The sequence below is a fragment of the Streptomyces sp. NPDC029466 genome (assembly GCF_055574515.1).
Genome location: NZ_JBVHZH010000002.1, coordinates 1 through 56,202, shown reverse-complemented (window position 1 = coordinate 56,202; position 56,202 = coordinate 1). Strand labels below are relative to the sequence as shown.

General features: G+C 73.0%; 52 protein-coding genes and 1 riboswitch (1 of these 53 only partly in view). Of the genes, 27 read left to right on the top strand and 25 right to left on the bottom strand.

The genetic code is table 11. The annotated features are described in order from the left end of the window. Both ACZ4XD_RS02040 and ACZ4XD_RS02035 read left to right on the top strand, forming a co-directional pair. Positions 1-243, top strand: partial view of a futalosine hydrolase gene (locus ACZ4XD_RS02040; RefSeq protein WP_468037269.1) — the end only. The gene continues 552 nt to the left of window position 1, outside the view; the window shows 243 of its 795 coding nt (coding positions 553-795); the start codon falls outside the window, past its left edge; its stop codon occupies positions 241-243. Next, positions 240-1,091, top strand: a complete 852-nt coding sequence (locus ACZ4XD_RS02035; RefSeq protein ID WP_468037267.1) for a 1,4-dihydroxy-6-naphthoate synthase — start codon at positions 240-242, stop codon at positions 1,089-1,091. Before ACZ4XD_RS02040 ends, ACZ4XD_RS02035 begins: the two co-directional genes overlap by 4 nt. Before the next feature lie 54 nt (positions 1,092-1,145). Here the strand turns inward: ACZ4XD_RS02035 and ACZ4XD_RS02030 are convergent, their stop codons facing one another. After that, the gene (locus tag ACZ4XD_RS02030) at positions 1,146-1,529 is read right to left on the bottom strand and encodes a cold-shock protein (protein WP_018089689.1); all 384 of its coding nucleotides are present in this window, start codon (positions 1,527-1,529) and stop codon (positions 1,146-1,148) included. Between the two features lie 223 nt (positions 1,530-1,752). Here ACZ4XD_RS02030 and ACZ4XD_RS02025 point away from each other — a divergent pair, with 223 nt between their 5' ends. After that, entirely contained in the window at positions 1,753-2,013 is a 261-nt protein-coding gene (locus ACZ4XD_RS02025; protein ID WP_468037264.1) for a hypothetical protein, read from the top strand. Here the strand turns inward: ACZ4XD_RS02025 and ACZ4XD_RS02020 are convergent. Next, entirely contained in the window at positions 1,968-2,615 is a 648-nt protein-coding gene (locus tag ACZ4XD_RS02020) for an HAD family hydrolase (RefSeq protein ID WP_468037262.1), read from the bottom strand. The two genes, ACZ4XD_RS02025 and ACZ4XD_RS02020, sit on opposite strands and share 46 nt — an antisense overlap. A gap of 58 nt (positions 2,616-2,673) precedes the next feature. Then, positions 2,674-3,843, bottom strand: coding sequence for a hypothetical protein (locus ACZ4XD_RS02015; protein ID WP_468037260.1), 1,170 nt, complete (start codon positions 3,841-3,843; stop codon positions 2,674-2,676). Positions 3,844-4,019: 176 nt separating this feature from the next. Here ACZ4XD_RS02015 and ACZ4XD_RS02010 point away from each other — a divergent pair, with 176 nt between their 5' ends. Further along, positions 4,020-6,527, top strand: a complete 2,508-nt coding sequence (locus ACZ4XD_RS02010) for a helicase-associated domain-containing protein (protein ID WP_468037258.1) — start codon at positions 4,020-4,022, stop codon at positions 6,525-6,527. 221 nt (positions 6,528-6,748) lie between these two features. After that, positions 6,749-8,401: a DNA repair helicase XPB gene (locus tag ACZ4XD_RS02005; protein ID WP_468037256.1), complete on the top strand. Its 1,653-nt coding sequence runs from the start codon at positions 6,749-6,751 to the stop codon at positions 8,399-8,401. A gap of 18 nt (positions 8,402-8,419) precedes the next feature. On the opposite strand, the gene ACZ4XD_RS02000 is transcribed toward ACZ4XD_RS02005, so the two are convergent. Both ACZ4XD_RS02000 and ACZ4XD_RS01995 read right to left on the bottom strand, forming a co-directional pair. Then, complete coding sequence (locus ACZ4XD_RS02000) at positions 8,420-9,694, bottom strand: glycosyltransferase 87 family protein (RefSeq protein WP_468037254.1); 1,275 nt, start codon at positions 9,692-9,694, stop codon at positions 8,420-8,422. 281 nt (positions 9,695-9,975) lie between these two features. Continuing rightward, positions 9,976-10,185 (bottom strand): hypothetical protein, encoded by a 210-nt coding sequence (locus ACZ4XD_RS01995; RefSeq protein ID WP_042147198.1) that lies wholly within the window; start codon positions 10,183-10,185, stop codon positions 9,976-9,978. Between the two features lie 359 nt (positions 10,186-10,544). Between ACZ4XD_RS01995 and ACZ4XD_RS01990 the strand changes: the two genes are divergently transcribed. Continuing rightward, a complete protein-coding gene (locus ACZ4XD_RS01990; protein ID WP_468037251.1) occupies positions 10,545-12,653 on the top strand; it encodes a HelD family protein in 2,109 nt (702 codons plus the stop codon). A gap of 48 nt (positions 12,654-12,701) precedes the next feature. On the opposite strand, the gene ACZ4XD_RS01985 is transcribed toward ACZ4XD_RS01990, so the two are convergent. After that, entirely contained in the window at positions 12,702-14,891 is a 2,190-nt protein-coding gene (locus ACZ4XD_RS01985; protein ID WP_468037249.1) for a serine/threonine-protein kinase, read from the bottom strand. A gap of 217 nt (positions 14,892-15,108) precedes the next feature. Beyond that, on the bottom strand, positions 15,109-15,831 hold the full coding sequence (locus ACZ4XD_RS01980) for a copper homeostasis protein CutC (RefSeq protein WP_468037247.1): 723 nt from the start codon (positions 15,829-15,831) through the stop codon (positions 15,109-15,111). A 290-nt stretch (positions 15,832-16,121) separates the two neighbouring features. Between ACZ4XD_RS01980 and ACZ4XD_RS01975 the strand changes: the two genes are divergently transcribed. Together ACZ4XD_RS01975 and ACZ4XD_RS01970 are read left to right on the top strand one after the other, a co-directional pair. Next, the gene (locus ACZ4XD_RS01975; protein ID WP_042147189.1) at positions 16,122-16,805 is read left to right on the top strand and encodes an HD domain-containing protein; all 684 of its coding nucleotides are present in this window, start codon (positions 16,122-16,124) and stop codon (positions 16,803-16,805) included. A gap of 759 nt (positions 16,806-17,564) precedes the next feature. After that, entirely contained in the window at positions 17,565-18,851 is a 1,287-nt protein-coding gene (locus tag ACZ4XD_RS01970) for a Cmx/CmrA family chloramphenicol efflux MFS transporter (RefSeq protein ID WP_468037244.1), read from the top strand. 33 nt (positions 18,852-18,884) lie between these two features. On the opposite strand, the gene ACZ4XD_RS01965 is transcribed toward ACZ4XD_RS01970, so the two are convergent. The 3 genes from ACZ4XD_RS01965 to ACZ4XD_RS01955 all read right to left on the bottom strand — a co-directional run bounded on the left by ACZ4XD_RS01965 (position 18,885) and on the right by ACZ4XD_RS01955 (position 20,198). Further along, a complete protein-coding gene (locus ACZ4XD_RS01965; protein WP_468037242.1) occupies positions 18,885-19,424 on the bottom strand; it encodes a pyridoxamine 5'-phosphate oxidase family protein in 540 nt (179 codons plus the stop codon). 66 nt (positions 19,425-19,490) lie between these two features. Beyond that, positions 19,491-19,784, bottom strand: a complete 294-nt coding sequence (locus tag ACZ4XD_RS01960; RefSeq protein WP_468037240.1) for a DUF4031 domain-containing protein — start codon at positions 19,782-19,784, stop codon at positions 19,491-19,493. A gap of 51 nt (positions 19,785-19,835) precedes the next feature. Next, positions 19,836-20,198 (bottom strand): hypothetical protein, encoded by a 363-nt coding sequence (locus ACZ4XD_RS01955; RefSeq protein WP_026169645.1) that lies wholly within the window; start codon positions 20,196-20,198, stop codon positions 19,836-19,838. Positions 20,199-20,329: 131 nt separating this feature from the next. Between ACZ4XD_RS01955 and ACZ4XD_RS01950 the strand changes: the two genes are divergently transcribed. From ACZ4XD_RS01950 to ACZ4XD_RS01930, 5 genes are all read left to right on the top strand, one after another. After that, on the top strand, positions 20,330-21,277 hold the full coding sequence (locus tag ACZ4XD_RS01950) for a MurR/RpiR family transcriptional regulator (RefSeq protein WP_468037238.1): 948 nt from the start codon (positions 20,330-20,332) through the stop codon (positions 21,275-21,277). A 131-nt stretch (positions 21,278-21,408) separates the two neighbouring features. Then, complete coding sequence (murQ, locus tag ACZ4XD_RS01945; protein WP_468037236.1) at positions 21,409-22,347, top strand: N-acetylmuramic acid 6-phosphate etherase; 939 nt, start codon at positions 21,409-21,411, stop codon at positions 22,345-22,347. A 75-nt stretch (positions 22,348-22,422) separates the two neighbouring features. Next, positions 22,423-24,063, top strand: a complete 1,641-nt coding sequence (locus tag ACZ4XD_RS01940) for a PTS transporter subunit EIIC (RefSeq protein ID WP_468037234.1) — start codon at positions 22,423-22,425, stop codon at positions 24,061-24,063. Between the two features lie 277 nt (positions 24,064-24,340). Continuing rightward, positions 24,341-25,102 (top strand): response regulator transcription factor, encoded by a 762-nt coding sequence (locus ACZ4XD_RS01935; RefSeq protein ID WP_468037232.1) that lies wholly within the window; start codon positions 24,341-24,343, stop codon positions 25,100-25,102. After that, positions 25,099-26,814: a sensor histidine kinase gene (locus ACZ4XD_RS01930; protein WP_468037230.1), complete on the top strand. Its 1,716-nt coding sequence runs from the start codon at positions 25,099-25,101 to the stop codon at positions 26,812-26,814. The genes ACZ4XD_RS01935 and ACZ4XD_RS01930 overlap by 4 nt, the downstream gene beginning before the upstream one ends. On the opposite strand, the gene ACZ4XD_RS01925 is transcribed toward ACZ4XD_RS01930, so the two are convergent. Then, positions 26,811-27,290, bottom strand: a complete 480-nt coding sequence (locus ACZ4XD_RS01925; protein WP_468037228.1) for a hypothetical protein — start codon at positions 27,288-27,290, stop codon at positions 26,811-26,813. The genes ACZ4XD_RS01930 and ACZ4XD_RS01925 overlap by 4 nt on opposite strands. Before the next feature lie 314 nt (positions 27,291-27,604). Between ACZ4XD_RS01925 and ACZ4XD_RS01920 the strand changes: the two genes are divergently transcribed. The 3 genes from ACZ4XD_RS01920 to ACZ4XD_RS01910 are packed head-to-tail and all read left to right on the top strand — an operon-like array spanning position 27,605 to position 29,923. Next, positions 27,605-28,045: a hypothetical protein gene (locus ACZ4XD_RS01920; RefSeq protein WP_468037226.1), complete on the top strand. Its 441-nt coding sequence runs from the start codon at positions 27,605-27,607 to the stop codon at positions 28,043-28,045. Then, positions 28,042-28,314 carry a hypothetical protein gene (locus ACZ4XD_RS01915; RefSeq protein ID WP_468037224.1) on the top strand — a complete coding sequence of 91 codons (273 nt, stop codon included), beginning with the start codon at positions 28,042-28,044 and terminating at the stop codon, positions 28,312-28,314. The genes ACZ4XD_RS01920 and ACZ4XD_RS01915 overlap by 4 nt, the downstream gene beginning before the upstream one ends. Positions 28,315-28,342: 28 nt before the next feature. Then, positions 28,343-29,923 carry a protein kinase domain-containing protein gene (locus tag ACZ4XD_RS01910; protein ID WP_468037222.1) on the top strand — a complete coding sequence of 527 codons (1,581 nt, stop codon included), beginning with the start codon at positions 28,343-28,345 and terminating at the stop codon, positions 29,921-29,923. 160 nt (positions 29,924-30,083) lie between these two features. Here ACZ4XD_RS01910 and groL read toward each other — a convergent pair whose 3' ends face one another. The 4 genes from groL to thrC all read right to left on the bottom strand — a co-directional run bounded on the left by groL (position 30,084) and on the right by thrC (position 34,326). Next, complete coding sequence (groL, locus tag ACZ4XD_RS01905) at positions 30,084-31,709, bottom strand: chaperonin GroEL (protein WP_468037220.1); 1,626 nt, start codon at positions 31,707-31,709, stop codon at positions 30,084-30,086. 344 nt (positions 31,710-32,053) lie between these two features. Further along, positions 32,054-32,257 carry a cold-shock protein gene (locus ACZ4XD_RS01900; protein WP_003986833.1) on the bottom strand — a complete coding sequence of 68 codons (204 nt, stop codon included), beginning with the start codon at positions 32,255-32,257 and terminating at the stop codon, positions 32,054-32,056. A 423-nt stretch (positions 32,258-32,680) separates the two neighbouring features. Further along, positions 32,681-32,959: a MoaD/ThiS family protein gene (locus ACZ4XD_RS01895; protein ID WP_018089727.1), complete on the bottom strand. Its 279-nt coding sequence runs from the start codon at positions 32,957-32,959 to the stop codon at positions 32,681-32,683. An 83-nt stretch (positions 32,960-33,042) separates the two neighbouring features. Continuing rightward, the gene (gene thrC / locus ACZ4XD_RS01890; RefSeq protein ID WP_468037218.1) at positions 33,043-34,326 is read right to left on the bottom strand and encodes a threonine synthase; all 1,284 of its coding nucleotides are present in this window, start codon (positions 34,324-34,326) and stop codon (positions 33,043-33,045) included. Positions 34,327-34,343: 17 nt separating this feature from the next. Further along, positions 34,344-34,504, bottom strand: a riboswitch (SAM riboswitch). A gap of 171 nt (positions 34,505-34,675) precedes the next feature. On the opposite strand from thrC, the gene ACZ4XD_RS01885 reads away from it, so the two are divergent. Together ACZ4XD_RS01885 and ACZ4XD_RS01880 are read left to right on the top strand one after the other, a co-directional pair. After that, positions 34,676-35,638 carry a glucosyl-3-phosphoglycerate synthase gene (locus tag ACZ4XD_RS01885; protein ID WP_468037216.1) on the top strand — a complete coding sequence of 321 codons (963 nt, stop codon included), beginning with the start codon at positions 34,676-34,678 and terminating at the stop codon, positions 35,636-35,638. 88 nt (positions 35,639-35,726) lie between these two features. Further along, positions 35,727-37,247, top strand: a complete 1,521-nt coding sequence (locus ACZ4XD_RS01880) for an alpha,alpha-trehalose-phosphate synthase (UDP-forming) (protein ID WP_468037214.1) — start codon at positions 35,727-35,729, stop codon at positions 37,245-37,247. A 13-nt stretch (positions 37,248-37,260) separates the two neighbouring features. Here ACZ4XD_RS01880 and otsB read toward each other — a convergent pair whose 3' ends face one another. The 3 genes from otsB to ACZ4XD_RS01865 all read right to left on the bottom strand — a co-directional run bounded on the left by otsB (position 37,261) and on the right by ACZ4XD_RS01865 (position 40,015). Then, positions 37,261-38,172, bottom strand: coding sequence for a trehalose-phosphatase (gene otsB, locus ACZ4XD_RS01875; RefSeq protein ID WP_468037212.1), 912 nt, complete (start codon positions 38,170-38,172; stop codon positions 37,261-37,263). A gap of 120 nt (positions 38,173-38,292) precedes the next feature. Next, complete coding sequence (locus tag ACZ4XD_RS01870) at positions 38,293-38,580, bottom strand: DUF3263 domain-containing protein (RefSeq protein ID WP_042147145.1); 288 nt, start codon at positions 38,578-38,580, stop codon at positions 38,293-38,295. Between the two features lie 169 nt (positions 38,581-38,749). Next, entirely contained in the window at positions 38,750-40,015 is a 1,266-nt protein-coding gene (locus tag ACZ4XD_RS01865) for an ABC transporter substrate-binding protein (RefSeq protein WP_468037209.1), read from the bottom strand. A gap of 227 nt (positions 40,016-40,242) precedes the next feature. Here ACZ4XD_RS01865 and ACZ4XD_RS01860 point away from each other — a divergent pair, with 227 nt between their 5' ends. The 3 genes from ACZ4XD_RS01860 to pfkB all read left to right on the top strand — a co-directional run bounded on the left by ACZ4XD_RS01860 (position 40,243) and on the right by pfkB (position 43,531). Beyond that, positions 40,243-41,199, top strand: coding sequence for an ROK family protein (locus ACZ4XD_RS01860; RefSeq protein ID WP_468037207.1), 957 nt, complete (start codon positions 40,243-40,245; stop codon positions 41,197-41,199). Further along, on the top strand, positions 41,199-42,410 hold the full coding sequence (gene nagA / locus ACZ4XD_RS01855) for an N-acetylglucosamine-6-phosphate deacetylase (RefSeq protein WP_468037205.1): 1,212 nt from the start codon (positions 41,199-41,201) through the stop codon (positions 42,408-42,410). The genes ACZ4XD_RS01860 and nagA overlap by 1 nt, the downstream gene beginning before the upstream one ends. A gap of 194 nt (positions 42,411-42,604) precedes the next feature. After that, a complete protein-coding gene (gene pfkB / locus ACZ4XD_RS01850; protein ID WP_468037203.1) occupies positions 42,605-43,531 on the top strand; it encodes a 1-phosphofructokinase in 927 nt (308 codons plus the stop codon). A 23-nt stretch (positions 43,532-43,554) separates the two neighbouring features. Here pfkB and ACZ4XD_RS01845 read toward each other — a convergent pair whose 3' ends face one another. Both ACZ4XD_RS01845 and cdgB read right to left on the bottom strand, forming a co-directional pair. Continuing rightward, entirely contained in the window at positions 43,555-44,460 is a 906-nt protein-coding gene (locus ACZ4XD_RS01845; RefSeq protein WP_468037201.1) for a CBM35 domain-containing protein, read from the bottom strand. A 260-nt stretch (positions 44,461-44,720) separates the two neighbouring features. Further along, positions 44,721-46,397, bottom strand: coding sequence for a diguanylate cyclase CdgB (cdgB, locus tag ACZ4XD_RS01840; RefSeq protein ID WP_468037199.1), 1,677 nt, complete (start codon positions 46,395-46,397; stop codon positions 44,721-44,723). Positions 46,398-46,710: 313 nt separating this feature from the next. On the opposite strand from cdgB, the gene ACZ4XD_RS01835 reads away from it, so the two are divergent. Further along, complete coding sequence (locus tag ACZ4XD_RS01835) at positions 46,711-47,325, top strand: flavin reductase family protein (protein WP_468037197.1); 615 nt, start codon at positions 46,711-46,713, stop codon at positions 47,323-47,325. A 128-nt stretch (positions 47,326-47,453) separates the two neighbouring features. On the opposite strand, the gene arfB is transcribed toward ACZ4XD_RS01835, so the two are convergent. Continuing rightward, on the bottom strand, positions 47,454-47,882 hold the full coding sequence (gene arfB / locus ACZ4XD_RS01830) for an alternative ribosome rescue aminoacyl-tRNA hydrolase ArfB (RefSeq protein WP_468037195.1): 429 nt from the start codon (positions 47,880-47,882) through the stop codon (positions 47,454-47,456). Between the two features lie 202 nt (positions 47,883-48,084). On the opposite strand from arfB, the gene ACZ4XD_RS01825 reads away from it, so the two are divergent. Continuing rightward, complete coding sequence (locus ACZ4XD_RS01825; RefSeq protein WP_042147120.1) at positions 48,085-48,660, top strand: TerD family protein; 576 nt, start codon at positions 48,085-48,087, stop codon at positions 48,658-48,660. A 307-nt stretch (positions 48,661-48,967) separates the two neighbouring features. On the opposite strand, the gene ACZ4XD_RS01820 is transcribed toward ACZ4XD_RS01825, so the two are convergent. Then, positions 48,968-49,237 (bottom strand): helix-turn-helix domain-containing protein, encoded by a 270-nt coding sequence (locus tag ACZ4XD_RS01820; RefSeq protein WP_042147117.1) that lies wholly within the window; start codon positions 49,235-49,237, stop codon positions 48,968-48,970. A gap of 101 nt (positions 49,238-49,338) precedes the next feature. On the opposite strand from ACZ4XD_RS01820, the gene map reads away from it, so the two are divergent. From map to ACZ4XD_RS01805, 3 genes are all read left to right on the top strand, one after another. Next, positions 49,339-50,106, top strand: a complete 768-nt coding sequence (gene map / locus ACZ4XD_RS01815) for a type I methionyl aminopeptidase (protein ID WP_468037756.1) — start codon at positions 49,339-49,341, stop codon at positions 50,104-50,106. A gap of 261 nt (positions 50,107-50,367) precedes the next feature. Then, the gene (locus ACZ4XD_RS01810; RefSeq protein ID WP_468037192.1) at positions 50,368-51,027 is read left to right on the top strand and encodes a response regulator; all 660 of its coding nucleotides are present in this window, start codon (positions 50,368-50,370) and stop codon (positions 51,025-51,027) included. Positions 51,028-51,075: 48 nt separating this feature from the next. Further along, positions 51,076-51,573 carry a hypothetical protein gene (locus tag ACZ4XD_RS01805; RefSeq protein ID WP_042147111.1) on the top strand — a complete coding sequence of 166 codons (498 nt, stop codon included), beginning with the start codon at positions 51,076-51,078 and terminating at the stop codon, positions 51,571-51,573. 98 nt (positions 51,574-51,671) lie between these two features. Here ACZ4XD_RS01805 and ACZ4XD_RS01800 read toward each other — a convergent pair whose 3' ends face one another. Next, complete coding sequence (locus ACZ4XD_RS01800; protein WP_468037754.1) at positions 51,672-52,316, bottom strand: pentapeptide repeat-containing protein; 645 nt, start codon at positions 52,314-52,316, stop codon at positions 51,672-51,674. Between the two features lie 261 nt (positions 52,317-52,577). On the opposite strand from ACZ4XD_RS01800, the gene ACZ4XD_RS01795 reads away from it, so the two are divergent. Beyond that, on the top strand, positions 52,578-53,591 hold the full coding sequence (locus ACZ4XD_RS01795) for a zinc-binding dehydrogenase (protein ID WP_468037190.1): 1,014 nt from the start codon (positions 52,578-52,580) through the stop codon (positions 53,589-53,591). 61 nt (positions 53,592-53,652) lie between these two features. Here ACZ4XD_RS01795 and ACZ4XD_RS01790 read toward each other — a convergent pair whose 3' ends face one another. Then, on the bottom strand, positions 53,653-54,756 hold the full coding sequence (locus tag ACZ4XD_RS01790) for an aminopeptidase P family protein (RefSeq protein ID WP_468037752.1): 1,104 nt from the start codon (positions 54,754-54,756) through the stop codon (positions 53,653-53,655). A gap of 203 nt (positions 54,757-54,959) precedes the next feature. After that, a complete protein-coding gene (locus tag ACZ4XD_RS01785) occupies positions 54,960-56,144 on the bottom strand; it encodes an NAD(P)/FAD-dependent oxidoreductase (RefSeq protein WP_468037189.1) in 1,185 nt (394 codons plus the stop codon). Positions 56,145-56,202: the final 58 nt, after the last annotated feature.

The following is a 56,202-nucleotide window of genomic DNA, read 5'->3' as shown; positions in this document are numbered from 1 at the left end:
GGGGTCGCCGAGGCGGCCGCCGCCCACGGGGTGCCGGTGCTGGAGGTCCGTGCGGTCTCCAATGCCGTCGGCCCCCGCGACCGCGCCGCCTGGCGCATCGGGGACGCCCTCGCCGCGCTGACCGGCGCCTTCCGTACGCTCCCCGGAGCCCTCACGGCCCCCGCCGGACCGGCTCAGGAACCTCCCCCACGCTCGACTTCGCCCACGCGGGGGACCCCCACGTCCCCGAGGAGGACCCCGTGACCCGGCCGCTGAACATCGCGTACTCGCCGTGCCCGAACGACACCTTCGTCTTCGACGCGCTGGCGCACGGCCGCGTCCCGGACGCGCCGGAGCTGGCGGTCACCTTCGCCGATATCGACCTCACCAACGGCATGGCCGAGCGCGGTGAGTTCGATGTGCTGAAGGTGTCGTACGCGGTGCTGCCGTGGGTGCTTGAGGAGTATGCGCTGCTGCCCTGCGGCGGGGCGCTGGGGCGCGGCTGCGGGCCGCTGGTGCTGACCCGGGAGCCGGGCGCGGCGGCGGATCTGGCGGGCAGGACGGTCGCGGTGCCCAGTGAACGGTCCACCGCGTATCTGCTGTTCCGGCTGTGGGCGGCGGCCGAGGTGCCGGGCGGCGTCGGGGAGATCGTGGTGCTGCCGTTCCACGAGATCATGCCGGCCGTGCGCGACGGCAAGGTCGATGCGGGCCTGGTCATTCACGAGGCGCGCTTCACGTACCAGAACTACGGCCTGTACTGCCTGGCCGACATGGGCGAGCACTGGGAGCACACCACCGGCCTGCCGATCCCGCTCGGCGCGATCATCGCCAAGCGGTCGCTGGGCGAACGGACGTTGCGCGGTCTCGCGGCGGCGATCCGCAGTTCGGTCCTGATGGCCTGGGACGATCCGGAGGCGTCCCGGCCGTATGTCCTGGAGCACGCCCAGGAGATGGACCCGAAGGTCGCCGACCAGCACATCGGGCTGTACGTCAATGAGTTCACCGCCGACCTCGGCGAGGACGGCTATGCCGCGGTGCGCGGGCTGCTCACCCGCGCCGCGGCCGAGGGGCTCGTTCCGCCCCTCGGCCGCGATGCGCTGAGCTTTGTGTAAGAGATGCCGGGTGTGACGGCCGCGGGCGGATGCGCCGGTCCGCGGCCGGGCGCGTCAGACGTCCAGCTGGTCGGCGACGGCGCGCAGCATGCCGGCGATCTTGGCGCCGTGCACCTTGTCCGGGTAACGGCCCCGTTCGAGCTGCTGGGTGACGTTCTCCAGGAGCGTGGTGAGGTCCTGGACGATCGAGGCGAGTTCGTCGGGCTTGCGGCGCTGCGCCGCGGCCACCGAGGGGGCGGGGTCGAGCAGTGTCACGGTCAGCGCCTGATCGCCGCGCTGGCCCGCGACCACGCCGAATTCGACGCGCTGGCCAGGCTTGAGTGCGGCTACGCCGTCGGGCAGTACCGACGAGTGCACGAAGACGTCACCGCCGTCATCGCGGGAGAGAAAGCCGAAGCCCTTCTCACTGTTGAACCACTTGACCTTGCCGGTAGGCACGTCTGTCCTCGTCCTCGTACTCGTTGGAAAATAACTGGGCCGGGTCTACTGCGGAACTGCGGGCTGGCTTCCTCTCCGCCCGGCGAGGCCGGGGTGGAGAGGTCTGGAGAGCAATGCAGCGGGCCGCAGGACCCGCCACCCCAAGGCTAATGGTCCCAAGGCCGGTGACAAGACGCCGCCGGGTGGATCCTCCGTGCTTCTGGCCCGGACTTACCCTGGTCAGGTGTCTGACGAAACGCCCCTTGCCGGGGATCTGCTGGTCCGAATCGGCGCGATCATGTTCCTAGTTGGCGCAGCGGCCACTCTCGCCACGGTGGCCCCGCTGTTCCTGGGAACCGATCCGCTGCCGTCCGTCTTCTACGGCGTGTGCATGCTGATGGGCGCCGGTTTTCTCGTGGCGGCGGCCGGAGTGATCCGTTCCGTGCTCGCGCAGCGCCGTCAGACGGCGGCGGCTTCGCCCCCGTCCGCCCCGTCCGCCACGTAGCGCGCCAGCCAGGACGGAAACTCCGTGAGGTCGCCGAGCACCACCTCGGCGCCGGCCGCGCGCAGTTCCGTGGCGTCGCACGGGCCGGTGGCGACCGCGACGGACAGTGCGCCGGCGGTGTGCGCCCCGACGACGTCACCGATGTGGTCGCCGACGTAGACCTGCGCCTGATGCTTGTCGAGCGCCTCGGCCTTGTCGGCCGCCCACAGGGAGCCGAAGAGGGCGTCCACGTCGAGCCCGAGGTGCGCCAGGTGCAGCTTGGCGTTGGGCTCGTACTTGGCGGTCACCACGATCGCCTGGCCGCCCGCCCGGTGCACCGCGTCGATCGCCTCCCGGGCGCCGGGCAGGGCGGGCGTCGCCGCGACCGCGAACTCCGGATACAGCGACCGGTAGAGGTCGGCGGTCTCCGCCACCCGCTCCGCGGGGAACCACCGGCTGATCTCCTCCTCCAGCGGCGGCCCCAGCCGGCTCACGGCGAGGTCGGCGTCGACGAAGGTGCCGGTCCGGGCGGACAGCTCGTGATAGGCGGCCCTGATGCCGGGGCGGGAGTCGATCAGCGTCATATCGAGGTCGAAGCCGACCGTCAGGGTGTGTGCAGCCATGCCTGCCATTGTGCCTGCGGCGCCGCGCGGGGCACCCGGCCCGGGGCACCACGCCCGTTCACCGCGGGATCCGCCGCATCCGCCACACCAGGAACAGCGCCGAGGCGACGGCCGCCACCCGCGCCATCACCGGCAGCCCGGCCAGCATCTCCTCCCCCAGCCGGCCCTGGGCGAGGGGCTCGCCCCACCGCCCGTCGAACCGGCCCCACAGCCACACCACCAGGCCGCCGACGACGGTGCCCGGCACACCGAGGGCCGCGAACTTGGCCTCGGCGCGGGTCAGCCGCTGGGAGACGTAGGCGAGCCCCCAGCCGCCCGCCAGCGCGAGCCACGAGCCCAGGGCCGCACCGGCCACCAGCAGCAGCACCGCGAGCGTCAGGACGGGGCTGAGCGGGGCCCGCGCCGGCCCCGCCACGACCTCTTCCGCGGCCCCGTCCTCGACCGGGGGCGCGGGGGCGGCGCGACGGCGGCCCAGCGCGCGCCGCAGCATCCGGGGCAGCGGGCGTCCCGCCGACGCGTCCTCGTCCGCTGCCTGTCCGTCGCCCGCGTCGGCCCCGGCCGTGCCGTCCTTCGTCAGCGACAGCGGGTGCTCGTCCTCGGGCCGGTCCCACATCTCCGGGATCTCGATCCCGCCGACGAACCCGGGCACGGTCTCCCCCGGCCCGAACGGCGCCGGCTCGACCCGCCACCAGTCCGGTGCGTCCTCGGCGTCACCCAGCTCGTCGGCGCCGGCCAGATGCGGGGGCAGGCCGACCGTCGGCGCGGGGTCCGGCGCCCCGTCGCGCGGTGCGGGGACCGAGCCGCCCGTGGGCGCCGCGCCGCTCCCGGCCGCCTTGCCCGTCAGTCCGCTGCGCGCGGCCAGGCCGGTGAGTCTGTCGCGGGCGCCGCTCCACCGCCGGGGCGGCTCGGCGGGCCGTGGGCCGAGCGGTACGGCGGGCCCGTCGGCGGCCCCGGCACCCGGCTCCTGCCGTGTCGCCGCGCCGCTCCAGGCGGCCCCCGGCACCCGGTCGTCCGCGCTCCCGGCGGCCGCGACCACCGCCTCCGGGGTGCCCAGCCGGGCGAGCAGCCGCTTCACCCCGGGCACCGAATCGGCCTGTCCGCCGTCGATCTCCGCCCGGAGCCCGGTCACCAGCCGCATCCGGGTGGCGGCGGGCAGGCCCCGCTGCTGGGCCAGGTCGCCCACCCGGCTCAGATAGTCAAAGACGAGCTGATCACTCTCGATCCCCACGAAATCCCCTGCGGCGTCCGCTGGTTGCTGCCCCGACGGTACCGCTTCGACCGGCGGCCGGGCCGGAGGCGGCCCGGGGGCGGCGCAGCGGGTGTCTCACGGATCGGGGCGGGCCGGGGCGATGACGGGCGGCCGCGCGCTCCCCCGTCTTCCCCGGCCCCGCTAACGTAGGACGAATGACCGGTACACCCCGCACCCTCGCCGAGGAGCTCAGGACCCGCACCGACCGCGGGCTCGTCGGGCTGCTGCGGGCACGGCCCGACCTGCTCAATCCGGTGCCGGGCGATGTCACCCAGCTCGCGACCCGGGCCGGCACACGGGCGTCGGTGGTCCGCGCCGTGGAGCGGCTCGACCGGTTCGTGCTCCAGACCGCAGAGGCGCTGGCGGTGGCGCCCGACCCGTGTCCGTACGACACGCTGGGCGCGCTGATGGGCGGGGACGCCGGGGATCCGGCGGTCGCCGCCGAGCTGCCCCGGGCGGTGGCGGAGCTGCGCGCGCAGGCGCTGGTGTGGGGCCCGGACGACCGGCTGCGGCTGGTGCGGACGGCCCGTGAGCTGCTCACGCCGAGCCCCGCGCACCCGTCGCCGACCGGCCTGGGCCCGACCGTCGCCGAGGCCATGGCGGGGATGTCGCCGGGGCGGCTCCAGGAGATCATCGCCGCGGCCGGGCTGCCCACCACCCACGATCCGGTCACCGCGGTCGCCGCGCTGTCCGGCCTCTTCACCGACCGGGTCCGGATGGCGGCGCTGCTGGACACCGCGCCCGCCGAGTCCGTCGCCGTCCTCGACAGGCTGCTGTGGGGACCGCCCTACGGCGCGGTCACCGACCGCCCCGCCCCGCATCTGCGATGGCTGCTGGACCGGGGCCTGCTGATCCCGGCGGGTGCCCGGAACGTCGTGCTGCCGCGGGAAGCGGCGCTGCATCTGCGGGGCGGCCGCGCCCATCACACCCCCGAGCCGGTCCCGCCCGCGCTCTCGCCCGCCACGGAGCGCGATCCACAGCTTGTGGACAACGCCGCCGCGAGCCAGGCGTTCACCGCGCTCGCGACCGTCGAGGAGCTGCTCAAGGAGTGGGACCTGGGCGGACCGGCCGTCCTGCGTGCCGGCGGGATGAGCGTCCGCGACCTCAAGCGGACCGCCACCGCCCTGGACACCACCGAGCAGCTCGCCGCCTTCTGGCTCGAACTCGCTTACGCGGCCGGGCTGATCGCCTCCGACGGCGAGGCCGATGAGCGGTTCGCGGCCACCCCGGCCGCCGAGGAGTGGCTCCAGCTGCCCGACCACGAACGCTGGGCGGCGCTGGCGGCCGGCTGGCTCGCCGCGACCCGCGCCCCCGGGGTCGTCGGCACCGCCGACGCGAAGGGCCGCGCGCTCGCCGCCCTCGGCCCGCACCTCGACCGCTCCCCCGCCCCCGAGGTCCGCCGCCGCGCCCTCGCCCTGCTCGCCGCGCTGCCGCCGGGCACCGCCGTCCCGGCGTCGGCGGTCCTGGCCCGGCTGCGGTGGGAGCGGCCGCTGCGCAGCGGCGCACCGGCCGCGGGACAGCTGCCGGCCGGTGACGGTGCCACGGCCGCGCCCGGCCCCGACCCCGCCGACGACCTCCGCTCACGCCTGGCCCAATGGGCCCTGTCCGAGGCCGAGTTGCTCGGCGTGACCGGACGCGGCGCGCTGTCCACCCACGGCCGCACCCTGATCGACAGCCCGTCGGACAGCGCCACCCCCACCCCCGCCGAGACCACCGCCGCCGCGACCCGCGCCGCCGACCTGCTCGCCCCGCTCCTGCCCGAGCCCGTCGACCATGTCCTCCTCCAGGCGGACCTGACCGCGGTCGCGCCCGGCCCGCTGCGCCGCCCGCTGGCCGAGGCGCTCGGCGTGCTCGCCGACATCGAGTCCAAGGGCGGTGCGACGGTCTACCGCTTCACCCCCGGCTCGGTACGCCGCGCCCTGGACGCCGGCCGCTCCGCCGCCGAGCTTCAGGAGTTCCTCGCCGCCCACTCCCGCACCCCGGTCCCCCAGCCGCTCGCCTACCTCATCGACGACGTGGCCCGTAAGCACGGGCAGCTGCGGATCGGCGCGGCCGCCGCCTATGTCCGCTGTGACGACGACGCGCTGCTCGCCGAGATCCTCGCGGACCGCCGCGCCGCCGCCCTCCGGCTGCGCCGCCTCGCCCCGACCGTGCTGGCCGCCCAGACCTCCCCCGACCAACTCCTCGACGGCCTCCGGGCGATGGGCTATGCCCCGGCCGCCGAGTCGGCCGCCGGTGACGTCCTGATCGCCCGCGCCGACTCCTACCGGACCCCGCCGCGCACCGCCCCCGCCCCGGTCCCGGACGGCCCGCCGTCCCCCGACCCCACCCTGCTCTCGGCCGCGGTCCGCGCCATCCGCGCCGGCGACCTCGCGGCCACCGCGGAACGCAAACCGGTCCAGGCGCCCGCCCCGGCCCCCGGCGCCTTCCCCCGCACCACCTCCGCCGAGACCCTGGCCACGATGCAGGCCGCGGTGCTGACCAACTCCGCGCTCTGGATCGGCTATGTCAACGCCGACGGCGCCGCCAGCCAGCGCGTCATCGCGCCCGTACGGGTCGAGGGCGGCTTTGTCACGGCGTACGACCACACCTCCGACGAGGTGCGTACGTACCCGCTGCACCGCATCACGGGCGTGGCGGAACTGGCGGACGACTCGGTCTGAGCGGCGGACGGGCCCTCCCCGTGACCGGCGTCGCCGACCGCGACACCTGTCGGGCCCTCCTCGCCGCACAGGGGCCCGGCATCCATCGATGACGGCCGCCGCGGCGATGCGGCACACTGGACGTTTGGCCGTATGTGCGGTCGATGTCCGCGGTCGTGATCAACGGCCGGGGGCCGCGGCCGGTCCCGGCGGCCGACGGCCGGAAGCGAAAGGCGAGGCGTGTGAACGGACCCCTCATCGTCCAGAGCGACAAAACGCTGCTGCTGGAGGTGGACCACGAGCTGGCGGACGCCTGCCGGCGGGCCATCGCGCCCTTTGCCGAGCTGGAGCGGGCGCCCGAGCACATCCATACGTACCGGGTGACGCCGCTGGGGCTGTGGAACGCGCGGGCCGCCGGGCACGACGCCGAGCAGGTCGTGGACGCGCTGGTGCAGTTCTCGCGGTATCCGGTGCCGCATGCGCTGCTCGTCGACGTCGCCGAGACGATGTCCCGCTACGGGCGGCTGACGCTGGTCAAGGACCCCGCGCACGGTCTGGTGCTGACCAGCACGGACCGTCCGGTGCTGGAGGAGATCCTGCGGTCGAAGAAGGTGCAGCCGCTGGTCGGGGCGCGGCTGGATCAGGACTCGGTCGTGGTGCACCCCTCGGAGCGCGGGCAGATCAAGCAGACGCTGCTCAAGCTGGGCTGGCCGGCCGAGGACCTGGCCGGTTACGTCGACGGTGAGGCGCACCCCATCGAGCTGCGCGAGGACGGCTGGGCGCTGCGGCCGTACCAGCAGCAGGCCGTGGAGGGCTTCTGGCACGGCGGCTCGGGTGTGGTCGTGCTGCCCTGTGGTGCGGGCAAGACGCTGGTCGGGGCGGGCGCGATGGCGCAGGCCAAGGCGACCACGCTGATCCTGGTGACGAACACGGTCTCGGCCCGGCAGTGGAAGCACGAGCTGGTCCGGCGGACCTCGCTGAGCGAGGACGAGATCGGCGAGTACAGCGGGACGAGGAAGGAGATCCGGCCGGTCACCATCGCCACGTACCAGGTGCTGACGACCAAGCGGAAGGGCGTCTACCCGCATCTGGAGCTCTTCGACTCCCGGGACTGGGGCCTGATCGTCTACGACGAGGTGCATCTGCTGCCCGCCCCGGTCTTCAAGTTCACCGCCGATCTTCAGGCCCGGCGGCGGCTGGGGCTGACCGCGACGCTGGTCCGCGAGGACGGCCGGGAGTCGGATGTCTTCTCCCTGATCGGGCCCAAGCGGTTCGACGCCCCGTGGAAGGAGATCGAGGCACAGGGCTATATCGCCCCCGCTGACTGTGTCGAGGTACGGGTCAATCTGACCGAGTCGGAGCGGCTGGCGTACGCCACGGCCGAGACCGAGGAGAAGTACCGCTTCTGTGCCACCACGGCCAGCAAGCAGTATGTGACCGAGGCGCTGGTCCGCCGGCACCAGGGCGAACAGACGCTGGTCATCGGCCAGTACATCGACCAGCTGGACGAGCTGGGCGAGCATCTGGACGCCCCGGTGATCAAGGGCGAGACCACCAACGCCCAGCGCGAGAAGCTCTTCGAAGCCTTCCGTCAGGGCGAGATCTCGGTGCTCGTGGTCTCCAAGGTCGCGAACTTCTCCGTCGACCTTCCGGAGGCGACGGTCGCGATCCAGGTGTCCGGCACCTTCGGCTCCCGCCAGGAGGAGGCCCAGCGGCTGGGCCGGGTGCTGCGCCCCAAGGCGGACGGGCACGAGGCGCGGTTCTACTCGGTCGTCGCGCGCGACACCATCGACCAGGACTTCGCGGCCCACCGCCAGCGCTTCCTGGCCGAGCAGGGGTACGCGTACCGGATCGTGGACGCGGACGAGCTGCTGGCGGCCGACGAGGACGTCTGAGCCGGGCGGCGGCCGGGCTCAGACCGCCGGGGACCGGCTGGCCGCCGGCTGCTGGGCGGTGCGCGGCGCCGGGAGGCCGCCGCCCGGAGCCACCGGCGGCCGCCGGGTCCACCAGAACACCGCCGCCAGCAGGGCCAGCCCGAGCAGGGGATACGGGGACGCGAACGGCTGCTGCCACCAGGGGATCCGCAGATCGAGGTCGCCGGTGTGCGGGACGATCCACATCGTGCGGGCGGTGAAGACCAGGGTGACGGCGGCGAGCAGCGCCCGGCGCCACGGGTCGCTGCGGGTGCGGGCGGCGAGCGCGACAAGCAGCGGCACACACCAGACCCAGTGGTGGGACCAGCTGATCGGCGAGACCAGCAGCGCCGTGACGGCCGTACACAGCACGCCCCAGCCGTCCAGGCCGCGGCGCAGACAGACCCGGCGGGCGGCCCAGAGCCCGGCGGCCGCGGCCAGCAGCGCCGGCACCGCCCACAGCAGGCCGGGCTCCGGCTGGTGCAGCACCCGGGTGATCAGGCCCTGGAGGGACTGGTTGTCGACGATCCAGACCTTGCCGACCCGGCCGGTCTCGAACATCCGCCGGGTCCAGAACTCGATGCTGGCCCCGGGCAGGAACAGCCAGCCCACCAGCACCGAGCACAGGAACCCGGCGAGCGCCGTGCAGGCGGCCTTCACCCGGCCGGTGACGAGCAGGTAGACGGCGAAGAGCGCGGGGGTGAGTTTGATGCCGGCCGCGATGCCGGTGGCGAACCCCTTGAAGCGCGCGCCGTCCGGACGGGAGAGGTCCCACAGGACCAGGCAGGTCAGCGCGAGGTTGACCTGCCCGAAGACGAAGGTCTGGAAGACCGGCTCCAGCCAGAGGCCGAGCGCGGTGGCGGCCAGCAGGACGGGCGCGGTGTGGGCGGCCCTGCGCAGGCCGGCGGCCTTGCAGGACAGGTGGATCAGCAGGGCGAGCAGCGCCGCGTTGACGAGCACGCAGACGACCTTGAGCGTGCCGAGCGAGAGCCAGGTGGTCGGTATGAAGAGCAGGGCGGCGAAGGGCGGGTAGGTGGCCGGAAGTGCCCACTTGGTGACCGTGAAACCGTAGAGATCACCGCCGGTGGCGGCAGCCTCACCCTCGGCCCGGTAGACCGCTATATCGGACATCGGCAACGGCTGGACCTGGTAGAGCACCCAGAGTCCGGTGAAGGACACCAGGAGCAGCGCCGTGGCGAGCGCCAGCCGGCCGGGATGGGCGGTGCTCTGCGCCCAGGTGCGTCTCCACGTCCATGTCCCCTCGGCGGCAGACACCCGCTGACCCCTCCCCGTTGCCCTGAGCGCGCCTACCGCGGTGACGCTAGTGGATCGAGGCCGACCGTCCGTTACGGTTTCCGGTCATCCGGATGGCGACGCGGGGGCCGGCTTCGCGCGCCCGAGCGCGCGTGTGGTGTGCATGATCTGTACGTGCCTGGGCGGCACGCGTGTGATGCGGCTTCTTGCCCGTATTGTGCGCCGCGCGGGCGGACAGGGGCGGCCGGGCCACGCGCTCAGCTCCATATGACAGGGCTCAGCTCCATGAGGCGGCCGCGGCATCAGTCGTCCGCGTACTCGCCCATGACGACGACGCTGAACGCGGCCGAGGCGAAGACCTTGATCGCGCGGAGGGCGTTGCCCACGACATAGCGGTGCTCATGGGCCGCCGCCGGATCGCGCCCGGGGTCGACACCGAGGGCGGTGGCGCCCTTGGCCGGGTGGAGGGAGACGGGGTGGACAGGGCCTGGGGGAATCGCTGCGCTGCTCATGACTCCATGATGGAATTCACGCGATTGCAGCACATCGGTCCATAGGTCCATCCCTGTGGGCCGGATGTCCGTCTTCAGACCCACTCCGCCCCCTACGGGAGACCGATGCCGCCGTCGCGCCGGAGACCGCCGCGGCCCGCCGTAAATCCGTTGGCGCCCTCCTGAGCCGCTGACTACAATCGCGCGTCTGCCTGCCTCCCGTCGAGGAGTGCCGCCGACCGGTCGGAAACCGGCCGGCTCCTTCGCTTCACGCCGCTGACCCGCACACCGCCTGACCTGCGCTGTGCACCGACACCGGCCCGCCGCGCCCGCGCTCACCGGCGCGCGCCCGCCGACGTACCCGCCCCGGAGGCAACGCCGTGCCCTCGCACGCCCCCCGCCCGACCACGGAGCCGCGCACCCAAAGCTCCCACCCCCAGCCGGCCACCGACGATCCGCTCCTGCGCGAAAAGGCCCACCTCGCCGCCTCCCGCTCCGCCCTGCGCGCGATGCGGGCCGACGCCGAGGCGCTGAACATCGCCGATGTCACCGCGAACTGGGTCAACGCCGAGGTCCTCCAGGGCGAGATCGACGCCCGGATCAAGGCGCTCGCCGACCTCTCGCACACCCCGCTCTTCTTCGGCCGCCTCGACTATCTCCACGCGCCCGGCCTCGACCTCGCCGAGGGGGCCTCCGGAGAGAACTTCTACATCGGCCGGCGGCACGTCCACGACGCCGACGGCGATCCCATGGTCATCGACTGGCGCGCGCCCGTCTCCCAGCCGTTCTACCGGGCCTCCAACAAGGACCCGATGGACCTGAAGCTGCGCCGCCGCTTCGGCTACACGGGCGGTGAACTGACCGCGTACGAGGACGAGCACCTCACCGACCCGGCCGAGGCCGCCCGGACCAGCGCCCTGCTCCAGTCGGAGATCGAGCGTCCGCGCGTCGGCCCCATGCGGGACATCGTCGCCACCATCCAGCCGGAGCAGGACGAGATCGTGCGGGCCGGCATCGGCGGCTCGGTCTGCGTCCAGGGCGCGCCGGGCACCGGAAAGACGGCGGTCGGTCTGCACCGGGTCGCGTATCTGCTCTATGCGCACCGCGAGCGGCTGGCCCGCTCCGGCACCCTCGTCATCGGCCCGAACCGCTCCTTCCTGCACTACATCGAGCAGGTGCTGCCGGCCCTCGGCGAGCTGGAGGTCAAGCAGGCCACGGTCGACGACCTGGTCGGGCATGTGGAGGTACGCGGTACGGACGAGGCGGCCGCCGCCACCGTCAAGGGCGACGCCCGGATGGCGGAGGTGCTGCGGCGGGCGGTCCGCTCGCACATCACACCGCCGCAGGAGCCCTGTGTGGTCGTCCGCGGCTCCCGCCGCTGGCGGGTACCCGCCTATGAACTCGAAGAGATCGTCCAGGAGTTGCGGGACCGCGAGATCCGCTACGGCGCGGCCCGGGAGGCCCTGCCGCAGCGGATCGCCCATGCCGTGCTGGTGCGGATGGAGCAGGCGGGCGAGGCGCCGGACGACCGGGTGCAGGACGCGGTGGCCCGTAACGCCGCCGTGAAGGCCGCGGTCAAGGCGGTCTGGCCGCCGGTCGATCCGGCGAAGCTGGTGCTGCGGCTGCTGGGCGACGCGGACTTCCTCGCCGAGCAGGCCGAGGGGATTCTGACCCCCGAGGAGCAGAAGACGATCCTGTGGACCAAACCGGCCCGCAGCGTGAAGAGCGCCAAGTGGTCCGCCGCGGACGCGGTGTTGATCGACGAGGCGACGGACCTGATCGCCCGCACCCCGTCGCTGGGCCATGTGGTCCTCGACGAGGCCCAGGACCTCTCCCCCATGCAGTACCGCGCGGTCGGCCGCCGCTGCACGACCGGCTCCGCGACCATCCTCGGCGACATCGCCCAGGGCACCACCCCCTGGGCGACCGACACCTGGGAGGAGGCGCTGACCCACCTCGGCAAGCCCGGTTCGGCCGTCGAGGAACTCACCCAGGGCTTCCGGGTGCCGCGCGAGGTCATCGCCTATGCCTCCCGGCTGCTGCCCGCCATCGCCCCCGACCTGACGGAGGCCACCTCGATCCGTGAGGCGGCGGGCGACTTCGCGATCCGTCCGGTCGACCCGGCCGGCCTGACCGCCGCCTCCCTCGCGGCCTGCGACGACGCACTGGCGAAGGAGGGCTCGATCGGCCTCATCGCCGCGGAGGCCCGGATTCCGGAGCTGCGCTCGGCCCTGGAGGCAGCGGGCGTGACCTGCCTGGCCCCCGGCGAGGAGACCTCGGCCGAGGCCCGGCTGACGCTGGTACCCGCCACGCTCGCCAAGGGCCTGGAGTACGACTATGTGGTCCTGGACGAGCCCGCCGCGATCGTCGACGGCGAACCGGACGAACGGACCGGCCTGCGCCGCCTCTACGTCTGCCTGACCCGTGCGGTCTCCGGTCTGACGGTGGTCCACGCGGCGGCCCTGCCGGAACAACTGGCCGACCGCTGAGGGGTCCTGCGGGCAGCCGCCGAGGGCACGGCGCCTGACGGGACGGCGTCAGGCGACCTTGGCGCAGATCATGGTCGTGCCGTCGTAGACATTCCATGAGTAGCGGTAGCGGCCCGGCTCCCCCGGGCAGGCGCCGGTGCCCGCCGAGGCCCGCATGACGGCCGTGACCTGCATGATGTAGTCGAACTCCCGGGGCACCCGGTCGGCGCTGCAATTCCACGCGGTGAGCAGGTTCGCCGGCCCGGGGCGGCCGCCCCGGGCCTTGGCCAGGAAGCACTGCCCCTTGCGGAACTGCCGCTCCACACACAGGTTGGTGGACGAGGAGCCCGTCCCGCTGTGCCACCAGCCACCCCGTCCGCCCCCGGACGGACAGCTCCCGGCCCCGGCCACCCGCAGCACCCGCAGATAGGCACTGGCGGCACCGCAGCCGACCCGCACCGGCGCCGTACGGCTCCAGTTGCCGTAGCCGTCCTGGTACGCATCGAGGCAGTCGCCGCTCCGTACGGCCGCGAAGGCCGCATCGACCGGGCTCGGGGTACGGGACGCGCCGGTCGTCGGCCGCGAAACGGCCCCGCCGCTGGTGGACGTACCACTCGACGTACCACTTGACGTCCCGGAGCTCGACCCGCCGCTGGTGGACGAACCGCCACTGGACGACGAACTGCCCGACGCCCCCGAGCTCGTCCCGCCACTTGAGTACGTACCGCTCGACGCCCCCGAACCGGACCCGCCGCTGGAGTACGTACCACTGGAGGTACCACTGGACGTACCGCTCGACGAGCCGGAGGTGTCCGCGGCTTCCCAGGGCTTCCAGAGGAAGACCACGAACGCTATGCACAGCAGCACCGGCCAGAAACAGCCACTGCTGGAGGAGGAGTTGGCGGCCTGCGGGGTGGGCGACGTCTTGGCCGGGGCGGGCCGGGCGGACTTCGACGAGGCGGACGCGGCGGGCTTCGAGGGGGCGGACGCGGCGGGCTTCGACGAGGCCGCCGTGGCCCGGGCCCGCTTCTCCCGCAAGGCCTCCTGGGCGCGCTTCTGCCGCTCCCGCTCGGCCCGCTCACGGCGCTGTTTCTCCGCGGCCTGCGCGGTCGCCCGCGCCCTGGCCTGCGCCCGCTTACGCTCCTCCGCCGCCTTGCGCGCCTGTTCCCTGCGCTCCCGCTCCTTGCGCGCCTCGCGCTCCCGCTGCTCCTCCTCCTGCCTCTGCCGCGCCGCCCGCTCCTCCTGCTTCCGGCGCGCCGCCCGCTCCTCGGTGTAGACGCGGGTGGGCCCGGGCGGCGGGACCTGTTGCGTCCCCTCGTCGGCGACGGGCGGCTGCGCGCCCGCGGTCTTGCGCAGGGCCCGCCCGTGCGCCTCGTATTTCTCGATCAGCGCGGTCCACCGCGGCGGCAGCCAGCGCTCACCGCGCCGCGAGGTCGGCATCCGGTCGAGTTCCTCCAGGAACTGCCGCAGCACATCCGCGGGTTCGGGCCGCTGAGCCGGATCGGCGGCCAGACACGGGCGGATCAGCGCGGTCAGCTCCCGGGGCAGCCCGGTCAGATCGAGCGCACCGCGCTGTACGAGGGTCAGCAGCCGGATCGTGTCATCGGTTTCGGGGTACGGCGGGCGCCCGACGGCCAGATAGAAGAGCGTCACGCCCAGCGAGTACACGTCGGACGCCGTGGTGGACTGCTCGGCACGGGCCTGCTCCGGCGACGTGAAGGCGACGGTACCCAGCGTCAGCGTCGTCCGTGTGATGTCGTTGGCGTGCGAGATGCCGAAGTCGATGAGCCGGGGCCCGGCCAGCGGCAGCAGGATGTTCTGGGGTTTGACGTCCCGGTGGACGATGCCCTCGTCATGCAGGATCACCAGCGCCTGCGCGGTACCCGCCGCGATCCAGCGCACCGCGGAACCGGGCAGCCGTCCCGCGCTGCGGACGAGCTCGGAGAGCGCGGGCGCCGGTATGTACTCGATGGCCATCCAGGGCAGTTCGGCGTCCGGATCGGCATCGCGCACCCGGGCCGTATAGGCGCTGTCGATCCGCCGGGCCAGCGTCACCTCGCGGGCGAACCGCCGCCGGTCGGTGTCGCTGACGACGCCCTCGGCGAGCAGCGTCTTGACCGCGGCCAGCGACCCGTCGACCGTGGACCGCGCCAGATAGATCCGCCCCATACCGCCGGAGCCGAGCCGCCCCAGCATCCGGTAGACGCCGAGCCGCCGCGGGTCGTCACCACCGAGCGGCTTGACTCCCATACCCGTCATGCCGTGTCACCCTCCCCCTGGTCCCCCCACCGTGACACTCGTCAAACAGTGCCACGCCAAAGGGAGTTGAGGAAGCGGGCCGGGGCGGGGCGCGGGTGGGCCCGATGGGGCCCATTCCCTAGGGGGCCGCGCCTCTCAGCGCGCCGTCGAGTACGCGGCCGTCTCGGCTGTCCCGGCCGCCTCAGCTGCCTCGGATCCCGCAGGTCCCTCGGATCCCTCAGACCCGCTGGGCGACGGGCAGATCCAGTGCCTCCCGCCACTCCCGTACCGCCGCCGCCTCCACCGGGGCCGACCAGCCGGCCGGCCGGGCGGCGCCCCCGATGTGGAACGCGTCGAGACCGGCCGCGCGCAACGCCGGCAGATGGCCGAGCCCGAGTCCGCCGCCCACCAGGATCCGAGGTGCGTACCCGGGCTCGCCCGCCGCCGTACGCGCCTGCTCGGCCAGCAGCGTCGGCAGCCCGCGGTCGACGCCCTGCGCGGATCCGGCCGTCAGATAGGTGTCGAGCCCCGCGGCTCCGGCCGCCCCGGCCAGCTCCTTGCGCAGCGCGTCCCGGTCGGCAGCCCGGTCGATGGCGCGGTGGAAGGTCCACCGGCAGCCGTCGATCACCTCGGCCAGCGCCGTCACCGCCGCCAGATCCGGCCGCCCGTCCGACGTGAGAAATCCGAGGACGAACTCCTCGGCGCCCTCCGCCCGCAGCGCCGCGGCCTCCTCGCACAGCGCCGCCACATCGCCCGCCGCGAAGCCGTCGGCGGCCCGCAGCATCACCCGTAGCGGAAGGCCCACGGCCGCCCGGACCGCCGCGAACGTGGCCCGGGGCGGGGTGAGCCCGTCGGCCGCCATGTCCGTCACCAGCTCCAGTCGGTCGGCCCCGCCGGCCTCGGCGGCAACCGCGTCCTGCGGGCCGAGCGCGATCACCTCCAGCAGCGCGCGCTTGCTCATATGACCCAATCCTCCGCTGACGACATGACGGGACGGACCCCTCTCACAGGTCTAGTCCAATATCCCAGAGTACGGGCCACCCGGCCCTCCGGACACCAGCCCCGCACCGGCACGCCCGGAATCCGCCCGTACGCCTTACCCACCCCCACCAGCGCGACCCGCCCGCCAACCGCCGGAAGCCCTCAGGACGGCCGCCGCCCCCCTTCCCCACTCGCCGCGGCCGTCCGCAAACCTGACCGGACCTCACCCTCCGCCCCGGATTTCGCCGGGTGCGAGGCACAATGGCTGGCATGAACCCCGTGCCCCGTACGGCAGACACCACCGACCCGGCGCCGGAGCTGCGGCAGCGCTGGGCCGACACCGTCACCGCGGCCCGCGGCACCAAGAACCCCACGGCCCCTGACCCGGCCCCGTACGCAGACAACCTGCTGTCCCGCTGGCGCGAACCGCAACGCCGCTACCACACCGTCGACCATCTGGCCGCGGTCCTGCTGCGCATCGACGAACTGGCCGAGCACGCGGATGACTTGCCCACCGTCCAGTTGGCGGCCTGGTTCCACGATGCGGTCTACCGCCCGGACCGCTCCGAGAACGAGGAGCGCAGCGCGGCCCTCGCCGAGCGCGCGCTGCCCGAACTGGGGATCGGCGCGGCCCGCACGGCCGAGGTCGCCCGTCTGGTGCGGCTCACCGTCACCCATGATCCGGCGCCCGACGACCCCGACGGCGAGGTGCTCTGCGACGCGGACCTCGCGGTGCTCGCCGGGTCCCCCGACCAGTACGCCGCCTACGCCGCCGCGGTCCGCGCCGAGTACGCCTTCGTTCCCGACCCCGACTTCACCGCCGGGCGTTCCGCCGTTCTGACCCAACTCCTCTCCCTCCCCCGCCTCTTCCGCACTCCCCGCGGCTACGACCTGTGGGAACACACTGCTCGCCGCAACCTCGCCACGGAGCTGGATCTGTTGCGGGGGGCGTAGGGGGGCTTGGGCTTGGCTGGGCGCGCGCCTGTTAGGTCGTCGTACGTTGTTTGGTGCGGCGCCGTTGTGGCTGGGCGCGCAGTTCCCCGCGCCCCTGTGGGGGTGGCCGCCGCTGTTGTTCGGTGCGGCTGCGTTGTGGCTGGCGCCGTTGCGGGTTACGTGGCTGCCGCGGGGGCCGGAGGGGACGCACCGGGACCCTCCCCCAGCCTCCGGCCGGGAGGTGCCCCCACGGCGCGGGCGACGCGGCTGCGTGGGATTGATTGCCCCGGTGTTTGCTCCGGTCCTGCGGGCGGGCCCCGGTACATCCCCTCCGACCGTTCAGCGTTGCCGGCTGCCGGACGGTGGCACCGCGCCTCACGGCCCAGCTCGGCCCGCGCCCAAGCTGCGGGGCCAGTTCGGCCAGGTGCCTGCCAAGAGGTGCCGCTGCACGGCTGCCGTAACGGTCATCGGTACGGCGGGGCGGCCGCGCATGGACGGAGGTCGGAGGGGATGTCCGGTGAGCCGCCCGCAGGACCCGGAGCGGACAACGGGGTGAGGAACCTCTGGGACCCGCGTCGCCCGCGCCGAGGACGGCTTACCGGGCGTCCCCTCCGACCCACCACCCACCAACCGAAGGCGCACGACGCCCAGCCACCGGCAACCCGCACCCACACCCACCCCCCAGCCACCAGAAACGCGCGCCCCAGCCACCGACAAACGTCACACAAAGACCCCGCCGACCCGGGAATGTAAGCCGTCCTACCGCTGTTAGTAGCTGACATGCCCGCTCAGCCCGACCGCGCCCGTCTGCCCATTGCCGTGTACGTCCTCGGCCTGTCCGTCTTTGCGCTCGGTACCTCCGAGTTCATGCTCTCCGGCATCCTCCAGCCCCTGGCCCGCGACCTGGACGTCTCCATTCCGCAGGCGGGGCTGCTGGTCTCCGCCTTCGCGATCGGCATGGTGGTCGGCGCCCCGGTGCTGGCCGCCGCAACGCTCCGGCTCCCACGGCGGACGACACTGATCGCGCTGCTCGCGGTGTTCGGCCTCGGCCAGGTGGCGGGCGCGCTGGCCCCCTCCTACGGCGTGCTGTTCGTCTCGCGCATCGTGAGCGCCCTGGCCTGCGCCGGCTTCTGGGCGGTCGGCGCGGCGGTCGCGGTCTCGCTGGTGCCGGTGACCGCGCGGGCCCGCGCGATGGCCGTAATGGTGGGCGGCCTGAGCATCGCCAACATCGCCGGCGTCCCGGCCGGCGCACTGCTCGGCCAGCACGCCGGCTGGCGCGCCGCCTTCTGGGCCGTGGCCGGCCTGGCCGCGATCGGCCTGCTCGGCGTGATCGCGCTGGTGCCGCGTACGGCCGTGCCCACCGGCGAGGACCGCCCGCGGCTGCGCCGTGAGCTGACCATCTACAAGGACAAGCAGGTGTGGCTGGCCCTGACCGCGACGGCCCTGAACGGCGCCGCGGTCTTCGCGCTCTTCTCGTACCTCTCGCCGCTGCTGACCGACACCGCCGGCCTGGCCGAGAGCTGGGTGCCGACGGTGCTCGCCCTCTTCGGCGTCGGCGCGCTGACGGGCACGTTCATCGGCGGCCGGATCGCCGACGCACACCTCTTCGGGACGCTCTTCGGCGGCATCGCCGCGTCCACCGCCGTGCTGGCCGTCCTGGCGCTGACCGCGCACAGCCCGGTCGCCGCCATCGCGCTCTCGCTGATGCTCGGGGTGACCGCGTTCACCACGGCCCCGGCCCTCAACGCCCGGATGTTCAACGTGGCGAACGCCGCGCCGACGCTGGCCGGAGCGACCACCACCGCCGCGTTCAACATCGGCAACACCCTCGGCCCCTGGCTCGGCGGGCTGGCGATCGGCGCGGGCTGGGGCTACCCGTCCGTGGCCTGGACGGGGGCCGCCCTGGCGGCGGGGGCCGTGGTCACCACCGCGTTCGCGTTCCGGCTGCACCGCGCGACGAACCAGTCCCGGCTGATCGCCTCCTCGGCCACCGCCACGGACGCGGCGCAGACGACCGCGCAGCCGGTGGAGACCGCGAAGGCGACGGGGGCGGCGGGGCACCGCTGACCCCCTCGTGGGGAGGGCGCCGCGACCGGCCGTTCAGGCCCCGCCGTCGAAGGTCCACCGCGTCTGGCTGTAGGTCTCGCCCCGGCCGAACCCGAAGGCCGTGATCGGCGCGACCCGGAAGACCACGGCCCGGTTGCCCTCCCCGTAGAACGCACCGTCGCGGACGTCGAAGTGCCAGTCGCTGCCGTACTTCTCGCCGTACAGATCGGCCAGCCGGCGCAGCGTGGGCTCGTCGCGCACCGGCACCGCCTCGCCCTCGACGACCACATCGAGCCCGGCGTGCAGGTCGTTGCCGCCGGCCGTCGATGTCGTCAGCACACAGTGCGCGTTGGCGGCGAGGTTCTTGGCCTTGCGTTCCTCGGGGCCGGTGCAGAAGTGCAGTGCGCCGTCCGCCCAGACGGCGAGCAGCGGGGTGACATGCGGGCGGCCGTCAGGCCGGACGGTGGTGAGCCAGAAGATGTCGGCCTCGGTCATTCCGCCGACGGCCGCGGGCCAGGCGGTCGCCGTGGCGTCCGCGCTGCTGTAGTTCGGGTCGAGGTCGGTGGCCGGTTGTCCGTCTTCGCTGGCTGACATGGCTGTCCCCTTTCGGTGCGGCGCACGGTCAGGGCCATCGTGCGGGGGTCCGCCGCCGCGCCGCCGCTACGACGCGCCGCGGCGGGCCGGACGGGGTGCCGGCCGGTGCTTGGGGCGGCGCAGACCGGCCGCGGTCAGCCGGCGTACCAGCTCCTTGGAGCCGATCTCCACGGCCCCGGCGCGCACCGCGTCGCCGTACCGCTCCGCCGGCAGGTCGTAGTGGTCGCGTTCGAACGCCCGGCGGGGCGCACCGAGCCGCGCCGCGAAGGCGTGCAGTTCGTCGAAGGAGTGGTCGCTGACCAGATGCGACCACATCCGGCCGTGGCCCGGCCAGGTGGGCGGATCGATATAGATCGCCACCTCAGCGCTCCGGCCGGATCGCCATGTCAGCCCGCCGCACCATCAACCACCTCAGCCTTCCATCGGGGCGCCGAGCCGGCCGACCCGGGCCACCGCGACAGCTGTCTTGGGGCAGACCCAGTGCGGATCGGTCCCCAACTCCGGTTCGACATCAAGTGCATGGGGATCCCCCGACTCCGTGCACACAGGGCACAGCGGCCAGCGGCCGTAGCGGTCCAGGAGGGCGTCCTGGACGTCCTGCGCTATGAGTCCTGCGACGAATGCCGCGCCTTCAGGCCATTGCTCCACCCACCACCGGCGGTGGACGACCGCATCCTCCACGAGCGAGACGATGTCGGCGTCAGCCACCTTGTCCGCCATCAGGTCGGCGAGCACCAGCGCCCGCGCGGCGTGCAATGCCTGTTCCATCTCCATGCCCCCCATTGTCTCCCGGCCGCCGACCGCCGAGCGGAGTTGTCCACAGCCCACGCCGCGGCCACTCGCTCTGTCCACAGCACTCACAGAGGGTATTGACGCCGAGCGGTCGATGAAATTACTTTTCAAGCGTGAGCAGTAGCGTGAAGGAAACTTTCAAGGACGTCCCCGCCGAGACCCGACCGGCCCCGGCCCCACCCGCCCCCGCGGCGCTGGCCGCCAAGGTCCGCACCCTCGCGCCGACGATGACCCGCTCCATGCAGCGGGTCGCCGAGACCGTCGCGAGCGACCCGGCCGGCTGCGCCGCCCTCACCGTCACCGGTCTCGCGGAGCGCACGGGCACCAGCGAGGCCACCGTCGTGCGGACCTCCCGGCTGCTCGGCTACCCGGGCTATCGCGATCTGCGCCTCGCGCTCGCCGCCCTCGCCGCGCAGCAGGCGGCCGGCGGCGCGCCCGCGGTGACCGCGGACATAGCGGTCGATGACTCCCTCGTCGATGTCGTCGCGAAGCTGGCGCAGGAAGAGCAGCAGTGCCTGGCCGACACCGCCGCCGCGCTGGACGTCACCCAGCTCGAAGCCGCCGTCGCCGCGCTCGCCGGTGCCCGCCGTATCGATGTGTACGGCATAGGGGCCTCCAACCTCGTCGGCCAGGACCTCGTCCAGAAGCTGCTGCGCATCGGCCTGATCGCGCATGCGCACGCGGACCCGCATCTGGCCGTGACGAACGCCGTGCAGATGCGCACCGGCGATGTCGCCATCGCCATCACGCACTCCGGGCGGACCACCGATGTCATAGAGCCCCTGCGGGTGGCCTTCGACCACGGCGCGACGACGATCGCCATCACCGGCCGCCCGGACGGCGACATCGCCTCGTACGCCGACCACATCCTGACCACGTCCACGGCCCGCGAGAGCGAGCTGCGCCCGGCCGCGATGTCGTCCCGGACGAGTCAGCTGCTGGTCGTGGACTGCCTGTTCATAGGCGTCGCGCAGCGTACGTACGAGACCGCGGCCCCCGCGCTGTCCGCCTCGTACGAGGCCCTCGCCCACCGCCACTCGCCGCGCAACAACCAGCGCTGACCTCGCACCGCCCCACCGTTGTGGGCCCCGTGCCGCCGGGAGACGGCACGGGTGGGCACGACGGCACCCGGCGGCGGGACAGCCGAAAAGCCACGGCCCCCACGAGCCCGACCGAAGAGAGTCGCCACGCCATGACCTCCCCCGCCGACCGCGCCCCTCTGCGCGCCCAGTTGGACACCCTCACCACCGAGGCGTACCGGCCCGAGCTCGCCGAGATCGACCGCCGCCCCACCCTGGACATCGCCCGCACGATGAACGACGAGGACGCCACGGTCCCCGCCGCCGTCGCCCGGCGGCTCCCGGAGATCGCCGCCGCCATCGACGCCACCGCCGCGCGGATGGCCCGCGGCGGCCGGCTGATCTACGCCGGCGCCGGCACGGCCGGCCGCCTCGGCGTGCTGGACGCCAGCGAATGCCCGCCGACCTTCAACACCGACCCGTCCGAGGTGCTCGGGCTGATCGCGGGCGGCCCGTCCGCGCTGGTCAACGCCGTCGAGGGCGCCGAGGACAGCACGAAGTTCGCGATCGAGGATCTGAGCGCGATCGGCCTGACCGACCTGGACACCGTCGTCGGCATCTCCGCCTCCGGCCGGACTCCCTACGCGATCGGGGCCGTCGAGCATGCCCGCGCCCTGGGCGCGCTGACCATCGGCCTGTCCTGCAACGCCGATTCGGCGCTGGCCGCGGCCGCCGAGCACGGCATCGAGGTCGTGGTCGGACCCGAGCTGCTGACCGGCTCCACCCGGCTCAAGGCGGGCACCGCCCAGAAGCTCGTGCTCAATATGCTCTCGACCATCACCATGATCCGGCTGGGCAAGACCTACGGGAATCTGATGGTCGATGTCCGCGCCTCCAACGAGAAACTGCGGGCCCGCTCGCGCCGCATCGTCGCGCTCGCCACCGGCGCTTCCGACCAGGAGATCGAGACGGCGCTCCGCAGCACGGACGGCGAGGTGAAGAACGCCATCCTCACCCTCCTCGGCGGAGTCGACGCCCCCACCGCCGCCCGTCTCCTCGACGCCGCCGACGGCCACCTCCGCGCCGCCCTCCAGGCCGCCGAGGACCACTGAGACCCACTCCTGCCCGCCACGCCCCGTACGGCCCGACCCCCTGGCCACGTTTGACCGCACAGCAAGGCACCGCACATGCCCGAAGACAAGAACCACGCCATCGCTGCCGCGCTCCTCCCGCTCGTCGGCGGCGCCGGAAACCTCACCTCCATCGCCCACTGCATGACCCGGCTCCGCCTCGGCATCCAGGACCGCTCCCTGGTCCAGGACGAGGCCCTCAAGGCCCTGCCGGCGGTCATGGGCGTGGTCGAGGACGACACGTACCAAATCGTGCTGGGCCCCGGAACGGTCGCCCGGGTCACCCCGGAATTCGAGCGCCTGGTGACACAGTCCCCCGACACCCCACCGGCCCCGGAACCGAAGGCCGCCGCACCCGCACCGGCTACGGCCCCTGCCGGGTCGCCCCCAGCCCCGACACCACCCACGACCGCCGCTGCCCCCGCCTCCGACGCCACCACCACCGCCGATGAACTGGCCGCCCAAGGCGCCGCCCTGAAGGCCCGGCAGAAATCGCGGAACGCCACCCCTGTGAAGCTGTTCCTCCGCCGGATCGCCAATATCTTCGTCCCGCTGATCCCGGCCCTGATCGGCTGCGGCATCATCGCCGGCATCAACGGCCTGCTGACCAACCTCGGTCAGCTGCCGTCCGTCGTCCCCGCCCTCGCCGCCATGGCCTCCGGCTTCATGTCCCTCATCGCCGTCTTCGTCGGCTACAACACCGCCAAGGAATTCGGCGGCACCCCGATTCTCGGCGGCGCGGTCGCCGCCGTCATCGTCTTCCCGGGCGTCACCCACATCACCGCCTTCGGCCAACACCTCTCCCCCGGCCAGGGCGGGGTGCTCGGCGCACTAGCCGCGGCGCTGCTCGCCGTCCAGGTGGAGAAGCGGTGCCGCAAGGCCGTCCCCGAGGCGCTGGACGTCCTGGTCACCCCCACCGTTACGGTCCTGGTCACGGGCCTGGTCACGCTCTTCGGCCTGATGTACGTCGCGGGCGAGGTCGCCACCGCGATCGGCACGGGCGCCAACTGGCTGCTGGCCCACGGCGGCGCATTCGCCGGCCTCGTCCTGGGCGGCCTCTTCCTCCCCCTCGTCATGCTGGGCCTCCACCAAGCCCTCATCCCCCTGCACACCACCCTCATCGAGCAGCAGGGCTACACGGTCCTGCTGCCGATCCTCGCCATGGCCGGCGCGGGCCAGGTCGGCGCCGCGATCGCCGTCTACCTCCGCCTGCCCCGCAACCGTTCGATCCGCCGGACCATCAAGTCCGCCCTCCCCGCAGGGTTCCTGGGCGTCGGCGAACCCCTGATCTACGGCGTCTCGCTCCCCCTGGGCCGCCCCTTCATCACCGCCTGCCTGGGCGGCGCCGCCGGTGGCGCCTTCGTCGGCCTCTTCAACCAACTCGGCGACGCCGTCGGCTCCACCGCCATCGGCCCTTCCGGCTGGGCCCTGTTCCCCCTGGTCAGGGGCAACCAGCCGCTCGCCACCACCCTCGTCGTCTACGCCCTGGGCCTGGCCGTCGGCTACCTCGTCGGCTTCCTCGCCACCTACTTCTTCGGCTTCGGCAAGCAGCTGCGGACGGAGCTGAACGCGGACCCTGACGACACCCCCACCGCCACAGACCCCGCAGCCGCAGAGCCGGCCCCCTCAACCACCGCAACCACGGGAAGCCCCACTCCGCTCGGAGCACGGGCCGGCCTGAGACCCGGAGCACCCTGAATTCGACGGAATCACCCGAGCCTCGACAAAAGTCCGGCATTCGGGCGGGCGTACCGGAACAGCCACAGAGAACCCACAAGATTGCGCTCTACGGTCGCGCCGCGGCTACCTTGCAGGGCGTGCCGTCGGTGAGTGGGTCAGTGAACCGGGACGGCGTCGACAGTGAACTGCACACGATGCGGTAGCTCTGTGGTCCAAGGGCCGGACGGCCGATGGTGCTGCAACAACTGCGGGGCGAGCGGATGAGCCGCCCGCTGAGACGAAGACGGAGCCTGGAATGTGCGCGGCCAAGCGCCCGGACCGAGTCCTGGTCGTCGATGACGACGCGATGATCCTGCGTTCCCTCGGGCGCGGCCTCCGGCTGAACGGGTTCACCGTGGCGCTCGCCGAGGACGGTCCGGCGGCCCTGACAGAACTGACGGAGCGTCCTCCGGACGTGGTGGTCCTGGACGTCTCCCTGCCGGGCCTCAGCGGCACCGACATCTGCCGCACCCTGCGCGCCAACGGGGATGAGGTGCCGGTACTGATGCTGTCCGCGCTGGACGAACTGGAAGACCGGGTAGCGGGGTTGCAGGCCGGGGCCGACGACTACCTGGTCAAGCCGTTCGCGCTCAAGGAACTGGTGCTTCGGCTGGAGGCCCTGTTGCGCCGCCGTCCGCCCGGGGGCAGGGACGAGGTGCGGATCGGTGAGCTCGTCCTCGACACGGCGGCCCGCGAGGTGACGTACCAGGGGGCGCCGGTCCGGCTCACCCGGCGGGAGTTCGAGCTGCTGGAGGTGCTCGCCCGCAACGCGGGGGTGGTGCTCACCCGTGACCAGTTGCTGGACCGGGTGTGGGGATACGACTTCGCCGTCCGCACCGATGCCGTCGACACCTTTGTGAGCTACCTCCGGCGCAAGCTGGAGTCCGACGGGCGACCGCGCCTGGTCCATACGGTCCGCGGCGTCGGCTTCGTCCTGCGGGCGGACGAGCGGACGACCGGGCGGGCGGAAAGCCGGGCGGACGGATGGACGGACACCCGGAAGGGGTCCGCACGATGAGGCTCTCGACCCGGATCGCCCTCGCGATGGGCATCGCCATGCCCCTGCTCGTCCTGGGCTCGGGGCTGCTGCTCCTGCGCCTGGTCACCCATGACGTGCACGCCGAGCAGGACGCCCATCTGCGGGAGCGGGCCGCGGTGCTGCTGCCGCTGGCCAGGGGGCTGCTGCGGACCGAGGGCAATGGACAGCCGCGGAAGGCGGCGAACCAGGAGCGGCGGCTGCTCGACGCAGGCCTCGACGTCGGGGTGCGGCTCCTCACGGCCGCGGACAAGCCGGGGATGCCCGGTAACGGCGGCGGGGACGCGGCCACCGGCGGCCGGCACACCACCACCGGCGGGCAGGGCACCGCCACGGGCGGGCAGAGCGGGACCTCGCGCGGGCAGAACGCGAGCCAGGGCCAGGCAACCACGGCCGGGCAGGCTGCCACGCCCGTACGACCGGCGTACCGGATGGTGGCCCAGGCCGGCCCCCAGCCCGCCGGCACCGTGGCCCTGCCGGACGCCGCCTCCGCCCCGGTGACCGTCCGGTCCCACGGGAAAGCCTGGCGCGCGCTGTCGGTGGAGGTGCGCGGTTCGAGCGCCCGGAACCCGCACGGCACGCTGTGGGTGTTCTCCCGCGGGTCGGCCGGGAGCGGCAAGATCGACACCGTTCAGCGGCGCATCGTCCTGGTGGCGCTGATCACCGCACCACTGACCGGGCTGCTCTCCCTGGCCATCGCCGGACGCGCCACCCGGCCGCTGCGCCGGCTTCAACGCCGGGCCGGCGGGCTGGACCCCCGCACCAGCACGGCCCGTCTGGACCACACCCGGTCGCGGATCACCGAGGTGGACGACCTGGCCCGCACCCTCCAGACCGTACTGACCCGGTACGACGAGCAGGCAGCGCGGACCCAGGAAGCGCTGGCCACCGCGCGGGCCTTCTCCGCGACCGCCTCGCACGAACTGCGCACCCCGTTGATGGGTATGCAGACCAATCTGGACATCCTCGCCGACCACCCGGACCTCGACCCCGCCGACCGTGCCGAGGTCCTGGACGACCTGCACGCCGGACAGCAGCGGCTGATGGGCACGCTGACCGCGCTCCGGGCGCTCGCCCAGGGCGACTTGGTGGAGGCCGGCGCCTTCGGTCCGGTGGACCTCTCCGAGCTGGTCGCCGTGGCGGTGGACGAGGTGCGACGGCAGCACCCCGGCGTCGGGCTGACCGTGCGCATCGCCCCCGGGCTACGGCTGAGCGCCTGGGAGCCGGGGCTGCGGATGGCGGTGGAGAACCTGCTCCGCAATGCGGTGGTCCACGGGAGCCGGCCGGGCGTACCGGCACGGGTCGAGGCGGTGCTGCGGCCCGGCGGCTCACCGGCGGAACCGGTCGCCGTGCTCACGGTGGACGACGAGGGTCCGGGCATCGCGCCGGAAGCGCGTCAGCAGGTCTTCCAGCGGTTCCACCGGCGCACGGACAGCCCGGGCTCGGGGCTGGGGCTGACCCTGGTGGCCCAGCAGATCGCCCTGCACCGCGGCACCGTGGAGATCATGGACCGGCCCACGGGGACCGGCGCCCGGTTCGAGGTGCGGCTGCCCCGTCCCGTTGACGTGGAGGCCGACACCCGCACCCTGCAACTGCCGCTGCGCCGCGTCTGGCTGAGCGAGATTCCGGCCGAGGGGTTCGCCCCGGAGTTCGTTTCGGGGCCCAGCCCAGAGTCGGCTCCGCCCGCCCCCTAGGAACCTGCCGCTCCCCCCTCCCGCCGCCGGGCCTCCCTGGCCACCCGCGTCGTCACCCGACTCGCCCCCGCGGAGCACGTCACCGAGCGGAAGTGGCCGTCGACCTCGGCGACCCAGTACGCATCGGCGAGCGTGACCGCCTGCACGCACCGGCTGCTCCGCCACCCGCGGAAGGACACCCCGACGACATCGGCGCCGGGCGGCAACTGCCCCCACGCCAGCGACCAGGGCGCCGCCGTCCCGCCGCCGCGCCGGGCGCCCCTGAGCGGTGAGGCGCAGAGCGTGCTCACCACGGACACATCGATCAGTCCGGCCCCGCTGTGCACCTCCAGCGCCGGGCGGCCCTCGGAGCCGCGCGCGAGGTGCAGCAGCCAGCCGCTCAGGGGCAGCCGCAGGGCACGCGGCCCCAGAACGGCGAGGGTGGAGGAGCTCGTACGGGAGGGCTCGTCCGGCAGAAGGAAATCAACGCGGTCCACGGTGTCTCCCGGGGTTCGACGGCTCGGTGCGTGCGCTGCCGCTGACGCGGAGGCTGACGCGCAACTGACCCGGAGCGTAAGGACGTTCCTTGTGGATTCCTTGTGTCGGCGCACGTCTGCCGGCTCTCCTACCTCGGCTCCTCCACGGGACGACGCACACCGCACCGAGTCACAAGATCCCCACAAGGAACGTCCCTACGTTCTGTGCCACCGGCCGGTCCGCCTCCACGGGAGACCGGGTACGGCCGCGTCCATCCCTTTCCGGAAACCCTTCGTTTCCGGGAAGCCATTCGTTCCTGGAAGGGAGCACCACCATGCAGCGTCCCAAGACCGCAGTGGCAGGAGTTCTGGCCGGACTCGCGCTCACCGGTTCCCTGCTGGCCACGGCAGGACCGGCGAACGCGGCGGGCTCCGACAGCCCGGCCGCCGCCCCCGCGGCAACGGCCCCGAAGACCGCCCACAAGGGCCACGGCAAGAGCCTCTGTGAGCGGGTGCCCCACATCGAGAAGCGCCTCAACAAGGCGCTCGACCGGCTCAACGGCGATGCGGGCACCCGCGGTTCGATCGCACGGATGGCGGCGCGGGTGAAGAAGGCCCACTCCAAGGGCCACGAGGAGGTCGCCACGTTCCTCCAGGACCGGCTCACCCACCGCAAGGAGCTGAAGCCGGACCTCACCCGGAAGCTCCGTGACCTCAAGGCCGTCGCGACCTGGTGCGAGAAGAAGGACGACGCCAAGGACGGCAGCGGCTCATGAGGCGACGTTCCCGGCGGATCGCGCTGCTGCTGACGGCGGCGGTCGCGGTACCGGTCCTGGCGGCCACCGGCTGTTCGGGAGACTCCGGCCAGGCGTCCCCGGGGGGCTCCGGAGGCAGCGGTGCGTCGTCCTCGGCGCCACAGGGGTCCTCCGGTTCGCCCGGCCCCTCCGGTTCGTCCGCTGAGGAAGCGGAGATGGAGAAGAAGATCCAGGACGCCGAGAAGGCGGCGGACGACGCCGACGCCGACGCGGCCGAGGACCCTCAGTGAGGAGCCGGTGATGGAGGCGGGGGCATCCGTGGGCTCTCCCCCGGGCCCGCACACCGCGGGAGCACGCCGGCTGGGCGGCCGGTACGAGCTGGGCGACCGGCTCGGCCGGGGCGGCACCGCCGAGGTCCATGCCGCGCACGACCTGCGGCTCGGCCGCGGCGTCGCGGTCAAGACCCTGCGGTCCGACCTGGTCGGGGACCCGAAGTCGCTGGCGCGCTTCAGGAACGAGGCGCGCTCGGCGGCGTCGCTCAACCACCCGTCGATCGTCGCGGTCTACGACACCGACGAGGACATGGTGGACGGCACGTTCGTTCCGTACATCGTGATGGAACGGGTCGACGGGGCGACCTTCGCGGACCTGCTGCACGACCGGCACCGGCTCCCGCCCGCCAGGGCGCTGGAGTTGACCGCCGGAGTGCTGAAGGCGCTGGCGCACGCGCATCACAGCGGCATCGTCCACAGCGACATCAAACCCGCCAATGTGATGCTCACCCACGACGGTGCCGTCAAGGTGACAGACTTCGGCATCGCGCGGCTCGTGGCGGTGCCGGGGGCGGACCTGCCCCCGGACACCACGGTCGTCGGCACTCCCCCGTACCTCTCCCCGGAGCAGGCCCGGGGAGAGACCGTGGGTGCCCCCGCCGACCTCTATTCCACCGGCTGTCTGTTGTACGAGTTGCTGACGGGGCGTCCGCCGTTCCTCGGTGAGGGCGTGCTGGACCTGGTACTCCAGCATGCGGAGGCCACTCCGGAACCCCCGTCAGCCCATGTGCCACAGCTGCCCCCCGAGTGCGATGCGCTCGTGCTCCGGGCACTGAACAAGGAGCCCACGGACCGCCCGCCGAACGCCGAGGCGATGCTCGGCACCGTCGAGCGGATCCTGGGCGGCCTCCCCTCCGGGCACTCGGACCCGGGCCCGGCGGCGGCGTTCGGTGGGCCGGCGGACGCGGGGGGGGGCCCCCCCCCCCCCCCCCCCCCCCCCCGCCCCCGCACATCCGGCCCGCTCACCCCGAGCCCGCCCGCGTCGAGCCTGCACACGGACCCGACGCTGGTGTTCCCCGACCCGGATCCCGCCGTCCGGGGCGACCGGGGGCGCCGCTCCCGGCCGGCCCGGCGCCGGGTCGGCCGGACGGCCGGGCTGCTGGTGGGCGCCCTGCTGGCCGTAGTGGCCGGCGCGTACGCCCTCACGGTCCCGGGCAGCGGGGAGCCGGACGCCACCACAGCGAGCGCCGGGGCGTCCGGCACCGCGAGCCCGGCCTCCCCGGCACCGGACGAGTCGCCGGAGCAGGAGCCCGGCCGGCAATCGGCGGACGAGCAGGCGGACGGCCGGCAGCCGAAGGGCGAGCAGGCCGGCCGGGGCAAGGCCCGGGTTCCCGCCCTCGTCGGCAGCACGCTGCCGCGGGCGCGGGCCGCCGCCGAGCGAGCGGGGCTCCGGGTGATGCCGGTCAAGCGCCTGCCGGGCCGGCACTGCCCGGAGGGGCCCGCCGAGCCGCGCACCGTGTGCGCGCAGACGCCGGGGCCGGGCACCGGCGTCGCCCGCGGGTCCACGATCCGGGTCAGAGTGCCGGAGGGCCGCCCCCGCGCCCACCACCGCCCGGCACGCCCATGACCTGACCGCACCTCAGATCCACGGAACAGCAGATCCGCCGCCACCGCATACCCCCCGCACCAACGCCGCCGGGGCGGCACCCCCCTTAAAGGAGGGTGCCGCCCCGGCGTTCGTGTGGACGTGTTGATCCGGGAGGATCAGCGTTCCGATCCGCAGCGGATCAGAAGTCCATGTCACCGCCCGGCATGCCGCCCGGAGCGCCCGCCGCGGCGGCCTTCTCCGGCTTGTCGGCGATGACGGCCTCGGTGGTGAGGAAGAGCGCCGCGATGGAGGCGGCGTTCTGCAGCGCGGAGCGCGTGACCTTGGCCGGGTCGATGATGCCCTCGGCGATCATGTCGACGTACTCACCGGTCGCGGCGTTCAGACCGTGGCCGACGGCCAGGTTGCGCACCTTCTCCACCACGACGCCGCCCTCAAGGCCGCCGTTGACGGAGATCTGCTTGAGCGGGGCCTCCAGGGCGAGCTTCACGGCGTTGGCGCCGGTCGCCTCGTCACCGTCGAGCTCCAGCTTCTCGAAGACCTGGGAGGCCTGGAGCAGGGCGACGCCACCGCCGGCGACGATGCCCTCCTCGACGGCCGCCTTCGCGTTGCGAACGGCGTCCTCGATGCGGTGCTTGCGCTCCTTGAGCTCGACCTCGGTGGCGGCACCGGCCTTGATGACGGCCACGCCGCCGGCCAGCTTCGCCAGACGCTCCTGGAGCTTCTCGCGGTCGTAGTCCGAGTCGCTGTTCTCGATCTCGGCGCGGATCTGGTTGACGCGGCCCTGGACCTGCTCGCTGTCACCGGCACCGTCGACGATGGTGGTCTCGTCCTTGGTGATGACGACCTTGCGGGCGCGGCCGAGCAGTTCGAGACCGGCGTTCTCCAGCTTGAGGCCGACCTCCTCGGAGATGACGGTGCCACCGGTGAGGATGGCGATGTCGCCGAGCATGGCCTTGCGGCGGTCACCGAAGCCCGGGGCCTTGACGGCGACGGACTTGAAGGTGCCACGGATCTTGTTGACGACCAGGGTCGACAGGGCCTCGCCCTCGACGTCCTCGGCGATGATCAGCAGCGGCTTGCCGGACTGCATGACCTTCTCCAGGAGCGGCAGCAGGTCCTTCACGCTGCCGATCTTGGAGTTGACGATGAGGATGTACGGGTCGTCGAGCGACGCCTCCATACGCTCCATGTCGGTGGCGAAGTACGCCGAGATGTAGCCCTTGTCGAAGCGCATACCCTCGGTGAGCTCCAGCTCCAGACCGAAGGTCTGGGACTCCTCGACGGTGATGACGCCTTCCTTGCCGACCTTGTCCATGGCCTCGGCGATCAGCTCGCCGATCTGGGTGTCAGCGGCGGAGATGGAGGCGGTCGAAGCGATCTGCTCCTTGGTCTCCACGTCCTTGGCCTGCTCCAGCAGGGCGGCGGAGACGGCCTCGACGGCGCGCTCGATACCGCGCTTGAGGGCCATCGGGTTGGCGCCGGCGGCGACGTTGCGCAGGCCCTCGCGGACCAGGGCCTGGGCCAGGACGGTCGCGGTCGTCGTGCCGTCACCGGCGACGTCGTCCGTCTTCTTCGCGACCTCCTTGACCAGCTCGGCGCCGATCTTCTCGTACGGGTCCTCGAGCTCGATCTCCTTGGCGATGGACACACCATCGTTGGTGATCGTGGGGGCGCCCCACTTCTTCTCGAGGACGACGTTGCGGCCCTTGGGGCCGAGGGTGACCTTGACGGCGTCGGCGAGCTGGTTCATCCCGCGCTCGAGACCGCGCCGTGCCTCCTCGTCGAACGCGATGATCTTGGCCATGTGAAGTGGTCCTCCCGGACTGGGGTGGATTGCTCCGGACCGCGCTGGCGCCCGCGACGGACGACCTGCAAGCCTGTGTGGTTCCTTGCCCCACGCAACCTGCGGGCCTCACCGACCCGGTCCTTCTTTGTCACTCTCACTGGGAGAGTGCTAACGCCAATGATTAGCACTCGCACCCGTCGAGTGCAAGGCGACTTCGTGGAAGACTCCCGCGGGGTTGGCGGCCGCGGGACACCCGAGCCGCACGCCCCGACCCGGGGAGCCCCGCCCGCCCGGTGGACAGCCGAAGGCCCGTACCCCCCTCAGGGGTACGGGCCTTCCTCACGCAGCAGTCGGTCGGCGCCTCAGCCGGCCACCCGGACCATGTCCGCCTGCGGCCCCTTCTGGCCCTGCGAGATCTCGAACTCGACCCGCTGACCCTCCTCAAGGGTGCGGTAGCCGTCCATCTGGATCGCGCTGTAGTGGACGAAAACATCCGCACCACCGTCGACCGCGATGAAGCCGTACCCCTTCTCCGCGTTGAACCACTTGACGGTGCCCTGAGCCATGCCTAACTCCCCTATTACTGGCCCTTGCGCAGGACCGCACTCCGCGGACCCGGGTCAGACCTCACCCCGCGAAAGGCCCGTGGGGTGTGCGCCGGAACGCGTCGACCGCCGCTGAATGTATCTGCACAGATGCCCAGAGCAACAGGTCAATCGGACGAGAATTCCGGCGCCGGAGAATCGGCAATATGCGGCGAAATCCCAGTTCTCCAGGGCAAGTCGGGCCGGGCATAGGGCACCTAGGCGACAAATACCGCCCACACTTTGGCCACAACTGATCGCGAACACATATGCGTTCGGCACGCGCACGGTGATATCCGGAGGGGGATCACCCCAATGGTATCTCCTTTCACAACATGGAATTGCCCCGTCCGCTTTCCGGCGGACGGGCCAATTCCAGTCATGAAGGAGAAGAGTTGGCGCAAATCAGCAGCCGCCGGCCACCGCCGGGATGATCGAGATGCCCGCGCCGTCCGGGGTGGGCGTCTCCAGGCCCTGCTCGAAGCGCACATCGTCGTCGTTGACGTACACGTTCACGAAGCGGCGCAGCTTGCCGGCGTCGTCCAGCACACGGGCCGCGATGCCCTGGTGGTTCTGCTCCAGGTCGGCGATCACCTCGGAGAGGGTCGCGCCCTCGGCGGGGACCTCGGCCTGGCCACCGGTGTACGTGCGGAGGATGGTGGGGATGCGGACCTTGACGCTCATGGTTCTGCCTTCCAGGGGTACGGAGTACGAGTTCGGGGGCCGGTCGCGGCCTCGTCCGCCAGCTGCCGGACGGGCCGGCGACCTCAGCGGGCCAGGCCGGCCGCGCGGAACGCGTCCAGGTTCGGACGGATGGTGGCCGTGGGCCCGGAGGTGGGGGCGACCGCGTCGAGTGTCTTGAGGCCGTCACCCGTGTTCAGGACGACGGTGGTCAGGGACGGGTCGAGCACGCCGTTCTCGATCAGCTTCTTGGTCACGCCGACGGTCACACCGCCCGCGGTCTCCGCGAAGATGCCTTCCGTCCTGGCCAGCAGCTTGATCGCGTCGACGACCTGCTCGTCGTTGACATCCTCCACGGCCCCGCCCGTACGGCGCGCGATGTCCAGCACATACGGGCCGTCGGCCGGGTTGCCGATCGCCAGCGACTTGGCGATGGTGTTCGGCTTCTGGGGCCGGACCACGTCGTGTCCGGCCTTGAAGGCCGCCGACACCGGCGAGCAGCCCTCCGCCTGGGCACCGAAGATCTTGTACGGCTTGTCCTCGACCAGACCGAGGGCGATCAGCTCCTTGAGGCCCTTGTCGATCTTGGTGAGCTGCGAGCCGGACGCGATCGGGATGACGATCTGGTCCGGGAGCCGCCAGCCGAGCTGCTCGCAGATCTCGTACGCGAGCGTCTTGGAGCCCTCGCCGTAGTACGGCCGCAGATTGACGTTGACGAAGCCCCAGCCCTCGCCCAGCGGGTCGCCGATGAGCTCGGAGCAGAAGCGGTTGACGTCGTCGTAGTTGCCCTCGATCCCGACCAGGTCACCGCCGTAGACCGCGGCCATGACGACCTTGCCGGCCTCCAGGTCGTGCGGGATGAACACGCAGGACTGGAATCCGGCGCGGCGCGCCGCGGCGCCGACCGCACCGGCGAGGTTGCCGGTGGAGGAGCAGGAGAGGGTGGTGAAGCCGAAGGCGCGCGCGGCCTCGACGGCGATCGCCACGACGCGGTCCTTGAAGGAGTGCGTCGGGTTGCCCGAGTCGTCCTTGACGTACAGCCCGCCGGTGACGCCCAGCTCGGCGGCGAGCCGGTCGGCCTGGACGAGCTTGGTGAAACCGGGGTTCAGGTTGGGCTTGTCGGCCACGTCGGTGGGGACGGGCAGCAGCGGGGCGTAGCGCCAGATGTTGTCCGGGCCGGCCTCGATCTGCTTCCGCAGGCCCTCGGGGTCGCCGCTCGGCAGGTCGTATGCGACTTCGAGCGGCCCGAAACATTCCTGGCACGCGAAGATCGGGCCGAGCGGGAAGCGCTGTCCGCACTCGCGGCAGGACAGCGCTGCGGCGGGGCCCAGAGCGACGGTGGGGGTGTTTTCGGTGACTTGCACAGCCATGGAGGCGAGGCCCTTTCTCCTCATCTTCCTCGCGGCGAATCTCGCCACGAGACGGATTTGGCACCTTCCCTAGCCGGGAGCCTCACGCGCGCGGGACGTCAGCGTCCTGGCGGCAAGACCGGCTGGAGGGTTGCCGGGGCTTCAACGGGCCGTATCCCTCTGCCCCTCTGGATGAGCGGTATGGCGCTGGGCCGAACCCAGGCGTTTGTGGCGCGGGGACCCCGACATGCGACGGTCATCCGCGTTGTTCAAGACTGTAACCGAAGGCACTGACAGTTGAGATAGTCGTCCGAACCGCGAGATGGATCACACAGGCCGCTGATCGGGCGGCGACCGAGGAGTCGTAACCGTGCTGGAAGAGGTCGAGACCTGGCTGACCAGCCACTCCTGGTCCGCCGCTGACCGTCCGCTGGGGCAGCTGCTGGAGGCGAAGCGCCAGACGGGCCGTACGGTCAGTGTCGTTCTGCCCGCGCTCGACGAGGAGGCCACGGTCGGGGCGATCGTGGCGGTGATCCGTGCCGAGCTGATGACCGAGACCGTGCCGCTGGTCGACGAGCTGGTGGTGCTGGACTCCGGCTCCACCGACCGCACCGCCGAGGTCGCGGCGGCGGCCGGTGCGCGGGTCGTGTCCCGCGACAGCGTCCTCCCCCGCCTGCCCGCGCTGCCCGGCAAGGGCGAGGTGCTCTGGCGCTCCCTCCTGGCCACCACCGGCGACATCATCTGCTTCATCGACGCCGACCTGCGCGAATTCTCCGCCGCCTTCGTCTCCGGGATCGTCGGCCCGCTGCTGACCGACCCGGACATCCAGTTCGTCAAGGCGATGTACGACCGCCCCCTGGAGACCGGCCCCGGCGGCACCGACGCCGGCCAGGGCGGCCGGGTCACCGAGCTGGTCGCCCGCCCGCTCCTCAACCTCCACTGGCCGCAGCTGGCCGGCTTCGTCCAGCCCCTGGGCGGCGAGTACGCGGCCCGCCGCTCCCTCCTGGAACGGCTGCCCTTCCCGGTCGGCTACGGCGTGGAGCTCGGCCTGCTCGTCGACTCCCTGCACACCGTCGGCCTCGACGCCCTCGCCCAGGTCGACGTCGGCGTACGCAAACACCGCCACCAGGACGGCCAGGCCCTCGGCCGGATGGCCGCCGCGATCTACCGCACCGCCCAACTACGCCTGACCCGCGGCCACTTGGTCCGCCCCCGCCTCACCCAGTTCGACCGCGGCGACGAGGGCTTCGTCCCCCGCACCACGGACGTGGACACCGAGGAACGCCCCCCGATGGCCGAAATCCCGGAGTACGCGGAACGACGGGCGGCGTGAGCGCACCGAGCGCCGGCCGCACCACCCGCCCCGCCCCTTGACCGCTTCCGTACGTTTGCGCGGATCTGTGGCGGGTTACTTTCGCGACATGGTCTCCGAGCGCAGTGCGGTGCAAGCAGGTGCTGAGGTTCTTGTCGCGTCCAATCGCGGGCCGGTGTCCTATGGCCTGGCGGAGGACGGGGCGCTGATCGCCAAGCGGGGTGGTGGCGGGCTGGTGTCGGGGCTTTCCGCTATCGGGCCCGAGACCGATGCCGTGTGGGTGTGTGCCGCGCTCGGTGACGGGGACCGGGAGGCCGTGCGGCGGACGGGTGGTGTGCTGGAGCCGGGTGATACCGGTGGACAGCGTGTCCGGATGCTGGACATTCCGGCCGAGGTGTATGCCGCCGCCTACAACGGCGTCGCGAACTCCGTGCTGTGGTTCATCCACCACATGCTCTACCAGACACCGCTGGAGCCGGTCTTCGGCGCGGAGTTCCGGGCGCAGTGGGCGGCGTACGAGACGTACAACGCGGCCTTCGCCGATGCGCTGGCCGAGGGGGCGGCGCCCGGCGCGGCCGTCCTCGTGCAGGACTACCACCTGGCGCTGGTGCCCGGCATGCTCCGCGAGCGCCGCCCCGACCTGCGCATCGCGCACTTCTCGCACACCCCGTGGGCCCCCGCCGAGTACTTCGCGATGCTGCCCGACGACATCCAGCGGGAGCTGGCGCTGGGCATTCTCGGTGCCGACCGGGCGAACTTCCTCACCCGGAGGTGGGCCGAGAACTTCGTGGCCTGCGCCGAGACCGGGCTCGGCGGGCAGTGCGAGCGCGTACGGCCGGAGGACGGGGCGCCCGGCATCGTCGCGCTCGTCCCGGAGCGCAAGGCGCGTACGACCCTGATCGGGGTGCACGGCCTCGGCGCCGACGCCGATTTCCTGCGCGAGCGCGCGCACCGCCCGGACGTCGAGGAGCGGATGGCGGCGCTGCGCACCGAGATCGGCGGGCCGGGACGCCGGACCATCGTCCGCGTGGACCGCACCGAGCTCTCCAAGAACATCGTGCGGGGCCTGCTCGCCTACCGGCAGCTTCTCGCCGACCGCCCCGAGTGGCGCGAGCGGGTGGTGCACCTCGCCTTCGCCTACCCCTCGCGCCAGGACCTCGCCGTCTACCGCGACTACACCGCGGAGGTCCAGCGGGTGGCCGAGGCCATCAACGCCGAATACGGGACGGCGGGTTGGCAGCCGGTCCTGCTGCACGTCAAGGACGACTTCGCCCGCTCGCTGGCCGCCTACCGGCTCGCCGACGTGGCACTCGTCAACCCGATCAGGGACGGTATGAACCTGGTCGCCAAGGAGATCCCGGTGGTGTCGGACGCCGGCTGCGCGCTGGTGCTGTCGCGGGAGGCGGGCGCGCACGAGGAGCTGGGTGAGCATGCCCTGACGGTCAATCCGTACGACGTCGTCGGCACCGCCGAGGCGCTGCACGAGGCGCTGTCGATGGACGACGGCGAGCGCGCGGCACGCACCGAGCGGCTGGCCGCGGCGGCCACCGCGCTGCCGCCCGCGCGGTGGTTCCTGGACCAGCTGCGGGAGCTGCGGGGGGAGGCTCCGGAGGGGGCGCGGCCCGCCTGAGCCGCCTCCCCGGCTACGCCCCGTGCGCCCCGTTCTCGTCCAGCCGGGCCGCGAGGGCGCCGAGCAGGCCGACGACGCCGCCCGGGCCGTCGACCACCAGGTCGGCGCGGTCGGCCAGTTCGGCGACCTCGGCGCTGCCGCTGCATACCAGGAGGCCGGTCAGGCCGTCGGAGCGGAGTTTTTCGACGGCGGCGAAGGCGGCCAGGTCGCCGAGGTCGTCGCCAGCGTAGAGGACGGTGGCGGCGCCGGTCTCGCGGACCCATTCGGCGAGGGCGACGCCCTTGTCCATGCCGGGCGGGCGGAGTTCCAGGACGAGGCGGCCCGGTTCGACGATCAGGCCGTGGCGTTCGGCGAGCGCGGTGAGCGGGCCGCGCAGCTGGTCGAAGGCGCCCTGGGGATCGGTGGCGCGGCGGGTGTGGACGGCGATGGCGCGGCCGCCCTTGCGCTCGATGGCGGTCTCGATCCAGGTGCCGTGCCAGACCCCGGAGGCGTCCAGTACGCCGGGGAGTTCGGCCTGTATGGCGGCGACACCGGGGTGCGGGGCGGGCGCGTGGACGGTGCCGGTGGCGGCCTCCCAGCGTTCGGCGCCGTAGTGGCCGAGGACGGTGAGGTGGTCCAGGCCGGGTACGTCCGCGAAGCCGCCGAGGCGGACCGCGACGGTGGCCGGGCGGCCGGTGATCACCGCGGCGGCGCGCAGCCGGGGCACCAGGCGGCCGAGGGCGGCGACGGCGCCCTCATGGGCGCGGGCCTTCTCCGGGTCGGGGACGATCTCGGCGAGGGTGCCGTCGAAGTCGAGGGCGACGACGGTGCGTTCCGGGTGTGCCAGCAGTGCGGCGAGGCCGTCGCGGCCGGCGGGGGTGTGCGGGGTCGGCACGGATCCGGGTGTCGGCCGATCCGGCGACGCGGAGTTCGGGGGGCTGCCCATGGCGCCGACCCTACCGGCGCGGTGCGGGCGCCGGGGGGAGCTCCGGTGACAACCCCGGGTGTACGGGCGCACGGGGACGGCGGCCGGGGCACTCCGGGTCTTCCGTGCGGACCGGACCGGTCAGCGGCGGGCGCGGCGGGCGTCCCGTATGCGGCGCAGGCGGTTGACGGTCACCGGGTCATGGGCGAGCGCGCGGGGGTCGTCCAGCAGGGCGTTGAGGAGTTGGTAGTAGCGGGTCGGGGAGATGCCGAGCTGTTCGCGGATGGCGCGCTCCTTGGGGCCGGGGCCCGGCCAGGAGCGGCGCTCGACGGCGAGCACCGCCTCGTCCCGGGCGGAGAGCTCGGCGGCGCGCTCGACGGCCCCGGGCTCGCCGCCCGGACCGCCCGCACCCGCCGTCCCGTCCGTCATCACGCTTCCACGATAAGCGCACGGTCGGACATCGCCCGGCCCGTCACCCGGCGGGCGCCCGGCTCCGGGACACGCGCCCGGCCCCCGGGCCGCCCCGCGCCGACGCGCCCGCCCGGGTGCCCGCCCGCACCGCGCCGGGGCGCCCGCCCGTGTCCCCGCCCGCACCGCGTCATTCGGCGGCGCTGTCCGCGGCGTCCGCGATGTTCTGGATGTCGGTGAGCACTCCGGACGGGTTGCCCCGCGGGCCGACCGCGGCGCCCATCTTGGCCTTGACGGTCTTGGAGATCAGCGGCCAGGAGGTCTTGTTCGCCGGGTAGAACTCGGCGCCGGCGAGCTGCTTGAGGAAGCCGTGGAACTTGGCGTACTTGTCGTCGGCCAGCATCGCCTGGGAGGCGGTGGTGGTGACCGGCAGCAGGCCGTACTCACCGGAGAACTTCTCGACGTTCTTCTTGCTGTAGACGAAGTCGAGGAACTTGCCGACCTGGGCGCGGTGGCCACCCTGCTTGAAGGCCATCATCCAGTCGGCGACGCCCATGGTGGCCTTGGCCTTGCCGTGGGCACCGGGCAGCTCGACGGTGCCGTAGTCGATGCCCTTGGCGGCGGCCTGCTTCATCAGGGCGGGGTGGCCGTTGAGCATGCCGACCTCGCCGTCGGCGAAGCCCGCGAAGGCGTCCTCGCGGTTGAGCTTGGCGGGGTCCACCCCGGTCAGGCCCTTGCCGACGAGGTCCTCCTTCAGCCACTTGAAGGCCTTGTTGTTCTCCGGTGAGTCGATCGTGTACTTGCCGATGCTGTCGGTGTAGCCGCCGCCACCGCTGAGCATCCACTGCATCGTCTCGGCCTGGGTCTCCTCCGGGCCGAGCGGCAGCGCGAACGGCATCTTGACGCCCCGTGCCTTCAGCAGCTGGGCGTCATGGGCGATGTCGTCCCAGCTCGCCGGCGGGCTGGTGATGCCGGCCTGGCTGAACAGCTTCTTGTTGTAGAAGAGCCGCCGGGTGCTGGCGCCGAACGGCATGCCGTACTGGACCCGCTTGTATTCGCCGGCCTCCGCGAGGGAGGGGGTGAAGTCGGCCTGGGTGGGGATGGAGAGCAGCTGGTCGGCGCTGTAGAGCTGGCCCTTGGCCGCGTAGTCGGCGTAAGCGCCGATCTGGGCGAGGTCCGGGGCATGGCCGTCCTTGACCAGCCCCTCGACCTTCTTGTCGACGTCGGTCCAGCTGTAGACCTCGACATCGACCTTGATGCCGGGGTTCTTCTCCTCGAAGGCGCGGGCGAGCTCGTCCCAGTAGTGCTGGGAGCCGTTGGCACGGCTGTCGCCGTAGTCCGCCGCGATCAGTTTGAGGGTGACGTCGTCGCTACCGGAGCCGCTGTCGCAGCCGGTAAGAGTCAGTGTCATGGTGGTGGCGATTGCCGCCGCCAGGCTCAAGTACCGCCGCTGCACTGCTGTTCCCGCCCTTTGTTCTGAAAATCCGTGCGTGTTCGGGAATTAACCCGGCCGCCTCGGGGATCGCCCTCGAACGGCATGAACAGCAAGTCTCCCCCGCGCTCTTTACAAGGTCTACACCACCCCCCTCTCACTCCGGCACCGGCCTTCCGGTCGCCCGTCCGGCCCCCTCGCTACGGTGAGTGGACTAGACCTTTCCGGCCGGATCGCGCGAAACTGTTCCCGTGAGACACGTCATCGCCCTGGATGTGGGCGGCACCGGGATGAAAGCCGCCCTCGTGGGGGTGGACACCGCGCCTTCCGCCGGCACGCCCCCCGTGCTGCTGTACGAGGCGCGGCGCCCCACCGGCCGCGAGCGCGGCCCCGAGGCGGTGGTCGAGGCCATCCTCGGCTTCGCCGCGGAGCTCCGGGAGCTCGGCGCGGCCCGTTACGGCGCCCCCGCCGCGGCGGCCGGTGTCGCCGTCCCCGGCATCGTCGACGAGCGGTCCGGCACCGCCGTCTACGCCGCCAACCTCGGCTGGCGGGACGTACCGATGCGGGCGCTGCTGTCCGAGCGGCTGGGCGGGGTGCCGGTCACCCTCGGCCACGACGTCCGCACCGGCGGCCTGGCCGAGGGCCGGATCGGCGCGGGCCGGGACGCCGACCGGTTCCTGTTCGTCCCCCTGGGCACCGGGATCGCGGGCGCCATCGGCATCGGCGGCCGGATCGAGTCCGGTGCGCACGGCAGCGCGGGCGAGATCGGCCACATCGTCGTACGGCCCGGCGGGCGGGAGTGCGGCTGCGGGCAGCGCGGCTGCCTGGAGACGCTGGCCTCGGCCGCCGCGGTCGGCCGTGACTGGGCCGCGGCCTGCGGCGATCCGCAGGCCGATGCGGCCGACGCGGCCCGGGCCGTGGCGTCCGGCGACGCGCGGGCGCACACCGTGTGGCAACGCGCCGTGGACGCCCTCGCCGACGGTCTGGTCACCGGTCTCACCCTGCTCGACCCGCAGACGCTGATCATCGGCGGCGGGCTCGCCGAGGCGGGCGACACGCTCTTCACACCTCTGCGGGAAGCGGTCCGCCGGCGCGTTACGTTCCAGCGGCTCCCCTCGATCGTTCCGGCGGCCCTCGGGGACGCCGCCGGGTGCCTGGGTGCAGGACTGCTCGCCCGGGATCTTCTCTCCACGGAGGTAACCGCCTGATGGCACAGCAACAGTCCGCGCAGCGGCCCTCGGACCCTCCGCGCACCATCCTGGCCGGCGCCCGGATCGCCCGGCCGTCCGGCGTGGTCGAACGCGGCCGGATCGCCGTCGAGGGCGGCCGGATCGGCGATGTCCACAGCCGGGACCTCGATCTGGCCGAGGGGGCGGCCGGCCGCGTCGTGGACCTCTCGGGCCACCTCATCGTCCCCGGCTTCGTCGATATGCATGTCCATGGCGGAGGCGGTGGCTCGTTCTCGTCCGCCGACCCCGAGGAGTGCATGACGGTGGTCGAGACCCACCGCCGGCACGGCACCACCTCGATGCTCGCCTCCACCGTCACCGGTGAGCTGACCGACCTCGCCCGGCAGGCCGCGGTGCTCGCCGAGTTGGTGCAGCAGGGCGAGCTGGCCGGCATCCACTTCGAGGGCCCGTTCATCTCCCCGCACCGCTGCGGCGCCCACCAGCCGGAGCTGCTGCGCGACCCGGACCCGGCCGATGTCCGCAAGCTCCTGGACGCCGCGCACGGCACCGCGTCGATGATGACCGTCGCGCCCGAACTGCCCGGCGGTCTGGCGTCCGTACGGCTGCTCGCCGACGCCGGGGTGCTCGCCGCCATCGGCCACACCGACTCCTCCTACGACGCCACCCGCGAGGCCATCGACGCGGGCGCCACCGTCGCCACCCACCTCTTCAACGCGATGCCCGCACTGGGCCACCGCGCGCCCGGCCCGGTCGCCGCGCTCCTGGAGGACGAGCGGATCACCGTCGAGCTCATCAACGACGGCACCCATCTGCACCCCGCGGTCCTCCAACTGGCGGTCCGCGAGGCCGGGGACGGGCGGGTGGCGTTCATCACCGACGCGATGGGCGCGGCCGGAATGAACGACGGGAGGTACCCGCTCGGCCCGATGCAGGTCGAGGTCAGGGACGGTGTCGCACGCATCAGCGAAGGCCCCACGGCCGGTTCGATCGCCGGCTCCACCCTCACCCTGGACCGCGCCTTCCAACGCGCCGTCACCGTCGATGGCCTGACGGTCGACCAGGCCGTACAGGCACTTTCGGCCACTCCGGCCCGCCTCTTGGGCATCGACGACCGGACCGGCGCCCTGCAGACCGGCAAGGACGCCGACCTGGTGGTCCTGGACGCGGCATACGACGTGGTGGGGGTCATGCGCCGGGGCGAGTGGCTGGTGCGCCCGCCGGGCGCCTGAGGCGCCGGCCGCGCGCCGGGCAGGCACGCGGCCGCCCCTCCCCCCGGGCCGTGGTCCCCCACGGCGGCCGGACCGGGTCTGGGCCAACCACCACCGACGATGGCATGATCGCTCGCGCACTTGTCCGCATGCCACCGCCCTACGCGGTTGCCCGACGCCCGGCCGCCCGGCCATGACTGCCCGGAGGGGCGACCATGATCCTTACGGTCACGCTGAACGCCGCCCTGGACATCACCTACCGCGTCCCCCGGCTCCAGCCGCACACCACAAACCGGATCACCGAGGTGTCCGAACGCCCCGGCGGCAAGGGCCTGAACGTGGCCCGGGTGCTGGCCGCGCTCGGCCACCGTACGGTCGCCACCGGCTTCGCGGGCGGCGGCACCGGCGAGGCCCTGCGCGCGCTGCTCGCGGAGACCGAGGTCACCGACGCGCTGGTCCCGGTCGGCGGCGCCACCCGCCGCACCGTCGCCGTCGTCGACGCGGCCACCGGAGACACCACCCAGCTCAACGAGCCGGGCCCGGTCGTCTCCCCCGCCGAGTGGGACACCTTCCTCGGCACCTACCGCGAACTGCTCGGCGAGGCACGGGCGGTGGCCCTGTGCGGCAGCCTGCCGCCGGGCGTCCCGGTCGATGTCTACGCCCGGCTGACCCGGGCCGCGCGCAGCGCCGGCGTGCCGGTCCTCCTGGACACCAGCGGCGAACCGCTGCGCCGCGGGCTGGCCGCCCGCCCCGACCTCGCCAAGCCCAACGCCGATGAACTCGCCGCCCTCACCGGCAGCACCGAACCGCTGCGCGCCGCCCGCGACGCCCGCCGCCGCGGCGCCCACGCGGTGGCCGCCTCACTGGGCCCGGACGGCATGCTCGCGGTCACCGCCGACGGCACCTGGCAGGCCGCCCCGCCCCGCCGGATCGCCGGCAACCCGACCGGCGCCGGCGATTCAGCGGTGGCCGGCCTGCTGTCCGGCCTGGTCGAGGACCTGCCCTGGCCGGACCGCCTGACCCGCGCGGTGGCCCTGTCCGCGGCAACCGTACGGGCCCCGGCAGCGGGCGAGTTCGATACGGCGACGTATGAGGAGCTGCTGCCGCGCGTGACCGTGCGGGATCATCCGGCGGTGGGGTGAGAAGGGGAGGCGGGGGCGGTCCCTCAGCCCCTGGCCAGCCAGACCTTGTCGAGGTTCACATCGCACTGATTCCCGCTCTCGCAGGACAGCTTGATGGTGTTGGTGCCCTTGTTGAGCTGCACATACGACCAGGTCCTGGTCCAGCCCTTGTCCCAGGCGCCCTCCGGGGCGTGGGCGAAGTTCTCCATGTTGATCGGCCGGCCGTCCGCCGCGCCGTTCACGTTCAGGGTGAGGTTGGCGTCCTTGCCGGGCACGCCGTAACCGACCCAGAGCTTGTACTTGCCGGCGGCCTCGACATCGAGCGACCAAGTGGCCGCCGCACCCTGGGCGTTCATGCCCGCCACATAGGCGCCGCCGGGCGAGCGCGCACCCGGCACGTCCTTGGCCGTGGTCGCCCCGCCTTCGAGCCGGAGGCTGCCCGCGTCCTGCTTGGGCAGCTTGCCGGGGGCGGGCTTGGAGGTGGGCTTGTCGGTCGGGTCCACCTTGCCCCCGGCCGTCGGCTCCTGCTTGCCCGCGGCGTCGTCCTTGGAGCCGTTGGCGTTGGTGAGCATCGCGACGCCGATGCCTATGCAGACCACCGCGACCACGGCGACGGCACCGATCAGCAGGCCGTTGCGGCCACGGCGCGGCTCCTGGCCGCCGTTGACCGGGGCGGAGCGGGTGCGGTCGCCGCCGGGCAGGGTCTCGGGGGCGGCGTAGTGGGCGTTCTGCTGCCCGTACGTCACCTGCTGCGGGGCCTGCTGGCCGTACTGGCGCTGGCCGACCGCGCGGACCTGGTTGTAGGACGTCCGCGGAACCCCCGGCTGCCGCGCCGCCGCACCGTCGCCCGCCGATCCCTGGGCGCCGCCCTCGCCGCCTTCCGAGCGGTAGAGGTAGGCGAACGGGTCGTCGTTCTCCGGCGTGTCCGCGCCGTTGTTGCCGGCCGTCATTCCGTGTCACTCCCAAGCGATCTGTGCGCGTCTGTACGCGTCTCTACGCGTCCGCAGGCTTCATTGCGCGAACTGTCTTTCGGGCCCCCGCGGCGCCGCGCCGCATCGGCGCAGCCTACCCCGTCGCGGCCCGCGCACACCGAGCCCGGAGGGCCACAAGATCGCTACGGAACGGTGAACGGCTGGTGTGCGGCCCGATGCGGGGCCGGTGTGAGATACGCGGCATCGCGCCCGGCCGTCGCGGCGGGCCCGCGGGCCGCTCAGCCCGCCGCCCGCCGGTTCGCCTTCGAGCGGGAGCGCTTCTCGACGTACATCCGCTGGTCGGCCGATTCCAGCACCTCCTCGGCCGACATCCCGCAGCTCGCCCAGCCGATGCCGAAGCTGGCTCCCACCCGGACCGCCCGGCCCTCCACCCGGATCGGCGGGATGATCGCGTTCCGCAGCCGGACCGCCAGGTCCTGGGCGTCGGCCGTGCCGAGGCCGTCGGCGAGCACCACGAACTCGTCGCCGCCGAGCCGGGCGACCGTGTCACCGTCCCGGACGCCGCTGGTCAGCCGGCGGGCGACCTCTATCAGCACGGCGTCGCCGGTGTTGTGCCCGAAGCGGTCGTTGATCGACTTGAAGCCGTCGAGGTCGCAGAAGAGGACCGCGAGCCCCTTGGAGCCGTCGTCGGCCGGCCCGTCCGCGGGGGCGACGAGATGCACATGGTGGTCGAACGGGGGCGGCGGGCCGCCCTCGAAGCCGTCGAGGCCGTCGAAGGGCTCCTTGGCGTCCGGCCGGAAGCCGTGCGGCCCGCGGGGGTCGGTGCTGAGGGTGGCCGAGGAGGCGTAGGCGTCCGCCATCGAGCCGGGCGGGCGGGAGCACAGCCGGGCGCCGAGCCGGGCCCGCAGCTCGGCGCTGTTGGGCAGCCCGGTCAGCGAATCGTGGCTGGCGCGGTGGGCGAGCTGGAGCTCGTGCCGCTTGCGCTCCTCGATGTCCTCGACGTGGGTGAGCAGGAAACGGGGGCCGTCGGCGGTGTCGGCGACGACGGAGTTGCGCAGCGAGACCCACACGTAGGTGCCGTCCCGGCGGGCCAGCCGCAGCTCGGCCCGGCCGCCCTCGGCGGAGGTGCGCAGCAGCGTGCCGATGTCCTCGGGGTGGACGAGGTCGGAGAAGGAGTAGCGGCGCATCCCGGAGGCCGGGCGGCCCAGCAGCCGGCACAGCGCATCGTTGGTGCGGAGCAGCCGTCCGTGCTGGTCACCGCCCATTTCGGCGATGGCCATCCCGCTCGGCGCATACTCGAACGCCTGCCGGAAGCTCTCCTCGCTGGCGCGCAGCGCCTGCTGCTCGCGCTCCAGCCGGACCAGGGCGCGCTGCATGTTGGCCCGCAGCCGGGCGTTGCTGATCGCGATGGCGGACTGGAAGGCGTACATCTGGAGCGCTTCCTGGCCCCAGGGGCCGGGCCGCCGGCCGTTGCGCGGCCGGTCGACGGAGATCACCCCGAGCAGCTCGCCGCCCCCGTTTGCCGCGGTGTACATCGGCGCGAAGAGGCGGTCCATGGGGTGCCACTCGTCGGGGAACCGGGGCGCGGGGCCGGCCGTGTGCCACTGCGGTACGTCGTCGTCATCGAGGACCCAGCCCTCGGTGTGCGAGATGAAGCAGAGGTCGCCCCAGCGCTCGCCCATGGACAGCCGGCGCTCCCAGGAGGCGCGGGAGCCGACCCGTCCGGCCATGAGCGCCTCGGCGCCCGCGCTGCCGGCGACCGCGGCGACCACGAGATCGCCGTCGGGCCGCACGAGATTGACCGCGGACAGCTCATAGCCGAGCCCGGTGATCACGCCGTCGGCGACGGTCTGCAAGGTGTCCGCAAGGCTACGTGCGGTATTCAGCTCGGCGACCACTTGGTGCAGCTGCCGCAGGGTCGCAAGACGGACGTATGGCTCCGACTCGGTCTCCATCGCTCGCTCTCCCTGAGACCTCGACAGCAAACTCCACGATTTCTTGTCGTCCGATTCCCCGCTCACTGAATCACAGTGAGCTGTTCACTCGGTACACAGGGTCAACAATTAGCGCCTGCTGTGACTCAAGTCACAAACAATGAAGGACGGTTGGCGATCTTCCATAAAACCGCCACGGGAGCGCGCCTTCACTCTTTCTACACTTACTGAACGCAAATTCCGAGCGATTCGGGAACTCCGCCGTCAGACCTAGGACGCGAGTGGTCCGCAGGCCCGATGCGCGCCGCGGACGGCCGAAGTTAGCGTTTATGGCGTGTTCACGAAGACTCCTGCCGATGCGGCGGCCGCCGGGCCCGTCGCCCACCCCGCACCCGCCGTCGCCCCCGCCTCCGTGCCGGGGGGCGCGCCGATCCCGCATTCTGTTGGGGTGAGTGACGACGAGTTCCGTGCCGCCCTGTCCCGCCTAGCCGCCGGCGTGGTGCTGATCACCGCCCACGACCCGGACGGCGGGCCGCACGGCGAGGACGTCGGCATGACCGCCACGGCGTTCCTCTCCGTGTCCCTCGACCCGCCGCTGGTGATGGTGAGCGTTCGCAACGACTCGCGCATGGACGACCTGCTGGAGGTGCAGCCCTACTGGGCCGTCTCGGTGCTGTCGGGACATCAGCGTCAGGTCGCCGGACGATTCGCCATGAAGGGCCGCATCAGCGACCGGCTGCTCTTCGAGGACATTGCGCACGTACGGGGCGAAGCATCCGGTGCGCCGCTCATCGGGGGCGCCCTGGCGACCCTGGAGTGCCGTACCGAGCAGCGGGTCGTGGCCGGCGATCACACGCTGGTCATCGCCCGTGTCCTGGCCACGACACTGCCGAACGAGGAGGACGGGCCGCTGACGTACTTCCGGGGGAAGTACCGGCAGTTGGGGTGAGCTGGGACGGCCGGGGCGGTCAGGGCGGCTGGAATGGTCAGGACGGTCGGGGTGGTCAGGGCAGCCGGGGTGGTCAGGACGGACGGGGCCGTCAGGACGGCTGGGAGGGTCAGGACGGGTCGGGGCGGTCAGTCCCAGCCACGGCCCGAGCGGCCGCGCTTGGTGTCGCCGCGCTGCTTCTTCTCGCGCAGCCGCCGCTCATTGATGCCCCGTGGGATCCGCGACTTACGGCGCTGCTTGGGCGGCGGGGCGGTCGCCTCGGCGAGCAGCGCGGCCAGCCGGACGGCGGCGGTCTCGCGGTTGCGCCACTGCGAGCGGTGCTCGGAGGCCCGTACGGACAGCACGCCGCCGGTCAGCTTGCCCGCCAGCCGCTCCAGGGCGCGCTCTTTCCACACCGGCGGCAGTGCCTGCGTTTTACCGAGGTCGAAACGCAGCTCGACCTGACTGTCGCTGGTGTTGACGTGCTGGCCGCCCGGACCTGAGGAACGCGAGAAACGCCAGACGAGCTCGGCCTCTGGAAGGACGACCGAACCGCGGATGACATAGGGCCCGGACATGAGTCCTATGATCCCGCGCCGCGCACGGCCCCGTCACCCGCTTTTCGGGGCCTGTGCAGAGCGTTCACATCAGAATTCGGCAAAGAGAGTAAAGACTCCTGGAACCTGGCGGTCCCCTCATGACGTTGTGGTGGGTAACGGTAGCTTCGTGCGCAGTGCGGAGCCCGACGCTTCGACGAGTCGACAAGGAAAGGGACTTCCCATGGCTGTAAGCCTGTCCAAGGGCGGCAACGTCTCCCTCACCAAGGAGGCACCGGGCCTGACCGCCGTCACGGTGGGCCTCGGCTGGGACGTCCGCACCACCACCGGCACGGACTTCGACCTCGACGCCAGCGCGATCGCGGTCAACCCGAGCGGCAAGGTCTTCTCCGACCAGCACTTCGTCTTCTTCAACAACAAGGCGACGCCCGACCAGTCGATCGTGCACACCGGTGACAACGTGACCGGCCAGGGCGAGGGCGACGACGAGCAGATCAACGTCAACCTCGCGGCGCTGCCGGCCGACATCGACAAGATCGTCTTCCCGGTCTCGATCTACGACGCCGAGAACCGCAGCCAGAACTTCGGCCAGGTGCGGAACGCCTTCATCCGCATCGTCAACCAGGCCGGCGGCACCGAGATCGCCCGCTACGACCTCAGCGAGGACGCCGCCACCGAGACCGCCATGGTCTTCGGTGAGCTGTACCGCAACGGCGCCGAGTGGAAGTTCCGCGCGGTCGGCCAGGGCTACGCCTCGGGCCTCGTCGGCATCGCGCAGGACTTCGGCGTCAACGTCTGAGCCAGATCCAGATGCAGGTCCTTGCCTGGGCCGGATGGGTCTGAGTCCGGTGCAGGTCTGAGCCTGCGGCAGGTCTGAGGCTGATGGGCCTGAGGCAGGTCTGAGCCTGGCGCGGGCCTGAGCCTGGCGCGGGTGGCGTTATGGAGGGCCGGTTCCCCAGTGGGGGGAGCCGGCCCTTGGCGTGTTTGGGGGCGGGGGAGCTTTCGGGGCGGGGCGGCTGGGGGTGTGTGGTGTGGGTGTGGGTGCGTGGCGCGCGTACGGGGGTGGGGCTGTCCCGGTGGTGCGTGGGGTGCCGGGCGGGGCCCGTTCAGGCGACCGCGTCCGTGACCGTTTCGGGGGGCGCGGACAGCTGCGCCACGTCGTCCAGTGACAGGCCGAGGGCTCCGGAGAGCGCGGCGATCGTGAAGAACGCCGGAGTCGGCGCCCGGCCGGTCTCGATCTTCCGCAGCGTCTCGGCGGACAGCCCCGCCGCCGCCGCGACCTCGACCATGCTCCGCTCGCCGCGCGCCGCCCGCAGCAGGGCGCCGAGCCGCTCGCCACGTTCACGTTCCTGAGGGGTCAGGGGAGTTCGCACCATGCCCGTGATACTAATACCGGTAAATAAATACCGGTAAACAAATACCGCCCGTGCCGCTGCCGTGGCGCGGCACGGGCGGCGGTGAGCAGGAGGTCGGGCAGATGGTGGAGATCAAGACGGACGCGGCAGTGGACGCCATGCGGGTGGCCGGGCAGGTCGTCGGCACGGCGCTGGAGGCGGTGCGGGCGGCGGCCGCCCCGGGCATGCGGCTGCGGGACCTGGACGAGGTCGCCCGTACGGTCCTGCGCGAGGCCGGTGCCGACTCGCCGTTCCTCGGCTACCGCCCGAGCTTCGCCCCCACCCCGTTCCCCGCCGTCCTCTGCGTCTCCGTCAACGACGCGATCGTGCACGGCATCCCGGACGGGACCCGGCTGCGCGACGGCGACCTGGTGAGCATCGACTGCGGCGCCCTGGTGGACGGCTGGGCCGGCGACGCGGCCCTCAGCTTCACGGTCGGCACCGCCCGCCCCGAGGACCAGCGGCTCATGGACACCACCCGGCGGGCCCTGGAGGCGGGCATCGCGGCGGCCGTGGTCGGCGCCCGGATCGGCGATATCTCCCACGCGATCGGCAGCATCGGCCGCGCCGCCGGCTACGGCATCCCCGAGGACTTCGGCGGACACGGCATCGGCCGGCAGATGCACGAGGATCCGGCGGTCCCCAACGACGGCCGCCCGCGCCGCGGCATGATCCTCCGCCATGGCCTGGTCCTCGCCATCGAGCCGATGTTCCTGGCCGGCGGCAAGCACGACTACTACGCGGCCGGCGACGGCTGGACCCTGCGCACCACGGACGGCTCCCGCGCCGCCCACTTCGAGCACACGGTGGCGGTGACGGACGGGGGCCCGCGGGTGCTGACTACGGCGTAGGGAGCGTGGGGGGCGGGGAGGCGTAGGCGGGGCAGCATGTCGGGTCCGGGGATTTCCGGAGCCTGCGGGCGGGGGCGGAGGAGCAGGGGGCGGGGGGCGAGGCAGCGTGGCGAAACTGGGGTTTCCGGAGCCCGCGACGGGGCGGGGGCCAGGTGATCGGGGGGCGCCGGTCTGCGGGAATGGCTGGGTGAGGGCACCATGGAAGCGGCGCCGGGCTAGGGGCCCCGTCCCGTCCGTCGCTGTCCTCCTGGAGCGCAGCCCATGAGCCGATCCGCCGCCGAATCCGCGCACCCGCCCGTGAGCGTGCTGCTCTGCGACGACCATGACGTCGTACGCGCCGGGCTGCTCGCCCTGCTCAGCGGTGCCCCCGGCATCGAGGTCATCGGCGAGGCCGGGAACGGCGAGGAGGCCGTGGACCTGGCCGCCGCGCTCCGGCCCGACGTCGTCCTGATGGATCTCCGGCTCGGCTCCGGTATCGACGGTGTCGAGGCCACCCGGCGCATCACCCGCGCCGATGCCCCCGGCTCCCCCCGGGTCCTCGTGCTGACCGACTATGACACCGACACCGACATCGCCCGGGCCTTCGAAGCCGGGGCCGCCGGACATCTGCTCAAGGCCGAGCCGCCGGAGGAGCTGTTCGCCGCGATCCGGGCCGCGGCCGCGGGCCGGAGCATGCTCGCCGCGCCGGTCGCCCATCACGTGCTGGCCCAGATGCGCAGCCCGCAGCCCACGCTCACCGACCGGGAGCTCCATATCCTCGGCCGGCTGGCCCGTGGGCTGAGCATCCGCGAGATCGCCCGTGCGATGTCGACCAGCGAGGTCACGGTCAAGGCGGACCTGGCCCGGATCTACGACAAGCTCGGGGTAGCCGGCCGGACCGCCGCGGTCTCGGTGGCCAGGGACCAGCGGCTGCTGCCCTGACCGGACGGCACCGGACGACGGCCACGCACCGCGTGACACCATCAAGCTGTGATCGACCTCGGCTACTCCCTCTCCCGCCGCTTCCCGGATCCGCCGCAGACGGACTACCGGACCGCGGACGTGCGCACGCTGCGCCATGACCTCTTCTGCGGTGACGTCTACCTCGCCGACACGAAGACGGACCGCGAGCTGTCCACGGCCTGGGGCTGGGTGCCGGTCCTCGACTTCGCCTGGGCGCTGTGCGACATCGTCGAGCAGCTCGACACCGACCCCCGGGGCAACCGTTCCGCCCGCCCGGTCCACGCCGAGCTGGACTTCACCGAGTCCGCCGACCGGATCTTCTTCGAGCGCCGCTTCGGGTGGGTGGACGTCGATGCCGACTGGATGGCGGCCGACGAGGCCCCGCTCACCTTCAACCACTCCGCGCTGCGCCGCGAGGCCCGCGACTTTCTGCACGATCTGATCGCCGACCTCACCGATATGCACGACGGCCTCGGCGACAACCCCGCCATCTGGGACCTCCAGGCCCGCTTCCCCCGCGTCTGAACGTCAGAGCCGACGCCCGCACCGCGCGCCGGCCCAGGCGCCGTACGCCGACTCGGGTACCGACCCGCCCTCCCGGCGCATCCGGCCCCGGCTCCCCCTCACTCCACCCGCACCCCTATCTGTGCCGCGAACACCGGGGCCAGATCGAGCAGTTGGGCCGGGCTGATCACCGCGCCCGACAGACGGTCGATGCCGCGGGCGATGTCGAGCGCGGCGGCGCCCCGCAGATCGACGTCCGTCATCCGTGCCTCGGAGAAATCCGCCCGGGTCAGGGTGCAGTCGTCGAACGTCACCCGCTCCAGCACCGCGCCCGCGAAGTCCGCCTCGACCAGCACGCACCCCTCGAAGGCGACATCCCGCAGCTTCGCCTGCCGCAGATTCGGGAAGTCGATCTTTCCGCCGCGCACCACGACCCGCTCCAGGACCGCCCCGTGCAGCTGCGTCCCGCCGAGCCGGGCGTCGGACACCTCCACATCGCGCAGGGAGGCCCGGGACAGATCCGTGCCGACCCCGCGGACTCCGCTCAGCACGCTGTCGATGATCCGGGCCCGGCCGAGCACGGTGTCGTCCAGCGCGCAGCGTCGTACGGCGCAGTCCATGAAGCGGGCGCCGCGCGCCGACTGACCGGTCCAGTCGGCGTCCGCGAACTCCAGCCCGTCGTAGTCCCCTTCGGGCTCCAGCTCGCCGCCTTCGTACGCCGTCAGCTCCGGAAGCCGCACCTGCGGCCGCCGCACCGCCGGCACCGTCTCCTTGCCGCGCCCTGCCACGCGATCACCGCCTTCCCGCCGTCCGTGCTTCCTCGCACCTGCCCACCCATCGTGAACCACACCACTGACAATGAGCCCTGACCTGCGGAAACACCCGATTGTCGGCCGTCGTGCGGTCACCCCCGCCGAGCCGCCCCGCCCGAACTGCCTTGACCTCAACCGAGCTTGAGGGAAGAGAGTGGCGGGCGGTTGCCCACCCCACCCACCGAGGTCCGCACTCCTCAAGGAGATACCGCCATGCACGCGATACGGCTGCACACCTTCGGCCCCGCCGAGAACCTCCGCCACGAGACGGTCGAGGACCCGCGCCCCGGGCCCGGTCAGGTCCGGATCGCGGTGGCGGCGGCCGGTGTCCACCTCCTGGACACCGCCCTGCGCGAGGGCAGACCGGGCGGGCCGGTGCCGCTCCCCGAGCTGCCGACCGTGCCCGGGCGGGAAGTCGCCGGCACGGTCGAGGCGCTCGGCGAGGGCAGCGACCCCGACTGGCTCGGCCGGCGCGTCGTCGCCCACCTGGGCACGGCCCCCGGCGGCTACGCGGAGCGCGCCGTCGTCGCCGCCGGGCGGCTGCACGCGATCCCCGAGGGCCTGGACGCGGCCCAGGCCGTCGCCATGATCGGCACCGGTCGCACCACCATGGGCATCCTGCTCTTCGCCGGTCTCACCGCCGACGACATCGCGCTCGTCCCCGCGGCCGCCGGCGGCATCGGCTCCCTGCTCGTCCAGCACGCCAGGAACACCGGCGCCACGGTCATCGGCCTGGCCGGCGGCGCCGCCAAGGTGGCACGCGTCCGCGAACTGGGCGCCGATCTCGCCGTCGACTACACGCGTGACGGCTGGCCGTCCCTGGTACGGGCGTTCCTCGACGGCCGGGGCGCGGCCGGTGCCACCCTCGTCTTCGACTCGGTCGGCGGGGCCCCCGGGCGCGCGGCCGTGGATCTGCTCGCCAAGGGGGGCCGTCATCTGGTCTTCGGCTGGTCCTCCGGCGGCCTCCTCACCGGCCGGCCGCTGGAGTTCGCGGAGGGCGAGCTGACCGCCCGCGGGATCACGTCGGAGCAGGTCCTCGGCCCGCCGATGCTGGCCAGGGCCGGGGGCGACGACCCGCTCCGCACCCTGGAGACCGCGGCCCTGGCGGAGGCCGCGGCGGGCCGGCTGGTGCCGGCGGTCCAGCGCTTCCCGCTGGCGGAGGCGGCGGCCGCCCACCGGGCGCTGGAGTCCCGCGCCACGATGGGCAAGGTCGTCCTGGTGCCGTAGGGCGCAACCCCTCAGGGGCGGGGCGGGGTTGGCCGGGACCCGGCTCGCCCCGCCACCCGGCCTACCGCACCACCGCCATCTCCCGCGCCGTCTGGTTCAGCCGGCGCCCGCCGGACTCCGTGCACGTCACGATGTCCTCGATCCGCACCCCGAAGCGGCCCGGCAGATAGATCCCCGGCTCGATCGAGAAGCACATCCCTGGTACCAGCGGCAGATGCTCGCCCTCGACCAGGTACGGCGGCTCATGGGTGGTCACCCCGATGCCGTGGCCGGTCCGGTGGATGAAGTACTCGCCGTAGCCCGCGGCCTTGATCACCTTCCTGGCCACCCGGTCGACGTCCTGGCACGCGACGCCGGGCCGCACCGCCTCGAAGGCCGCCTGCTGTGCCTCCCGCACGATGTCGTGCACCTTGCGCTCCTCGGCGCCCGGCTCCCCGACGTGCACGGTGCGCGTCGTGTCCGACCCGTAGCCGTCCTTGAGGCCGCCGAAGTCGAGCACGACCATGTCGCCGTCCTCGATGACCCGCTCCCCCGCCTCATGGTGCGGATTGGCTCCGTTGGGGCCCGACCCCACGATCGTGAAGTCCACCTGGCTGTGGCCGTGCTCGGTCAGCAGCCGCGCCAGGTCCGCCGCCACCTCGGACTCCCGCCGCCCGCCGAAGCGGACGGTCAGGATCTCCTCGTAGGTGGCATCGGCGGCGGCCCCGGCCGCGGCCAGCAGCTCCACCTCGTGGGCGTCCTTGACGGCGCGCAGCATCGGCAGCACCTCGGACAGCGCGGCGTACGCGCTCCCCGGCACCGAGCGCTGGAGCCCCAGCAGATGCATCGCCCAGGTGGAGTCGGACATCCCGTAACGGCCCTGTGGGGCCATCCACTTGGCGACCTCGGCATACGGGTCCGAACCATCGGTCCAGCCCGATACCTCCATCGCCCAGGCCCCCGGGGAGTACTCCGCGTCCGGGTACTCCAATACGGGCACCAGCAGCCGCGGGCGCCGCTCCGGCTCGATCACCAGGGCGGTCAGCCGTTCGGTGACCGCGGTCGGCCGGTAGCCGCACAGCCACGTCAGATCCGGTCCCGGCGTCACGATCAGCCCGGCCAGCCCGGCATCGGCGGCGGCCCGGCCCGCCCGCGCCATCCGCCGCCCGTAGTCCACCTGCGTCATCGAAGTCACCATGGCGGCGAACTTACGCCGGTCCGGCCCCTTCGGCCCGCCGAATGCGCGCCCTCATAGGGCTCTTCACTCCTCCAGTTCACGGCTGTCCCGGTGCACGCCTCCCGTTCCTGTCGCCGGGGCGCGCTCCGGGGCTCCCGCTCGTCCCCGCGGGGAGCGGCTCGGCGGACGGCCGCCCACGCGCCCGTGGCGAGTCATGCCGGGCCGGCGCCCTCACCGGCCGTCACCGCACCGGCCGTGCCGATGTGGGCGCGGTATTGGCGCAGGGCGCGGGCGCTGTTCCAGCCGAGCGCGCCCACCACCCGGCCGCCGAGATGGTAGAGCGCGACGAAGCGGCGGTCCCGCGGGTCGCCGTCGACGCATTCCACCCGGGCGTCGGCGGGGCAGCTGCCATGGAACTGGATCTTGGCGTCGTACTGATCGGTCCAGCCGAACGGGACCGGCGTGTAGGGCACGGAGCCCCCGGGGCCGGCGAGGAGGTTCCGGGCGGCGGCGCGGGCCTGCTCGGTGGCGTTCATGCGCTGTTCGAGACGGACCCGCCCGCCGGTGGCCGGGTCCGGCCAGTTGGCCACGTCGCCCGCCGCGTACACCCCGGGCGCGGCCCGGCAGTAGCTGTCGCAGCGCACCCCGTCGCCCAGGGGGAGGCCGGAGCCGGCCAGCCAGTCGACGGCCGGCACCGAACCGATCGCGACCACGACCACATCGGCGGGGAGCCGGGTGCCGTCGTCGAGGGTCACGGCGGTGACCCGGCCGTTCGCCCCGGTCATGCCGCTGACACCGCGCCCCAGGTGCAGCCGGACCCCGTGGTCCCGGTGCAGGTCCGCCACCAGCCCGCCCACCCAGGTGCCGACCTGCCGGGCCAGCGGAGTGGGCTCGGGGTCGACGAGGGCGACGTCCAGGCCGAGGCCCCGCGCGGTGGCGGCGATCTCGCTGCCCAGGAAGCCGGCGCCGATCACCACGACCCGGGGGCCGGCGCACAGTTGCGTCCGCAGAGTCAGGGCGTCGTCAAGCGTGCGCAGCACATGCACCCCGGCCAGATCGTGGCCGAAGGGCAGCCGACGGGGCCGCAGCCCGGTGGCGAGGAGCAGACCGTCGTAGCGCAGCCGGTCGCCGTCGGCCAGGGTGACGGTGCGCGTCTCCGGGTCCAGCCCGGTTGCCCGGCAGCCCAGCCGGAGATCCAGGTTCAGCCGCCGGAGGTCGGCCTCCTGGCGCAGCACGGCCCGTTCCGGTTCCCAGGCACCGGCCAGCACCTGTTTGGACAGCGGGGGCCGGTCGTACGGGGCCCACAGTTCCTCCCCGACCAGTGTCAGCGATCCGGTGAAGCCCTCGCGCCGGAGGGGGGCGGGGGGGGGGGGGGGGGGGGGGGGGGGGGGGGACAAGAAGGGGGGGGAGGGTGGGCGGCACCACGGAAAGAAACAGGAAGAAGGGAGGGGGGGT

Coding starts and splice junctions, on each gene's coding strand:
- ACZ4XD_RS02020 (WP_468037262.1), bottom strand. CDS start 2,615: ATGGCTGCACACACCCTGACGGTCGGCTTCGACCTCGATATGACGCTG.
- ACZ4XD_RS02010 (WP_468037258.1), top strand. CDS start 4,020: ATGACCGGTACACCCCGCACCCTCGCCGAGGAGCTCAGGACCCGCACC.
- ACZ4XD_RS01995 (WP_042147198.1), bottom strand. CDS start 10,185: ATGAGCAGCGCAGCGATTCCCCCAGGCCCTGTCCACCCCGTCTCCCTC.
- ACZ4XD_RS01985 (WP_468037249.1), bottom strand. CDS start 14,891: ATGACGGGTATGGGAGTCAAGCCGCTCGGTGGTGACGACCCGCGGCGG.
- ACZ4XD_RS01980 (WP_468037247.1), bottom strand. CDS start 15,831: ATGAGCAAGCGCGCGCTGCTGGAGGTGATCGCGCTCGGCCCGCAGGAC.
- ACZ4XD_RS01975 (WP_042147189.1), top strand. CDS start 16,122: ATGAACCCCGTGCCCCGTACGGCAGACACCACCGACCCGGCGCCGGAG.
- ACZ4XD_RS01970 (WP_468037244.1), top strand. CDS start 17,565: ATGCCCGCTCAGCCCGACCGCGCCCGTCTGCCCATTGCCGTGTACGTC.
- ACZ4XD_RS01965 (WP_468037242.1), bottom strand. CDS start 19,424: ATGTCAGCCAGCGAAGACGGACAACCGGCCACCGACCTCGACCCGAAC.
- ACZ4XD_RS01955 (WP_026169645.1), bottom strand. CDS start 20,198: ATGGAGATGGAACAGGCATTGCACGCCGCGCGGGCGCTGGTGCTCGCC.
- murQ (WP_468037236.1), top strand. CDS start 21,409: ATGACCTCCCCCGCCGACCGCGCCCCTCTGCGCGCCCAGTTGGACACC.
- ACZ4XD_RS01940 (WP_468037234.1), top strand. CDS start 22,423: ATGCCCGAAGACAAGAACCACGCCATCGCTGCCGCGCTCCTCCCGCTC.
- ACZ4XD_RS01935 (WP_468037232.1), top strand. CDS start 24,341: ATGTGCGCGGCCAAGCGCCCGGACCGAGTCCTGGTCGTCGATGACGAC.
- ACZ4XD_RS01930 (WP_468037230.1), top strand. CDS start 25,099: ATGAGGCTCTCGACCCGGATCGCCCTCGCGATGGGCATCGCCATGCCC.
- ACZ4XD_RS01920 (WP_468037226.1), top strand. CDS start 27,605: ATGCAGCGTCCCAAGACCGCAGTGGCAGGAGTTCTGGCCGGACTCGCG.
- ACZ4XD_RS01915 (WP_468037224.1), top strand. CDS start 28,042: ATGAGGCGACGTTCCCGGCGGATCGCGCTGCTGCTGACGGCGGCGGTC.
- groL (WP_468037220.1), bottom strand. CDS start 31,709: ATGGCCAAGATCATCGCGTTCGACGAGGAGGCACGGCGCGGTCTCGAG.
- ACZ4XD_RS01900 (WP_003986833.1), bottom strand. CDS start 32,257: ATGGCTCAGGGCACCGTCAAGTGGTTCAACGCGGAGAAGGGGTACGGC.
- ACZ4XD_RS01895 (WP_018089727.1), bottom strand. CDS start 32,959: ATGAGCGTCAAGGTCCGCATCCCCACCATCCTCCGCACGTACACCGGT.
- thrC (WP_468037218.1), bottom strand. CDS start 34,326: ATGGCTGTGCAAGTCACCGAAAACACCCCCACCGTCGCTCTGGGCCCC.
- ACZ4XD_RS01880 (WP_468037214.1), top strand. CDS start 35,727: ATGGTCTCCGAGCGCAGTGCGGTGCAAGCAGGTGCTGAGGTTCTTGTC.
- otsB (WP_468037212.1), bottom strand. CDS start 38,172: ATGGGCAGCCCCCCGAACTCCGCGTCGCCGGATCGGCCGACACCCGGA.
- ACZ4XD_RS01870 (WP_042147145.1), bottom strand. CDS start 38,580: ATGACGGACGGGACGGCGGGTGCGGGCGGTCCGGGCGGCGAGCCCGGG.
- nagA (WP_468037205.1), top strand. CDS start 41,199: ATGGCACAGCAACAGTCCGCGCAGCGGCCCTCGGACCCTCCGCGCACC.
- pfkB (WP_468037203.1), top strand. CDS start 42,605: ATGATCCTTACGGTCACGCTGAACGCCGCCCTGGACATCACCTACCGC.
- ACZ4XD_RS01845 (WP_468037201.1), bottom strand. CDS start 44,460: ATGACGGCCGGCAACAACGGCGCGGACACGCCGGAGAACGACGACCCG.
- cdgB (WP_468037199.1), bottom strand. CDS start 46,397: ATGGAGACCGAGTCGGAGCCATACGTCCGTCTTGCGACCCTGCGGCAG.
- arfB (WP_468037195.1), bottom strand. CDS start 47,882: ATGTCCGGGCCCTATGTCATCCGCGGTTCGGTCGTCCTTCCAGAGGCC.
- ACZ4XD_RS01825 (WP_042147120.1), top strand. CDS start 48,085: ATGGCTGTAAGCCTGTCCAAGGGCGGCAACGTCTCCCTCACCAAGGAG.
- ACZ4XD_RS01820 (WP_042147117.1), bottom strand. CDS start 49,237: ATGGTGCGAACTCCCCTGACCCCTCAGGAACGTGAACGTGGCGAGCGG.
- map (WP_468037756.1), top strand. CDS start 49,339: ATGGTGGAGATCAAGACGGACGCGGCAGTGGACGCCATGCGGGTGGCC.
- ACZ4XD_RS01810 (WP_468037192.1), top strand. CDS start 50,368: ATGAGCCGATCCGCCGCCGAATCCGCGCACCCGCCCGTGAGCGTGCTG.
- ACZ4XD_RS01795 (WP_468037190.1), top strand. CDS start 52,578: ATGCACGCGATACGGCTGCACACCTTCGGCCCCGCCGAGAACCTCCGC.
- ACZ4XD_RS01790 (WP_468037752.1), bottom strand. CDS start 54,756: ATGACGCAGGTGGACTACGGGCGGCGGATGGCGCGGGCGGGCCGGGCC.